The 57,035-nt window shown below is 57.5% G+C and carries 53 protein-coding genes, 1 tRNA gene and 2 pseudogenes (2 of these 56 running past the window's edge); 20 read left to right on the top strand and 36 right to left on the bottom strand.

The genetic code is table 11. The features are described from left to right. On the bottom strand, positions 1–997 hold the start of the coding sequence (locus tag K5R88_RS22270; RefSeq protein WP_226298369.1) for an RHS repeat domain-containing protein. It extends 1,793 nt beyond the left edge of the window; the window shows 997 of its 2,790 coding nt (coding positions 1–997); it begins with the start codon at positions 995–997; its stop codon lies off the left edge, out of view. Positions 998–1,505: 508 nt separating this feature from the next. Between K5R88_RS22270 and K5R88_RS22265 the strand changes: the two genes are divergently transcribed. Both K5R88_RS22265 and K5R88_RS22260 read left to right on the top strand, forming a co-directional pair. Continuing rightward, positions 1,506–1,871, top strand: a complete 366-nt coding sequence (locus K5R88_RS22265) for a DUF6124 family protein (RefSeq protein ID WP_223452771.1) — start codon at positions 1,506–1,508, stop codon at positions 1,869–1,871. A gap of 172 nt (positions 1,872–2,043) precedes the next feature. After that, positions 2,044–2,670, top strand: a complete 627-nt coding sequence (locus K5R88_RS22260) for a class I SAM-dependent methyltransferase (protein ID WP_226298368.1) — start codon at positions 2,044–2,046, stop codon at positions 2,668–2,670. A gap of 135 nt (positions 2,671–2,805) precedes the next feature. On the opposite strand, the gene K5R88_RS22255 is transcribed toward K5R88_RS22260, so the two are convergent. The 3 genes from K5R88_RS22255 to K5R88_RS22245 are packed head-to-tail and all read right to left on the bottom strand — an operon-like array spanning position 2,806 to position 8,023. Beyond that, complete coding sequence (locus K5R88_RS22255) at positions 2,806–5,859, bottom strand: efflux RND transporter permease subunit (RefSeq protein ID WP_226298367.1); 3,054 nt, start codon at positions 5,857–5,859, stop codon at positions 2,806–2,808. After that, a complete protein-coding gene (locus K5R88_RS22250) occupies positions 5,856–6,923 on the bottom strand; it encodes an efflux RND transporter periplasmic adaptor subunit (RefSeq protein WP_223452766.1) in 1,068 nt (355 codons plus the stop codon). Before K5R88_RS22250 ends, K5R88_RS22255 begins: the two co-directional genes overlap by 4 nt. Continuing rightward, positions 6,920–8,023: an efflux RND transporter periplasmic adaptor subunit gene (locus K5R88_RS22245; RefSeq protein ID WP_226298366.1), complete on the bottom strand. Its 1,104-nt coding sequence runs from the start codon at positions 8,021–8,023 to the stop codon at positions 6,920–6,922. The genes K5R88_RS22250 and K5R88_RS22245 overlap by 4 nt, the downstream gene beginning before the upstream one ends. 112 nt (positions 8,024–8,135) lie before the next feature. Between K5R88_RS22245 and K5R88_RS22240 the strand changes: the two genes are divergently transcribed. After that, entirely contained in the window at positions 8,136–9,332 is a 1,197-nt protein-coding gene (locus K5R88_RS22240) for an AAA family ATPase (RefSeq protein WP_008032511.1), read from the top strand. A 117-nt stretch (positions 9,333–9,449) separates the two neighbouring features. Here the strand turns inward: K5R88_RS22240 and K5R88_RS22235 are convergent, their stop codons facing one another. The 11 genes from K5R88_RS22235 to K5R88_RS30740 form a co-directional block, all read right to left on the bottom strand. Next, positions 9,450–10,331, bottom strand: coding sequence for a transporter substrate-binding domain-containing protein (locus K5R88_RS22235; RefSeq protein WP_226298365.1), 882 nt, complete (start codon positions 10,329–10,331; stop codon positions 9,450–9,452). Beyond that, the gene (locus tag K5R88_RS22230; protein ID WP_226298364.1) at positions 10,328–11,110 is read right to left on the bottom strand and encodes an amino acid ABC transporter ATP-binding protein; all 783 of its coding nucleotides are present in this window, start codon (positions 11,108–11,110) and stop codon (positions 10,328–10,330) included. The genes K5R88_RS22235 and K5R88_RS22230 overlap by 4 nt, the downstream gene beginning before the upstream one ends. After that, positions 11,107–11,766: an amino acid ABC transporter permease gene (locus K5R88_RS22225; RefSeq protein ID WP_223415282.1), complete on the bottom strand. Its 660-nt coding sequence runs from the start codon at positions 11,764–11,766 to the stop codon at positions 11,107–11,109. The genes K5R88_RS22230 and K5R88_RS22225 overlap by 4 nt, the downstream gene beginning before the upstream one ends. Then, positions 11,747–12,412, bottom strand: coding sequence for an amino acid ABC transporter permease (locus K5R88_RS22220; RefSeq protein WP_008032519.1), 666 nt, complete (start codon positions 12,410–12,412; stop codon positions 11,747–11,749). Before K5R88_RS22220 ends, K5R88_RS22225 begins: the two co-directional genes overlap by 20 nt. A 686-nt stretch (positions 12,413–13,098) precedes the next feature. After that, positions 13,099–13,881 (bottom strand): MetQ/NlpA family ABC transporter substrate-binding protein, encoded by a 783-nt coding sequence (locus tag K5R88_RS22215; protein WP_008040224.1) that lies wholly within the window; start codon positions 13,879–13,881, stop codon positions 13,099–13,101. A gap of 376 nt (positions 13,882–14,257) precedes the next feature. Next, positions 14,258–15,187, bottom strand: coding sequence for a sigma 54-interacting transcriptional regulator (locus K5R88_RS22210; protein WP_226298363.1), 930 nt, complete (start codon positions 15,185–15,187; stop codon positions 14,258–14,260). Between the two features lie 59 nt (positions 15,188–15,246). After that, positions 15,247–15,828, bottom strand: a complete 582-nt coding sequence (locus tag K5R88_RS22205; RefSeq protein WP_192226691.1) for an alpha/beta hydrolase — start codon at positions 15,826–15,828, stop codon at positions 15,247–15,249. Between the two features lie 287 nt (positions 15,829–16,115). Continuing rightward, positions 16,116–16,517 (bottom strand): ExbD/TolR family protein, encoded by a 402-nt coding sequence (locus K5R88_RS22200; RefSeq protein ID WP_003220570.1) that lies wholly within the window; start codon positions 16,515–16,517, stop codon positions 16,116–16,118. A 1-nt stretch (position 16,518) separates the two neighbouring features. Further along, a complete protein-coding gene (locus K5R88_RS22195) occupies positions 16,519–17,244 on the bottom strand; it encodes a MotA/TolQ/ExbB proton channel family protein (RefSeq protein WP_008045247.1) in 726 nt (241 codons plus the stop codon). 44 nt (positions 17,245–17,288) lie between these two features. Further along, a complete protein-coding gene (locus tag K5R88_RS22190) occupies positions 17,289–18,098 on the bottom strand; it encodes an energy transducer TonB (RefSeq protein ID WP_226298362.1) in 810 nt (269 codons plus the stop codon). 120 nt (positions 18,099–18,218) lie between these two features. Further along, complete coding sequence (locus K5R88_RS30740) at positions 18,219–18,344, bottom strand: hypothetical protein (RefSeq protein WP_268945117.1); 126 nt, start codon at positions 18,342–18,344, stop codon at positions 18,219–18,221. Between the two features lie 199 nt (positions 18,345–18,543). Here K5R88_RS30740 and K5R88_RS22185 point away from each other — a divergent pair, with 199 nt between their 5' ends. Continuing rightward, a complete protein-coding gene (locus K5R88_RS22185; RefSeq protein WP_008045249.1) occupies positions 18,544–19,464 on the top strand; it encodes a LysR family transcriptional regulator in 921 nt (306 codons plus the stop codon). Positions 19,465–19,530: 66 nt separating this feature from the next. Here the strand turns inward: K5R88_RS22185 and K5R88_RS22180 are convergent, their stop codons facing one another. Continuing rightward, complete coding sequence (locus K5R88_RS22180; protein WP_226298361.1) at positions 19,531–20,604, bottom strand: fatty acid desaturase; 1,074 nt, start codon at positions 20,602–20,604, stop codon at positions 19,531–19,533. A gap of 100 nt (positions 20,605–20,704) precedes the next feature. On the opposite strand from K5R88_RS22180, the gene K5R88_RS22175 reads away from it, so the two are divergent. Further along, positions 20,705–21,709, top strand: a complete 1,005-nt coding sequence (locus K5R88_RS22175; protein ID WP_008034389.1) for an AraC family transcriptional regulator — start codon at positions 20,705–20,707, stop codon at positions 21,707–21,709. Positions 21,710–21,832: 123 nt separating this feature from the next. Here K5R88_RS22175 and K5R88_RS22170 read toward each other — a convergent pair whose 3' ends face one another. From K5R88_RS22170 to K5R88_RS22160, 3 genes and pseudogenes are all read right to left on the bottom strand, one after another. After that, on the bottom strand, positions 21,833–22,192 hold the full coding sequence (locus tag K5R88_RS22170) for a response regulator (protein ID WP_192226685.1): 360 nt from the start codon (positions 22,190–22,192) through the stop codon (positions 21,833–21,835). A 990-nt stretch (positions 22,193–23,182) separates the two neighbouring features. Then, positions 23,183–24,306: pseudogene (locus K5R88_RS22165) on the bottom strand (IS481 family transposase). A gap of 170 nt (positions 24,307–24,476) precedes the next feature. Then, positions 24,477–25,163 (bottom strand): Crp/Fnr family transcriptional regulator, encoded by a 687-nt coding sequence (locus tag K5R88_RS22160; protein WP_008034098.1) that lies wholly within the window; start codon positions 25,161–25,163, stop codon positions 24,477–24,479. A gap of 84 nt (positions 25,164–25,247) precedes the next feature. Between K5R88_RS22160 and K5R88_RS22155 the strand changes: the two genes are divergently transcribed. Then, on the top strand, positions 25,248–25,766 hold the full coding sequence (locus K5R88_RS22155; protein ID WP_008039690.1) for an Mpo1 family 2-hydroxy fatty acid dioxygenase: 519 nt from the start codon (positions 25,248–25,250) through the stop codon (positions 25,764–25,766). A gap of 108 nt (positions 25,767–25,874) precedes the next feature. Here K5R88_RS22155 and K5R88_RS22150 read toward each other — a convergent pair whose 3' ends face one another. The 6 genes from K5R88_RS22150 to dibA form a co-directional block, all read right to left on the bottom strand. Then, a complete protein-coding gene (locus tag K5R88_RS22150; protein ID WP_008039689.1) occupies positions 25,875–26,864 on the bottom strand; it encodes a sulfate/molybdate ABC transporter ATP-binding protein in 990 nt (329 codons plus the stop codon). A gap of 3 nt (positions 26,865–26,867) precedes the next feature. Further along, a complete protein-coding gene (gene cysW, locus K5R88_RS22145; protein ID WP_008034093.1) occupies positions 26,868–27,737 on the bottom strand; it encodes a sulfate ABC transporter permease subunit CysW in 870 nt (289 codons plus the stop codon). A gap of 12 nt (positions 27,738–27,749) precedes the next feature. Continuing rightward, the gene (cysT, locus tag K5R88_RS22140; RefSeq protein ID WP_226298360.1) at positions 27,750–28,568 is read right to left on the bottom strand and encodes a sulfate ABC transporter permease subunit CysT; all 819 of its coding nucleotides are present in this window, start codon (positions 28,566–28,568) and stop codon (positions 27,750–27,752) included. Between the two features lie 172 nt (positions 28,569–28,740). Continuing rightward, positions 28,741–29,754 (bottom strand): sulfate ABC transporter substrate-binding protein, encoded by a 1,014-nt coding sequence (locus tag K5R88_RS22135; protein ID WP_226298359.1) that lies wholly within the window; start codon positions 29,752–29,754, stop codon positions 28,741–28,743. A 69-nt stretch (positions 29,755–29,823) separates the two neighbouring features. Continuing rightward, positions 29,824–30,006, bottom strand: coding sequence for a sulfur starvation response protein OscA (gene oscA / locus K5R88_RS22130; protein WP_008034086.1), 183 nt, complete (start codon positions 30,004–30,006; stop codon positions 29,824–29,826). A 318-nt stretch (positions 30,007–30,324) separates the two neighbouring features. Then, complete coding sequence (dibA, locus tag K5R88_RS22125) at positions 30,325–32,244, bottom strand: phosphodiesterase DibA (RefSeq protein ID WP_226298358.1); 1,920 nt, start codon at positions 32,242–32,244, stop codon at positions 30,325–30,327. 147 nt (positions 32,245–32,391) lie between these two features. On the opposite strand from dibA, the gene desA reads away from it, so the two are divergent. Beyond that, positions 32,392–33,579, top strand: coding sequence for a delta-9 fatty acid desaturase DesA (gene desA / locus K5R88_RS22120; protein ID WP_008034081.1), 1,188 nt, complete (start codon positions 32,392–32,394; stop codon positions 33,577–33,579). Between the two features lie 143 nt (positions 33,580–33,722). Further along, the gene (locus tag K5R88_RS22115; protein ID WP_226298357.1) at positions 33,723–34,712 is read left to right on the top strand and encodes a GGDEF domain-containing protein; all 990 of its coding nucleotides are present in this window, start codon (positions 33,723–33,725) and stop codon (positions 34,710–34,712) included. A 121-nt stretch (positions 34,713–34,833) separates the two neighbouring features. Here the strand turns inward: K5R88_RS22115 and K5R88_RS22110 are convergent, their stop codons facing one another. From K5R88_RS22110 to gabD, 3 genes are all read right to left on the bottom strand, one after another. Beyond that, complete coding sequence (locus tag K5R88_RS22110; RefSeq protein ID WP_226298356.1) at positions 34,834–36,048, bottom strand: response regulator; 1,215 nt, start codon at positions 36,046–36,048, stop codon at positions 34,834–34,836. A gap of 127 nt (positions 36,049–36,175) precedes the next feature. Continuing rightward, complete coding sequence (gabT, locus tag K5R88_RS22105) at positions 36,176–37,453, bottom strand: 4-aminobutyrate--2-oxoglutarate transaminase (RefSeq protein ID WP_008039680.1); 1,278 nt, start codon at positions 37,451–37,453, stop codon at positions 36,176–36,178. Positions 37,454–37,650: 197 nt separating this feature from the next. Then, positions 37,651–39,093, bottom strand: a complete 1,443-nt coding sequence (gabD, locus tag K5R88_RS22100; protein ID WP_008034642.1) for an NADP-dependent succinate-semialdehyde dehydrogenase — start codon at positions 39,091–39,093, stop codon at positions 37,651–37,653. Between the two features lie 348 nt (positions 39,094–39,441). Here gabD and K5R88_RS22095 point away from each other — a divergent pair. From K5R88_RS22095 to K5R88_RS22045, 11 genes and pseudogenes are all read left to right on the top strand, one after another. Continuing rightward, positions 39,442–39,518 (top strand) — tRNA-Arg (locus K5R88_RS22095). A 167-nt stretch (positions 39,519–39,685) separates the two neighbouring features. Then, positions 39,686–40,921 (top strand): tyrosine-type recombinase/integrase, encoded by a 1,236-nt coding sequence (locus K5R88_RS22090; protein WP_226298355.1) that lies wholly within the window; start codon positions 39,686–39,688, stop codon positions 40,919–40,921. A 242-nt stretch (positions 40,922–41,163) separates the two neighbouring features. Next, on the top strand, positions 41,164–42,084 hold the full coding sequence (locus tag K5R88_RS22085; protein ID WP_226298354.1) for a hypothetical protein: 921 nt from the start codon (positions 41,164–41,166) through the stop codon (positions 42,082–42,084). A 79-nt stretch (positions 42,085–42,163) separates the two neighbouring features. Further along, positions 42,164–42,481: a helix-turn-helix transcriptional regulator gene (locus K5R88_RS22080; RefSeq protein WP_414883333.1), complete on the top strand. Its 318-nt coding sequence runs from the start codon at positions 42,164–42,166 to the stop codon at positions 42,479–42,481. Beyond that, a pseudogene (locus K5R88_RS22075) lies at positions 42,478–43,085 on the top strand (hypothetical protein). The gene K5R88_RS22080 and the pseudogene K5R88_RS22075 overlap by 4 nt, the downstream one beginning before the upstream one ends. Next, positions 43,082–43,423, top strand: a complete 342-nt coding sequence (locus tag K5R88_RS22070; RefSeq protein ID WP_149631121.1) for a hypothetical protein — start codon at positions 43,082–43,084, stop codon at positions 43,421–43,423. Before K5R88_RS22075 ends, K5R88_RS22070 begins: the two are co-directional and overlap by 4 nt. Before the next feature lie 529 nt (positions 43,424–43,952). Next, positions 43,953–44,234, top strand: a complete 282-nt coding sequence (locus tag K5R88_RS22065; RefSeq protein WP_149631120.1) for a hypothetical protein — start codon at positions 43,953–43,955, stop codon at positions 44,232–44,234. Continuing rightward, positions 44,231–44,515, top strand: a complete 285-nt coding sequence (locus tag K5R88_RS22060) for a DUF3077 domain-containing protein (protein ID WP_149631119.1) — start codon at positions 44,231–44,233, stop codon at positions 44,513–44,515. The genes K5R88_RS22065 and K5R88_RS22060 overlap by 4 nt, the downstream gene beginning before the upstream one ends. Further along, positions 44,512–47,403, top strand: a complete 2,892-nt coding sequence (locus K5R88_RS22055) for a DUF927 domain-containing protein (protein WP_226298353.1) — start codon at positions 44,512–44,514, stop codon at positions 47,401–47,403. The genes K5R88_RS22060 and K5R88_RS22055 overlap by 4 nt, the downstream gene beginning before the upstream one ends. 87 nt (positions 47,404–47,490) lie before the next feature. Next, positions 47,491–48,333, top strand: coding sequence for a chromosome segregation protein SMC (locus tag K5R88_RS22050; RefSeq protein WP_226298352.1), 843 nt, complete (start codon positions 47,491–47,493; stop codon positions 48,331–48,333). A 63-nt stretch (positions 48,334–48,396) separates the two neighbouring features. After that, positions 48,397–48,582 carry a hypothetical protein gene (locus K5R88_RS22045; protein WP_149631116.1) on the top strand — a complete coding sequence of 62 codons (186 nt, stop codon included), beginning with the start codon at positions 48,397–48,399 and terminating at the stop codon, positions 48,580–48,582. A 174-nt stretch (positions 48,583–48,756) separates the two neighbouring features. Here K5R88_RS22045 and K5R88_RS22040 read toward each other — a convergent pair whose 3' ends face one another. The 6 genes from K5R88_RS22040 to K5R88_RS22015 form a co-directional block, all read right to left on the bottom strand. Continuing rightward, the gene (locus K5R88_RS22040; RefSeq protein WP_226298351.1) at positions 48,757–49,824 is read right to left on the bottom strand and encodes a DUF262 domain-containing protein; all 1,068 of its coding nucleotides are present in this window, start codon (positions 49,822–49,824) and stop codon (positions 48,757–48,759) included. Between the two features lies 1 nt (position 49,825). Next, positions 49,826–50,410 (bottom strand): hypothetical protein, encoded by a 585-nt coding sequence (locus K5R88_RS22035; RefSeq protein ID WP_226298350.1) that lies wholly within the window; start codon positions 50,408–50,410, stop codon positions 49,826–49,828. A gap of 176 nt (positions 50,411–50,586) precedes the next feature. Beyond that, a complete protein-coding gene (locus tag K5R88_RS22030; protein ID WP_226298349.1) occupies positions 50,587–51,261 on the bottom strand; it encodes a hypothetical protein in 675 nt (224 codons plus the stop codon). Positions 51,262–51,417: 156 nt separating this feature from the next. Then, complete coding sequence (locus K5R88_RS22025) at positions 51,418–52,623, bottom strand: hypothetical protein (RefSeq protein WP_226298348.1); 1,206 nt, start codon at positions 52,621–52,623, stop codon at positions 51,418–51,420. 573 nt (positions 52,624–53,196) lie between these two features. After that, positions 53,197–53,736 carry a hypothetical protein gene (locus tag K5R88_RS22020; RefSeq protein ID WP_226298347.1) on the bottom strand — a complete coding sequence of 180 codons (540 nt, stop codon included), beginning with the start codon at positions 53,734–53,736 and terminating at the stop codon, positions 53,197–53,199. A gap of 341 nt (positions 53,737–54,077) precedes the next feature. After that, on the bottom strand, positions 54,078–55,166 hold the full coding sequence (locus K5R88_RS22015) for a hypothetical protein (RefSeq protein WP_149631111.1): 1,089 nt from the start codon (positions 55,164–55,166) through the stop codon (positions 54,078–54,080). A gap of 944 nt (positions 55,167–56,110) precedes the next feature. Between K5R88_RS22015 and K5R88_RS22010 the strand changes: the two genes are divergently transcribed. Next, positions 56,111–56,311 (top strand): KTSC domain-containing protein, encoded by a 201-nt coding sequence (locus tag K5R88_RS22010; protein ID WP_226298346.1) that lies wholly within the window; start codon positions 56,111–56,113, stop codon positions 56,309–56,311. 227 nt (positions 56,312–56,538) lie between these two features. On the opposite strand, the gene K5R88_RS22005 is transcribed toward K5R88_RS22010, so the two are convergent. Together K5R88_RS22005 and K5R88_RS22000 are read right to left on the bottom strand one after the other, a co-directional pair. Further along, positions 56,539–56,805, bottom strand: a complete 267-nt coding sequence (locus K5R88_RS22005) for a hypothetical protein (protein ID WP_223434936.1) — start codon at positions 56,803–56,805, stop codon at positions 56,539–56,541. Between the two features lie 20 nt (positions 56,806–56,825). Next, positions 56,826–57,035 carry the 3' portion of a hypothetical protein gene (locus K5R88_RS22000; protein WP_226298345.1) on the bottom strand. Its footprint extends 387 nt past the window's final position, so the window shows 210 of its 597 coding nt (coding positions 388–597); its start codon lies off the right edge, out of view; its stop codon occupies positions 56,826–56,828.

The raw sequence follows: 57,035 nt of genomic DNA, 5'->3' as shown, positions 1-57,035 counted from the left end.
GGTTGTTGAACCAGGTAACGGCTTGGGCCTTGTCTTCCAGCTTGATGATGTTGCCCGCCGCATCGTAGACATAATGCAAATCCTGCAACAGCTTCTGACTTCCGACTGTCGCCACCAACCGAATCAGCCGACCGTTCTCGGCGTCGTACTCGGCTTGCGTTTTCACACCGTTGCCAGCGATTTCGCTTTCGATCTGGTCGTGGGCGTTGTAGCGGATGTCGCTGACCAGTTGTTGTGGTGGTCTGCCCTCTCCAGCCATCAGCAGCCAGGTTTCACTCAACCTGCCCGCCACATCGTAGGCAAAGGTCCGGTCATTACCCATGGCATCGGTCTGGCGCTGAATCTCGCCCGTGGGAGAAAAGACGTGCCGCGTGACAAACGACTGATCTTCCAGCAACGCGTCCCGAGCCTCGAACTCGCTTGGCCAGTCCGGTGGTTCAAGGTCGATCAGGAAGCATTGGTTTTCACTCAATTGCGAGCCGGCCAAACCGAAGTCGGGGACGAAGCGGGTACTGGCTGGATTATCGTGGCGGATCAGCTTTGCGCATTGGTTATGCACTGCGAATGCCGGAGCAGAGCCGCCGTAAGTCAATCGCTCGACCACGCGCGGTAGTGCTTCGGCGGGCTGTTCAGTGACGGCTATCGGACGTTGCTGATCGTCAAAGTCGATGTGACGCTGACTGCCTCTGGCGTCCCAGAACGAACGCAGCGAACCGGCCTGATTCAACAGGCTCAGTTGCCAACCGGCATCGACGCTGTCCGTCAGCAAGGGATGGCCGCTCAACCCATGGATCGTCGCCAGATTCGGCTTAGACGCAGACGCCCATAAACGGGGATCCCACGACTCGACCAAACGCCCCGCAGCATCGAAAACCTGCCGGGTGATGCGCGAAGCAATGACGTTCTCGTCCGGATGCCGGCAATAGCCCACCTCGCGAATCGCCAAGGCTCGCGGGTCCATGACCGACAGGGTCGGCGTGTGTGGGTGAGCGTTCACGGTATCGACGGTCCTTCGCTCGAGTGGAGATAAGACTGAGCCTTTTTGGGCCGGGCCGATACTGTAAGAAGTAACAGGTAGCCGCACCGAGAGTGTTGGAGGGGACGGGGGTTGAACAAACGCTGAATCAAGGTTAGCGGTAGGAAATTAACTACAAGTCGGGAAGTTTTCCCACAGAGAAATCAGCACTCCTACAAGGCCAATCCCTTTCATTTGCAGGACGTTTCCTAGATGATTCCGCACGCTTGCGCCTGGCAAATCCGCTGGCTAGTCTCGGTCCGTCACTGCTCATCAGTGATCGGGTTTAGTCGCTCGGACCTACCAGGCGCACAGCGCTACCTCGTGTCGGGTGTTTGTTAATGCCTGAACGTTATGGTGGCTGTGCGCAGGGCACCCTCGGGTGCGCCGGAGTTCCTGGTATCCGGTCGACTAACCTGCGTGCAGCCGCCACCCCTGTTCGTTTAGTCGCGATATCGGTTGGCTCCAATGAGTACCAGGAGTTTTACCAATGAAAAAACCAGTCCCCGATCCACCTCCCGAATCCTCAAGCAAAGACAACGACGATCCGCTCAAAGGACGTTCAGCGCTTTACCACGCAATCGATTTTTACCTCACCCGCGAACATACCGGCGCACCGGACGAACTGCGCTTCTACAACGTCAGCCAGGACGTGAACTTCGAGGACACGCAACTCTATGTCGCCGACCTTCTGCGCTGCGCCTCGGTCACCGCTTATCGGTGTGGCGATCAACTGAAAGGGGCCGACAGGGCCATGGTGTTCTCTATTTGGCATTTGCTGGAAATTGCCAAGGCGATGGTTGATCGGTCCATTGAATGTCTGGGGATGAAGCACACCGGAAACCGGCCTGAATAATCGGTTGACCGTTAAATCGCCTTCGCGGGCAAGCCTCGCTCCTACAGGGTTCGCGTGATCTTCTGGACGGTGTGAAACCTGTAGGAGCGAGGCTTGCCCGCGAATGGCTGCGAAGCAGCCCCGGACCTGATGGCGTATATTCGGCGAATCCCAATTGCCTGCGCAGCCCGCCATGAAACAAACCCCGGACGACCTTGAGAAAATCACCTCCACCACCCTCGGTCATTACAACTCGGTGGCCGAAGGTTTTCGCGAAGGGACGCGTGATCACGATGTCAGCCAGAACATCGACGCACTGCTGCGGCATATTCAGGGTGAGGCGCCGTTCGACATCCTCGACTTTGGCTGTGGGCCGGGTCGGGATTTGCAGACGTTCACGCGCATGGGCCACACCGCGGTCGGCCTCGACGGTTCGGAAAAGTTTGCGAAAATGGCGCGTGAAGACAGTGGTTGCGAGGTGTGGCAGCAGGATTTTCTGAAGCTTGATTTGCCGGCTGAACGCTTTGACGGGATTTTTGCCAATGCGGTGCTGTTTCATATTCCGCGTCAGGAATTGCCACGGGTGTTGAAGGAATTGCGCGGGGCGTTGAGGCCGGGTGGGGTGTTGTTCAGTTCCAATCCGCGTGGTGAGAATCAGGAGGGGTGGAATGGGCCGCGGTATGGGGCTTATCACGATCTTCAGGCGTGGCAGGGTTTGCTGACCGCGGCGGGGTTTGTGGAGTTGGAGCATTACTACCGGCCAGCGGGGTTGCCGCGGGAGCAGCAGCCTTGGTTGGCGAGTGTCTGGCGTAGGGTATAAGGCTCCCAGACCTGCGGTGGCTGAGCTAAAGCCATCGCGAGCAGGCTCGCTCCCACAGGGAACCGGGTTTGCCTGAGCGACTCGTTCCACTGTGGGAGCGAGCCTGCTCGCGAATAGAGCGCGAAGCGCTCTGCTTTACCGGGCCTCTTTTTTCGGCTCGCGAATCTTGTACCAGGCCACATACAGCGCCGGCAAAAACAGCAGCGTCAGCAACGTCGCGATGATGATGCCGCCGATCATCGCGTAGGCCATCGGCCCCCAGAACACTTCCCGGGCAATCGGGATCATCCCCAGGCTCGCCGCCGCAGCCGTCAGCAGAATCGGCCGGCGACGGTGTTCCGTGGCTTGCGCCACCGCATCCCACGGTGACAACCCCTCTTTCTCCAGGGCGTCGATCTGCGTCACCAGAATCACCGAGTTGCGGATGATGATCCCGATCAACGCCAGAATCCCCAGGATCGCCACGAAGCCCATCGGCGTGCCGGTGGGAATCAACGCCAGCACCACGCCGATCAGGCCGAGCGGCGCGACGCTCGCCACCAGGAAAAGCTTCTGCACGCTGTGCAATTGAATCATCAGGAAGGTCGCCATCAGGAACAGCATCAACGGCACCACCTTGGCAATCGGCCCTTGTGCCTTGCCGCTTTCCTCAACCGTACCGCCCGTGGCGACCTTGTAGCCCACCGGCAAAGCGGCGGCGAATTTTTCGATCTCCGGCTTCAGTTGCTTGACCAGATCGGTCGGCTGAATCTCGTCGCGCACCGCAGCCTTGATGGTGATGGTCGGCTTGCGGTCGCGACGCCACACCAGCGGCTGCTCAAGTTCATAGCGCACGGTGGCGAAAGCCAGCAGCGGGATCGAGGTGCCGCTGGGCGTGACGATCTGCAGGTTCTGCAACGTTTCCGGCGTACCGCGCTCCGCGTCCACCGCGCGGCCCACGACGTTGATCAGGTAGATATCGTCATCAACCTGCGTCACCGGCGCACCGACGACGATGCTGTTCATCAGATTGGCCACGTCTTCCGACGACAACCCCAGTTGCCGCACCTTGTCCTGGGCGATGTCGATGCGCAGGACTTTGCCCGGCTCGTTCCAGTCGTAAATGATCTCGCCGATGTGCGAGTTCTTGTCCAGCTCGGTGGCCAGGGCGATGGCATGTTTACGCACCTGGTCGATGTCCTTGCCGCTGACCCGGTACTGGATCGGCCGCCCGACAGGCGGGCCCATTTCCAGCGCCTGGACGTAACTGCCAATGCCGACGAAATCCTTGCGCAAGCGTTCGCGCAAACGCTGACTCAGGGCTTCTCGCGATTCCAGGCCTTTGCTGACGATGACCAATTGCGCGTAGTACGGGTTTTGCAATTGCTGGTCGAGCGGCAGGTAGAAACGGATCGCGCCTTCGCCGATGTAAGTGCTCCAGCGCACGATGTCCGGGTCGTCCTTGAGCGTCGCTTCGAGCTTGTCGACGGCTTTGCGGGTTTCGGCAATCGAAGCGTTTTGCGGCAGGTTCAGGTCGACGAGAATTTCCGGCCGGTCCGAGGACGGGAAGAACTGGTTCTGCACGAACTGCATGGAAAACACCGACGCCACGAACAAGGCAATGGTGATGCCGATGGCCCACCAGCGATTGCGCATGGACCAGAGCATGCCGTAATTGAAGGCACGGCCGATGCGTCCGGGTTCCGCGTCATGAGGTTTCACGTTGGCGCTGAGGATGTGCACGCCGATCACCGGCGCGAACAACACCGCGACAACCCACGACACCAGCATCGCCACGGCAATCACCGCAAACAGCGTGAAGGTGTACTCGCCCGCCGAACTGGCGTTCAGGCCGATCGGTACAAAACCGGCCACCGTCACCAGCGTACCGGTGAGCATCGGGAACGCGGTCGAGGTGTAGGCGAACGTGGCCGCCTGCTCCTTGGTTTCACCCATCTCCAGCCGGGTGACCATCATCTCGACCGTGATCATCGCGTCGTCCACCAGCAGGCCGAGGGCGATGATCAGCGCACCGAGGGAAATCCGCTGCATGGTGATGCCGCTGTATTCCATGAAGACGAAGACCATCGCCAGTACCAGCGGAATCGAGCACGCCACCACTAACCCGGCGCGCACGCCGAGGCTGACGAAGCTGACCACCAGCACGATCACCACCGCTTCGAACAGCGCGCTGGTGAAGCCGCCAACGGCTTTTTCCACCACGGCGGCCTGGTCGGAAACGTTGTACACACCGACGCCCACCGGCAAATCGGCGGTCAGGTCGATCATGCGCTGGTGCAGCGCCTTGCCGAAATCCTGAATGTTGCCGCCCTTCTTCATGGCAATGGCCAGGCCGATGGCCGGATGGCCGTTGTAGCGAAACTCCGGGGTCGCCGGGTCGACATAACCCCGACTGATGTCGGCAATGTCGGCCAGGCGATAGAAGCGATCGTTGAGCCGCAGGTTGACGTTTTCCAGGTCTTTCTCGGACGCGAACTGCCCGGTGGTGCGAATGGAAATCCGCTCGGGACCGGCTTCAATGACCCCGGCCGGCGTCACCGCGTTTTGCGATTGCAGGCTATCCACGACCTGACGCTGATCAATGCCCAGCGCCGCCAGTTTGCGGGTGGAGAAGTTCAGGTAGAGCACTTCATCCTGCTCGCCGACCATCTCGACCTTGCCCAGCCCCGGCACTTCACGAATCTCGGCGCGGACCTGCTCGACGTAATCGCGCAACTGGCGCATCGACAAGCCGTCAGCGGTAAAGGCGTACACCGAACCGAACACATCACCGAATTCGTCGTTGAACCCAGGCCCTTGCAGGCCCTTGGGGAACTGGCCGCGAATGTCGTTGATCTTCTTGCGCACCTGGTACCAGATTTCCGGGATGTCCTTGGCGCTGGTGGTGTCGCGCAGGTTCACGAAGACCGTGGACTCACCGGGTCGTGTATAGCTTTTCACATAGTCGAGGGAGTCGAGTTCTTCGAGCTTTTTCTCGATGCGGTCGGTGACCTGCTTGAGGGTTTCTTCCTGGGTCGCACCCGGCCAGCTGGACTGGATGACCATGGTCTTGATGGTGAACGAGGGGTCTTCCTCGCGGCCGAGGTTCATGTACGAGAACACGCCCATCAGCAGCGCGATGAACATCAAATACCAGACAAACGACTGATGCTTGAGGGCCCATTCGGATAAGTTGAAACTCCCTTTCATTGTGGGCTGTCCTCATCGATTTTCACTTTCTGCCCAGGCTTCAGGCTGTTCACACCGGCACTCACGACACGCTCGCCGGACTTCACGCCGCTGGCCAGGACCATGGTGGAATCGGTGCGGCTGATCAGGCTGATGTCACGCGGGGAAACGGTTTGGGTCTGTGGGTCGATGACCCAGATCCGCGATTTGCCATCGACCTCTTGCAGCGCGGTCAGAGGCAGTTCGATGCGCGGTTTGATCGCAGAGCTGAGGGTGACGCTGATTGCCGTGCCCAGGCGAAACCCCGGTGGTGTGTCAGTCAGGGTCAGGCGGGCGCGACGGGTGCGGGTGGCGCTCTGGGCCTGGGGTTCGATTTCGCGGACGATGGCGGTGGTGGTGATGTTCGGTTCCAGTTGCACGGCGACCTGAAACACCACGTCCGCTGGCAACTGATCGACCAGCGTGTCGGGCAGGTCGATCACCGCTTCCTTGATGTCCGGCTGCGCCAGGGTCACCACTTGCTGGCCGGCGGTCACCACTTGCCCGGCTTCGGCGTTCCACGCGGTGACGATGGCTTTGTGGTCGGTGCGCAACTCGACATAATCGAGTTGGTCCTTGGCCTGATCGACCGCCGCCTTCGCTTGATCGAGGGAGGCCTGAGTGGTTTTCAGATCGGTCTGGGCGATGTCCAGTTGCGCCTGCGCACCGACCCCGCGATCGAACAGCTCCTGCTGACGCCGGGCGTTGGCCTGGGCGTTGATCAGTTGTGCCTGGACCTTCGCCAGATCGCCCAGAGCCGAGCGCAGCTGGTTTTGCTGATCGGTGGGATCGAGGGTCGCGAGCAAGGCGCCCTTCTCGACCTCGGCGCCGACATCGACGTTGCGACTGGCGATGCGCCCCGGTACGCGGAAGCCGACATTGGTTTCGTATCGGGCCTGAATGCTGCCGGCGAAGCGGCCGAGACTCTCCTCGCCCAGCGCCTGGACCTTGATCGACAGCACCGGACGCACCGGCTCTGGCGGCGGTTCTTCTTTTGAGCAGGCCACAAGCAGCACTCCGGCGAACACCAGCAACACGCGCTTCATGGCTGGGCTCCCGCAGCTAAATCCTTGTAGGTGTTTTCGGCGATTTCCACTTTGACGCCGGGGTGCAGCAACTGACCGCCGGCAATGACGACTTTTTCGCCGCCCTGAAGGCCATCGCTGATGATGACTTTGCCGGTCAGGTAACGACCCACCGTCACCGTATGCAATTGCGCCTTGCCCTCGTCATCCACCAGCCACACGGCCGGTTCGCTGAGGTTTTTGGTCAGCGCCGACCATGGCAGCTCGATTGCGGATTTGCTCGGCGTCTTCGCCGTGCCGCTGATCACCGAGCCAAGCTGCATGCCTTCCGGCAGACCGTTAAGGGTGACCTTGACCTGCACCGTACCGGTCTGCGCGGAAACGGCCGGGGTGACTTCCCGAACCGTGCCCGTGGTCTTGATGGCCGGGTTATCGAGCAAGCTCACCACAATCGTTTTGCCCTCAGGGTCCTCTGTCAGCAGCGACTCGTAGACGTTGAACACCGCGTCGCGCTCACCGTCGCGCGCCAGGCTGAAAATCGGCATCGTGGCCTGCACCACCTGGCCGACTTCGGCCTGCCGGGCAGTGATCACTCCCGGCGCGTCGGCGATCAGCGCGGTGTAACTCAGTTGCTCGCGGGCGTTGGCCAGTTGGGCCTGGGCAGCCGTCAGCGCGCTCTGGCTGCTGCGCAATGCGGCCTGGGCAGAGTCGAACTCGCTTTGACTGGTGTAGCCCTTGGGCAGGAGTTTTTGCTGGCGGACGAAGGCGGCGGCGGCCTGTTTGACCCGAGCCTGCTCGGCGACGACCTGTGCCTGGGCCGAGTCGACATTGGTTTGCAGGTCTTTTGGGTCGAGCCTGGCGAGCACTTGCTTGGCCGACACCCGGTCACCGACATCGACCGAGCGCTGGATGATCTTGCCACCGACACGGAACGACAGCTCTGTCTGGACGCGCGCCTGAACATCACCGGTGAGGGTCACGGACGCGGCGTAATTCGCGGCGTTGACGACTTGCACGAACACCCGCGGACGATCCTTTTCGACCTGGGGTTTTTCCCCGCAGGCCCCCAGCAGGACAAGAAGACTCAGGCCAACCACTCTTTTCAATCCGGGACCAGCCATGCAGACTCCTTTGCGTCGTACGAACGTGCCAATGGCGATACGACTGTGAGCTTAGAACAGGGTTCAACAGGTGCACAGGTTTGCTGCACTCATAGCAGTAAGGAAGCTTCCCATGCTCAAAACCCTCGCGGTGGCCAATTACCGCTCGATCAATAAACTGGTGATTCCACTGGGTCGTCTGAACCTGATCACCGGGCCGAACGGCAGTGGCAAATCCAACCTTTACCGGGCGTTGCGCCTGCTGGCGGAAACCGCTCAGGGCGGCGTGGTCAATGCGTTGGCCCGCGAAGGCGGCCTGGATTCGACCTTCTGGGCGGGACCTGAAACCATCACCCGGCGCATGCGCAACGGCGAAGTGCCGATCGAGGCGACCGTTCGCCACGGCGTCAAACGCTTGCGCCTGGGGTTTGCCGGGGACGACTTCGGTTACTCGATCAGCCTGGGGCTGCCCGATTCCAACGGTCATTTCATGTTGCCCGGGCACAGCACCCCCATTGCGTCACGGTTCAGCCTCGATCCGCAAATCAAGCGTGAATGCCTGTGGGCCGGGGCGCATTATCGTCCGGCGAGCCTGCTGGTGGATCGCGACGGCCCGATGATCCGCACCCGAGCCAACCGCAGCTGGGACGTGCTGGCTCAGCACACGCCGACGTTCGACAGCCTGTTCGATCAGGTTGGCAGCTTGCGGACCTCGCCGGAGGTGCTGGAGATGCGTGAGTTCATCCGCCGCTGGCGCTTCTACGATCACTTTCGCAGCGACGCCGACGCGCCGGTGCGTCAGCCACAGCTGGGCACCCGCACCCCGGTGCTGCACCACGACGGCAGAGACCTGGCGGCAGCGTTGCAGACCATTATCGAGATTGGCGACCCCGAAGCTTTGCGCAACGCCATCAGCGATGCGTTTCCCGGTGCGCGTCTGCATATCGAGCCGCTGGCGGGCGGCCGCTTCGCCATTGAGTTTTATCAGGAAGGGTTATTGCGGCCGTTGTCGGCGGCGGAGTTGTCCGACGGGACGTTGCGCTACTTGCTGTTGGTGGCGGCGCTGCTGACGCCGCGCCCACCGACGCTGATGGTGCTGAACGAGCCGGAAACCAGCCTGCACCCGGACCTGTTGCCGGCGTTGGCGCGCTTGATTATCCGCGCGTCGGAGCAGTGTCAGGTGTGGGTGGTGTCCCATGCCCGGCGGTTGATTTCGGCGCTACAGGAAGATCCCGAGTGCAACTGCATCGTGCTGGAGAAAAATCTGGGCCAGACCGGGATTGTCGGGCAGCGGATGCTGGATGAGCCGGCGTGGTATTGGCCGGATTGAGCGGCGCCGCTGAAACCAATCGCCAGCAAGCCGGCTCCTACAGGATCGCGGTGATCCACTTGTAGGAGCCGGCTTGCTGGCGATAGCGGTCGAAAGGTCGCTGCAAAAACTACAGAATCACCCCTGCCACTTCCCACCCTCGACAATCACGCTCTCAGGCTTGGTGTCATCGCTCAATTCCTTGCGCACATACTGGTCGTACAGCTTGAGCAGATACTTCTCTTCACCCAGCTTCGCCAACTCGGCGTTCACCCAGTCACGCAACTCGATGTTGCCCTTCTTCACCGCCGGTGCAATCGGCGCTTCTGCACCGAGTTTCTGATCCAGCACGCGGTAGCCAGGGTTCTGCTTGGCCCAGCTGAACAGCACCAGATTGTCCTGCGCATAGGCATCGCCACGACCGTTGGCCAGGGCTTGCAGGGACTCGGAGTTTTTCTCGAACTTCAGCAGTTTCCAGTCCGGGTGATTCTTGGTCAGCCAGATATCTGCCGTGGTGCCGGTGGTGACGATGGTGGTGCGGGTCGCCAGATCATCGAGGTTCTTCACTTCGCTGGCCTGTGGCACCAATGCCTGTACTGCGACTTTCAGGTTTGGATTGGTGAATTCCACCGCTTCCTTGCGCTCCGGGGTCACGGTCATGTTGGCCAGGATCAGGTCGACCTTGTCACTTTGCAGGAACGGAATCCGGCTCGCCGGTTCCACCGCGACGAATTCGACCTTGTTTTCATCGCCGAGCAGATCCTTGGCAAATTGGCGGCCGATGTCAGTATCGAACCCAACGTAACGCCCCGCTTCATTGACGAAACCAAACGGCGGTTTGTCGGTGAAAACGCCGACGATCAACTTGTCCCGCGCCTTGATTTTGTCCAGGTAGCTGGCTGGCGCGGTGCTTTCGCTGGCGACTTTCGGCTTCGCGGGTTCTTCGGTTTTGTTGCAGCCGGCCAGCAACGCGAGGCCGAGCAGTGGCAATAGCAGTAGAGAAGACTTGGCAGTTTTCATGGCAGTTCCAGTTCCTTTGTTTGAGTCGTTTTTGGTAGTGCGGCGACGTAGGAGAACTTCTCCAGGAACTGCTGCGCTCGTGCGGTTTGCGGGTTCGTAAAGAAAATCTCGGGAGGGTTTTGCTCAAGGATTCGCCCGGCATCCATGAACACGATGCGGTCAGCCACGGCGCGGGCGAACGCCATTTCGTGGGTGACGATCAACAGCGTCATGCCTTCGCGGGCCAGGCCCTGAATGACTTCCAGCACTTCCTTGACCATTTCCGGGTCGAGGGCGGCGGTGACTTCATCGAACAACATGACTTTGGGGTTCATGCACAACGAACGGACGATGGCGATGCGTTGCTGCTGGCCGCCGGAGAGCTGGCGAGGAAAGGCGTCGCGTTTGTCCGAGAGGCCCACGCGCGCCAGCAAGGCTTCGGCCTGATCCCGGGCTTCGCGACGCTCGCGGTTTTGCACCTTGACCGGACCCAGCAGCAGGTTGTCGAGCACGCTCATGTGCGGGAACAGGTGATAGCTCTGGAACACCATGCCGATCTGCTGGCGCACTTCGCGCCAGTCGGTGCCTTTGTCCAGCAGCTCGCGGCCGGCAAATGTCAGGCTGCCGCTGTGCGCGACTTCGAGCCCGTTGAGGCAACGCAACAGGGTACTTTTACCGCAGCCGCTGGGGCCGAGGATGACGATCACTTCGCCGGATTTCACCTGCAGGTCGATGCCGTCGAGCACTTGTTGCTCGCCGAAAAACTTGTTGAAACCCTTGAACTCGATCAATGCGCTCATGCTTGCGTCCAGCGCCGCTCCAGCACGCGCGAGGCGGCCGAGAGCGGGTAGCAGATGAAAAAGAAAAACAGGAACAGCGCGCCGTAGATCAGCACCGATTCGTAGGTGCGTTCGATGATCTGCTGGCCGACCTTGATCACGTCTACCACGCCAATCAGCACCGCCAGGGAGCTGGTCTTGATGATCCGCGTGTAGACATTGATGGTCGGCGGGGTCATGCGTTTCAGCGCCTGGGGCAGCAGCACGTAGCCGTAGAGTTGCGGGCCGTTCAAGCCGATCGACAGGCCCGCTTCACGCTGGCCGCGTGGCAACGAATGCAAGGCGCCGCGCACCACTTCGCCGACTTCGCTGGCGCCCCACAGCGACAGCACCAGCACCGCGCACCAGAAGCTCGGAATGCTCAGGCCGAAGAAAATCGGCAGACCGAAGAACAGCAGATACAACCAGACCAGCACCGGGATCGCCCGGAACAGCTCCAGATACACGCGCAAAATCGCGTTCAGCCATTTCGAATTCAGCGTACGCAAAACGCCGTAAAGCACACCGCCGACGGTGCTGATGGCGATGCTCAGGAAAGAGATCGACAGGGTTTGCGCAGCGCCCTTGCCCAATTGCGGCAACGACACCCACAACAATTCAAGACCCGAACTGGCCATGCTGGAGCCTCCTTTCCAGACGGCTGAGCAGCAGCGACAGCGGCAAAAACAGCAGCACGCAAATCAGCGTCAGCACGGCGAGCATTTCGTAGGTTTTGTAGTAGAGCGCGATGTAACTTTTGGTGGTGTAGAGAATTTCCGGGACCGCCACGGCCGAGACCACGGTGGTCTCTTTGAGCAGGAAAATGAAATTGGCGAACAGCGACGGCAGGCTGAGGATGCCGGCCTGCGGCAGGATCACGTAGCGCAGCAGTTGCCCGTGGGACAAGCCGATGGAGCGACCGGACTCGAGCTGCGCCTGGGGCACCGCGTCCACCCCGGCGCGCAGGACTTCCGTGAGGTAAGCGCCGCCCAGGAACGTCATGGTGATAATCGCCGCCGTGAAGCCTGACACCTTGATGCCCAGCGCCGGCAAGGCGAAATACACGAAGAACAGTTGAATGAGCAGCGGCGTGTTGCGCGCCAGTTCTACGTACAACCCGACCAGGCGTTGCAGGTAAGGCGTGCGGAACACCAGGATCGTTGCGTTGATCAAGGCCACCAGCAGCGAGGTGCCAATGGCGATGAAGCCGACCTGCAGCGTCACGCCCACGGCCTTGAGAAACGCCGGCAGGGTGCTGAGGATAAAAGCGTAATCGAAGTTCATTGAACATCCTGGACGTCGCTCGGTAAGCGACGGTGGCGCAGTCCATGGGCGGTGGATAACCTCCCGGCAGGCACCGACTTTAAAGGTATAAGAATCGGAATTTAAATACCGTTAAAGCATATTGATATCACGCAAAAAACTATCCGGTGAATTTGCCGAGAAGGGGGAAGACGACTATTTTCCTTTTCGCTGTAGGAAGGATCTTTTTTTCGAAATAGCCCTCCAAGGACGCACAGCTTTTGGCCAGACTCCCGGCCGAACCATCACAAGGAAGAGAACATGGCTGACGTAAAAGTACCGCAACGGCTTGATCCGCAAGACATCGTGAAGCTGCTGGTGGCGTTGCGCAGGGCGTTGAAGGCCAGGGCGGCCTAAGCCTCCGGAGCACGCCTACCCCCTGTAGGAGCGAGCCTGCTCGCGAAGGCGTCCTTCCAGAAAATCCGTGTCGTCTGGTTCGCGAGCAAGCTTCGCTCCTACAAGAGTGCGGTGTGTCCGTGATCTGTAGGAGCGAGGCTTGCCCGCGAAGGCGTCCGTCCTGATACACCGCGTTGTCTGAATCGCCAGCAAGCCGGCTCCTACAAGAGGCTCGTTCCTACATTTGGAATGTGCACGCGCAATAAAAAACGCCGACGCTATTGCTAGCCGTCGGCGTTCGAAACCTTGAAGGGGTTTGATGCTGCGTCCAATCAGAACGCCGGCAGTACGGCGCCGCTGTATTTCTTGGCGATGAAGGCTTTCACTTCCGGACTGGTCAACGCCTTGGCCAGTTTCTGGATGGCTACGCTGTCCTTGTTGTCTGGACGAGCCACCAGGAAGTTCACGTAAGGCGAATCAGCACCTTCGATCACCAGCGCATCTTTAGCCGGGTTCAGACCCGCTTCCAGCGCGTAGTTGGTGTTGATCAGGTCCAGGTCAACCTGGTCCAGAACGCGCGGCAACATGGCCGATTCCAGTTCCTTGAACTTGAAGTTGTGCGGGTTCTTGGCGATGTCTTTCGGAGTAGCCAAAGCGTTTTTCGGGTCTTTCAACTCGATCAGGCCAGCCTTCTGCAACAGCAGCAGAGCACGACCGCTGTTGCTGCCTTCGTTCGGCAGAGCGATGGTCGCGCCGTTTGGCAGGTCAGCCAGTTTTTTGTACTTCTTCGAGTAGCCACCGAACGGTTCAACGTGAACGCCGATCACGGTCACCAGGTTGGTGCCTTTGCCTTCGTTGAAGTTTTTCAGGTACGGCAGGGTCTGGAAGTAGTTGGCGTCCAGACGCTTCTGGTCAACTTGTACGTTTGGCTGAACGTAGTCGGTGAAGACTTTGATTTCCAGGTCCACGCCTTCTTTGGCGAGGGTTGGCTTGATCAGTTCCAGAATCTCGGCGTGTGGGACCGGGGTCGCCGCAATTACCAGTTTCTCGCCAGCCTGGGCCAGGCCCGCGGTCAGGGCAGCCGCCAATGCGGTGAACAACAGAACCTTTTTCATGCAGTGTCCTTATCGAAAATCACGGTCGTCATCGACGACGGCTTGTTTAGTACGAGTGCCAGTGAAGTGCTATCGCTGGCGTGAAGCGGACAATACCGGGATTTTTTATTCCCGAACAATATCTTTTATTCACTTTCATATTCCATTTTGTTCATACAGCTCTAACTCACGTGTTGGCTGCATTTCGCCGCACTCACCTGTAGGAGCGAGGCTTGCCCGCGAAGGCGTCCTTCCAGAAAATCCGTGTCGTCTGGTTCGCGAGCAAGCTTCACTCCTACAAGAGCTCGGTGTGTTCGCGATCTGTAGGAACGAGGCTTGCCCGCGAAGGCGTCCGGCCTGATACACCGCGTTGTCTGGATCGCCAGCAAGCCGGCTCCTACAAGGGTGCGGTGTTTTTGAGGAGTTGTTTGAGGGCGGCTTGTTCGGTGGCAGTGCCTTTGGTGAGGATGTGCCGGAGCTGCTGCTCGATCTGCGTCAGCGGCGCTGGTGCTTCGGGCAGGTTCAAATGTTCGGGCAGGATCTCGTCGCCAGTGCTGACCAGCAATGCAAAGTGGATGACGTTTTCCAGCTCCCGGGTGTTGCCCGGCCAGCTGTGCTGTTCCAGCAACTGCTGCGCAGCTTCGCTGATCAGCGGCACCGGCAGGTCCAGGCGCTGGCTGTAGATGCCCAGGAAGTACTCGGACAACGACAGGATATCGCCCACCCGCTCACGCAACGCAGGCAGTTCCAGCTGACCTTCGCTGAGGTAGTGATAAAGCCGCTCATGGAATTTCCCGGCGGCCACGGCTTGCGCCAGATCAATGCTGGTCGCGGCCACGAGACGCACATCCACCGGGCTCGGTTGATGCGCGCCGACGCGGGTGACTTCGTGGTTTTCCAGTGCGGCGAGCAACTTGATCTGGATCGGCAGCGGCAAGTCGCCGATCTCGTCCAGGTACAGCGTGCCGCCATTGGCCGAACCGAACCAGCCAGCACGACTGCTCGCCGAAGCGGTGTAACTGCCTGCGGCATAACCGAACAATTCGGCGTCGGCGTAGGTCGGGCTGATAGCGCCGCAATTGACCGACACGAACAACCCACCACGATCACTGGCGCGATGGATGTGCCGCGCCAGCAGTTCTTTACCACTACCGGTTTCGCCACGGATCAACACGGAGATCGAACGCGGGGCCAGTTGCTCCAGCTCGGCGCGCAATTGACGCGAGCGCGGATCGACGAACACCAGCGCCTTGGCGCGGATGCTCAGCGGACTTTTTTCTGCATCGGGAAAGGTCAGCAGCGGCTGACCGAAGGCTTCAAAACTCATGGCAGACTCCCGCCCAAAACCGCCGGGAGACGGGGGGCGATGTTAAAAAAAGAAAAGGTTCAAGCGCGGCGCAGGGCGTGATGTTCCATGCGGTTTTGCAGGCGATACAGATAAGCAAAACCCTGCTCCCAGCGCTGATGACCGGACTTCACGTTGATGTGTCCGGCACCCGACAGTATTCCTGCCTCGGCGCCCCAGTTACGTGCCAGTTCCAACGCACGCGGTGCGCTGACAGCGGCGTCGTTGTCGGAGCTGACCACCTGGCTCGGGAACGGCAAAAGGCTCGTCGGAATCGGTGCGAAGTTGCGCAAGGCTGGCGCGCAGGCCGGACGCTCGACGTCTGCCGGTGCAACCAGCAAGGCGCCGCGCACCTGGCGCAAAAAATTCAGCGGGGCAGTGGCCGCCCAATGCGCGACCGTGATGCAACCCAGGCTATGGGCAATCAAAATCACCGGCGTGCTGTCAGCGGCAATCGCCTCGGCCAATGCCGCCACCCAGTCTTCACGACGGGGCGTCAGCCAATCGGCCTGCTCCACCCGCGCGCTGTTCGGCAAGCTGTTCTGCCAGTGGCTTTGCCAATGATCTTCTGGCGATCCTTGCCAGCCCGGCACAATCAGATAGCGAATTGATTCGTTGCGCATGGGGGAACTCTCCTGCTGCGTGTCTGTTCCTGATCGAGTATAGGGAGCAGAGTTATATTCGTTAAGGAATAAGAAGCTATTTATTAAGACCCATAAAGAATATAAGAAACACACACAACCTGTAGGAGCCGGCTTGCTGGCGATAGCGGTCGGTCAGTCAACATTTCCATTGGCTGGAAGGACGCGATCGCCAGCAAGCCGGCTCCTACAGGACCGTGGGTTTTCTTGAGGCATAAAAAAGGGACCGCACCCTGCCAAGGAGACGGCCCCGGAAAATCGAAAATTGGTCAGCGTGCGGTAATCACCGACAACTTGGTAATCCCTGCCCGCTCAATCGACGCCATGGCTCGCGCCACTTCGCCGTAATTCACCCCGTCGTCCGCCTGCAATTGCACACGTACTTCGGGATCCTTGGCCTTCGCCGACTTGAGGTTGAACTCCAGCAAGTCCGGCTGAATTTCGTCCTTGTTGATAAACAGTTTTCCGGCACCGTCGATGCTCACGACCAGCGGGTCCTTCTGCTCCACCGGCGCCACGGCCTCGGTCTTGGGCAGGTTGATCGGGATCGCGTTGGTCAGCAGCGGCGCGGTGACGATAAACACCACCAGCAGCACCAGCATCACATCCACCAGCGGTGTCACGTTGATCTCGCTCAGCACCTCATCGCTGTCTTGCGTGGAGAAAGCCATCTCAGGACGCCTCCTTCACTTTCTGCGCGCTGCCCGATGCGGCGGTTTTATGCGCCGTCGGATGAATCAGCACGCGGAACGAACTCTTCTGCGCCAGGCTGTAGAAGTCATGGGCGAAGTCATCCAGGTCCGCCGCCGTCAGTTTCAGACGACGCAAAAAGTAGTTGTAAACCAGCACCGCCGGCACCGCGACGGCGATCCCCACACCCGTTGCCACTAATGCCGCGCCAATCGGCCCGGCCACGGTTTCCAGGCTGGCGGAGCCCGCTGCGCTGATTCCTTTCAACGCCTCCATGATTCCCCACACCGTACCGAACAAACCAATGAACGGCGACGTACTGCCAATACTTGCGACCACCGCCAAACCTGTTTCCAGCGAGCGGCGCTCACGCACGATCTGCTGACGCAAGGCGCGCTCAAGACGATCCTGATGGTTGATCGCCTGGCTCAAATCCGCCGCTTGTGGCGCCTCCCCTACCTGTATTGCCGCATAGCCGGCCTGGGCCACTCGGGCCGCCGCGCCGGGCTGGGTCTCGGCCAGCTCCGCCGCCGAATCAAGGCTCGACGCCGCCCAGAACTGCTTGTGAAACTTCCGGTCCTGCACCTTGAGACGGCCGAACTGCACGCCTTTGAGCAACGCCAGGCCCCAAGTTGCAACGGAAAAAACCACCAGCAGCCAGATCACCGCGCTTTCGATGGATTCAAGTGGAGATGCCAGTAACGTCATGATGAGTTCCTCGTGTAAACGTTTCGCGCGAATTTGGTTGCGGTTTAATGAAGCTTGAAATCGATGGGCACGCTGACCCAGCCGTCCTGGGCGACTTCACCCTGCTTGGCCGGCACGAAACTCCAACGTTTCACGGCATTGATCGCCGCCTCATCGAGGGAATCGCGACCACTGCCTTTCTGGATCTGAATCTCGCCAGGCTTGCCGTTGGCCAACACATGCACCCGCAATAACACCGTGCCTTCCCAACCGCGACGCACGGCTTGCGACGGGTATTCCGGCGCCGGGTTTTTCAGGTACGCGGCATTGGCCGAGGCGGGTGTCACCGGTGCGGGCGCCGGTGGTGCAGGTGCCGCCGGGGCCGCGACAGGGGCTGCCGGTTGTGGCGGCGCGGGCGGTTGCGGGGCGACTTTTTGCACCGGTTTCGGCACAGGCTTGGCGACCGGCTTTGGTTTGGGAATCGGTTTCGGTGGCGGCGGCTTCACGGCCAGCTCGTCTTCCACCGGCGGCGGTGGCTCGACCACGGGTTGCACCGGCTGCGGTGGCGGCGGCTCGACCACGGGCGGCGCCGGACGCGAGAATTCAATCGTCATCGGCGGAATTTCCGGCGGCACGATCGGCAATGCCTTGGTCGGCTGCTGATTGACCCAATAGATGACTGCGCCATGCACCAGCAACGCCAGCACACCGAGCAGAATCGTTTCCCGGCGACTCAGAATGCCCTTGGGCGCACGCTGCAAACGCAGCTGCCCCAAGGGCACTCGGTGCACCCGGCCGAGGTCGACCAACTCGCCACCCGGCGCCTGGCGCCACAGCACCTCGTGTGCGCTGGCGGCGGTCTGGACATTGCCCATTGCTTAACTCCCTGCGGTCTCTTTGCGGATAACCGAAACGTCGTGCCAGACATCCCCCGACGACGTATCGATGGGTGAATCATTGAGGCAGACGCTTATCTCAGAAAGTAATCTTTAAAGTTATGCATAGACCAAAAACGAATATAAAAGACCATCCATCGGCTCCAGGCCTTGCCCGGCAAGGGCTGCGGGCAACAGGCGGAAATCACATGCTTTTAAGGCATCGAAAATATTCACCAAAGGCATGATTTCGGGACCATTTTCACGGCCACGAGGCCTTGGCACCGACAATCGGGCGGCAGGGACAACGCTCTATTTATATTCCTTTATCATCTAATAGTTATTTGATTTCTTCGTTGACGGAATAAGCGATTACCTTTAAAAAACCTCAACCACGCTCGTCGCACATGCCATCGAGGTCGTTTCAGGATGCCGGGAAAAACCTATGGATCTTCGTCAGCTGCGTTACTTCATTGCCCTCACCGAACACCGAAGTTTCGTACGGGCAGCCGACGCCATGGGCATCACTCAGCCGGCATTCAGTCGTAGCATTCAAGGGCTTGAACAGGAATTCGGCTGCGCACTGGTGGACCGTGGCAACAAGGACTTGCGCCCCACGCCGGAAGGTCAGGTGGTGCTGCAACATGCGCTGACGCTGGTACAGGGCGCGGCACTGCTCAACGCCGAAGTCACGCAAATGACCAAGCTCGACGCCGGTGAACTGCGGTTCGGCTGCGGACCGGCACCGGCGGTAAAACTGGTGCCGGATGCGGTGGCGCAATTCATCAGCGCCCACCCGAAAATACGCACCTGTTTTCAGGTGGATAACTGGGAAAAACTCAGCCGCGCCCTGAGCCGTGAAGAGATCGAATTTTTCATCGCCGACATCCGCCATTTCGAAGCGGATCCGAACTTTCAGACCCGAGCGTTGACACCCAAACGCGGTGTGTTTTTCTGCCGTCCGGGGCATCCGTTGCTGGCCAAGGAAAGCCTGTCGACCAACGACATGTTCGATTACCCGCTGGCGACCACGCAGATCCCGCCGGGTATTCGCAAACTGCTGGCGAACCTAAGTGGCCGGATCGATTTTTCACCCACTATCGAGACCGAGCATTTTCCGGCGCTGGCCAGGATCGTGCTGCAATCGAACGCCATCGGAGTGGGAACAGAGGAAGCGTTTGTCGAGGACATCGCCGACGGTTCGCTGGTGCTGCTGCACTGGCGAAACCTGCCGCCGCACATCGAGAGCATGAGCGTGCGGTGCGGGATTGTCAGCCGCACGGGGTTCCGGTTGTCACCGGCTGCGCGGGCGATGATCGAGACGTTGGTGGCGGTGGATAAGCAGGATGTCAGCGTCGCGGTTTGAACAGAACGACCGCTTTCGCCGGCAAGCAAGCCCCCTGTAGGAGCTGGCTTGCCAGCGAAGAGGCCCTCAGACACGAACCCCCTCTACAGCCTGCGCCTCAATTTCCTCTTTACGAACAAACCGGTTCGCCCGCCCGAACGTCCCGAAATCGTTAAACCGCACGCCCATCTCACGCATCACCTTGTGCGCCACCGGCACGGTCAACTGGCGGATGTAAAACGGTTCCTTCACCACAAAGTGATGGATCCCGTGGCTGCTGCCGAAGTTGAAGCAAAACGCCTGCAACGGCCACATCCACCACGGGTTCAGTACCTGGGTTTGCTGGATCACGTTCCCCGGCTCCACATCGCCGTAGTAATGCATGTTCGAGCTGACAAAGTGCAGGCAAAAAGTGCGCAACACGTTCGGGCCGATGATCACCACTGCCGCGATATCGATCACCTGCATCACCGAGAGCGTGGTCGCCGACCATTCAATCGGTGCTCCCAGCAGATGGGCGACGCCGTTAGCGGCGTGGAAGCCGAGAAACACGTACCACGCGCCCCAATGCACCAGCGCGAGCGGCGCATAGACCTTCAACGCACGCTTGATGATGCTGAACTTGTGGGTCCAGGTCTTGGCCCGCAGCATGCGGATGAACGCCGACATCACGTTGTCGCCGACCATCAACAGCCGCGCCAAACCCCAAGGCTCACCGTTGGTGATCGCCCGCTCCTCCATGTCGGCTTCAGTGCCGGACACTTTGTGGTGATTGAGGTGCAGATGCCGACGAATCCACGGGTTGATCGTGCTCGGCCGCGCCAGCCACACCAGGCCCATCATCAGGTTGTGCGGCGCGCGTTGTTTACGGAAGTACATGCTATGAATCAGGTCGTGCTCCAGCTCGTGGGTCAGCGACGCAAAGAACGCGTTGAGCAGCAGACATGCCCACCAGGCCATGTATCCGCTGATGTACAGCGCTGCCGAACCAATCATTCCCGCCAAAGCAAAGGCCAGAATGCCCGCGCCCAAGGCGTCCTGATGGTTGAGAATCGGGTAGCGTTTACGCAGTTCGACGCCTTTGGCCAACACCACTTCGCGAATATGCGCAGATCGCTGAGCTGCATTCAGTCGCTGGGGACTTGCAGAAGTACCGTCCATGCTTCCATCCTCTGGTTATTGATGTTCGCATCCTGCCGTGTGAACCTTCACAAGGCGGTAGCCCTGGACGCCAACCTGTTGACTGGAAGCGCCAATCAGCATGACTGAACCGACCTCCCTCGCCAGCTGGACCCGCGCCCTGCGCAAGCAACTCGATGCGCTGGGCCTCGACAGCACCGCGCTGTGCCACCAGGCGGGGCTCGATCCGCAATTGATGGACGACCCGAACGCCCGTTACCCGTTGTCGGGCACTACGCGGCTGTGGGAAATCGCGGTGCAAGTCAGCGGCGATCCGGCGATCGGCTTGCGGGTGTCGCGCTTCGTCAGCCCGACCACCTTTCACGCACTCGGCTATGCGCTGGTGGCCAGCGGCAGTTTGCGCGAAGTGTTCGAGCGCATCGTGCGTTATCACCAGGTGGTCAGCGATGCCCTGGATCTTGAACTGAGCCGCACCGAGGATCGCTATCGCTTCCGCCTGAAAATCCCGCCAGGCAACCCGGCGCCAGCGTTCGAAGCCATCGACGCTTTCACCGCAATTTACGTGCGCACCTGCCGCAACCGACTGGGCCGCGACTACGCGCCGCTCGCGGTGTACCTGCGTCGCCCGGAACCGGCCGACGCGCATCAATGGCACAAAGTCTTCCGCTCACCAGTGCACTTTTCGGCCGACGAAGACCGGCTGGAGTTTGCGCTGGTGGACTTCGACAGTCACTTGGACGACGCCAACCCGGAACTGGCCGAACACAACGAAACCGTACTCAAACGCACGCTGGCGCAGCTCAAACCGCTGACCTGGGAGCGCAAGGTCCGCGACGCCATTGAAGAGCAACTGCCCGAGGGCGAGCCCAGCGCAGAACACATCGCCAAGGCCTTGCACTTGAGCTTGCGCAGCCTGCAACGGCATTTGGCAGACGAGGGTTGCAGGTTCGACACGCTGCTCAATGAAAGCCGCGAAAACCTTGCGCTGCTGCACCTGCGCGACCCGCAATGTTCGTTGAGCGAGATCAGTTATTTGTTGGGGTTTGCGGATACGAGCAGTTTCAGCCGCGCGTTCAAGCGCTGGACGGGGATGACGCCGGGGCAGTTTCGGGATGGGTTGCGGTGATGTGAATTTGTGCTGCCTGTTTCGGCCTCTTCGCGGGCAAGCCTCGCTCCTACAAGTTAGGGCTTGGGCCGGGTAGGAGCGAGGCTTGCCCGCGAAGGCGTCCGTCAATTCACCACATCCCCATCAACGATTACGCCGCACCAACTTGCGCACCCGCGCCACCAACTCGCTCACGGCAAACGGTTTGAGCAGATAATCGTCCTCATGCAGCTCCAACCCGCGCAGGCGATCTTCAATGCCATCCTTGGTGGTGAGAAACAGCACTGGTGTCTCGCCGAGCTTGCGGATCTGTTGCTGCAATTGCCAGCCGTTCAACCCCGGTAGCATGACGTCAAGAATGATCAGCTCGTATTCACCGGTCTCGATGAAGCGACGGCCGTCCATGCCGTTGAGCGCCACATCCACCGAGTAACTCGCTTCGCTCAGGCCGTTGGCCAGGAGTTTGGCGGTCTCCGGCTCGTCTTCCACTAACAGCACACGCATGGCACACCTCGATTGTCGTCGTCACAGGCTAGGCGCCTTCGCGGACAAAGCCCACCTTTACTGTGACCGGCGGGTTGGGTTTGTGGTTTGGGGTACATATCCGTTTCTGCGGTGATGGCGGCTATTGGTTTCGCCCTTACGGCGAGTCACTTTCGAAAAGCGCGAAAGTAACCAAAGCGCTCTTGCCCCTTTCGTTCGGTGCCTCGCCTAGGCTCGGCATACCCTCGCTCCGGTCCTGCTCCGTGGGCCCGCCGCCATCGGCCATCCATGGCCGGGGGCGGCTAACCCGGCATCCATGCCGGGTTGCCCACTGCGCAGAACCTCCACTCGGCCTCTCGAGGGGGCGCTCAGATCAAAAGCGGAAGGCGAGCTAACGCTCGGCCTAATGAGTGATGAGAAGCAAAAGAAAACGCGATTCCCTGTAGGAGCGAGGCTTGCCCGCGAAAAACGACCGGACAACGCGTTCATTCAGGCAGCACGCGTTATCGTTGACGCCCATCGCCGGCAAGCCAGCTCCTACAATTTTGAATCGTGTGAACCCAATCCATTGTAGGAGCCGGCTTGCTGGCGATAGCGGTGGGTCAGTCGACACATCTATCGCCTGAAAGGACGCCATCGCCAGCAAGCCGGCTCCTACAGGGGAATGTGCAAAAAACCAAAATTAGTGCGGCCACCACAGTGCAGGAGTGTGCACACGACCGAAGAGCCAGGTCGGCTTTCAGGCCGCCTCGGCGGCTGTGGCGGTGGTCGCCCCCTCGAGAGGCCGAGCGCAGGTTCTGCGCAGTGGGCAACCCGGCATGGATGCCGGGTTAGCCGCGCACGGCCAAGGATGGCCGATCGCGGCGGGCCCACGGAGCAGGACCGGAGCGAGGGCATGCCGAGCATTAGCGAGGCACCGAACGAAAGGGGCAAGAGCGCTTTGGTTACTTTGGGGCTTTTTGTACGGACCGGACACATGGTGGACACATGTGCGGGGACATGGTTGACACATTATGACCCATAGTCAGGTTTGCTCACGTCGAACGTTCTTAGGAAGTGATGGCAGAAGTAGACGTCAAAGAGTCCATTTCTTTCAGGGTTGGGCCGTATTGCGATGTGCTGCCCAACCAAGCCCTTGGCGATGCTGAAATAGCGTTTCTGAAAGCGAAATCGGCTGTGATAAACCTTGGCCAACACATCGTCCGGCCCGTATTCAAACTCCGATAGTTGCTGCGGATAAGCCCAGGGGCTAGAGCGATACCGGTCCATCGGCACTTGATAGTTCAACGCTTGATGAGGCCGTTGCAGGTTATAAACCTCCCGCCATCGATCAAACGCGGATTGAGCCTCCTTGACCGTGGAAAATTGACGCCCCTCAAGCACTTCGGCTTTGAGTGAACGGTGGAAGCGCTCGATCTTCCCATTGGTTTGGGGATGGTAAGGGCGGCTGAAGCTGATCCGGATTCCTAAACGAATCAGCCAGATACTCAGCTCTGTGATTTCACCTGGGTTGCGCGGTGAGCCCCATGGCGGGCCGTTATCAACATTGATGCGTGCTGGTAATCCGAAGCGCTGGAATACCTCAATCATCTTTTCCTTCACCGTGGCTCCGCGCTCGTTATCGCAGGCCTGAATAGCCAAATTGAATCGTGAGTGGTCGTCCAACAAAGTCAGGGGGGGCATCGGCCTTCTTGCGTTGAGAAGTGCCCCTTGAAATCCATCTGCCACAGATCGTTAGGCGCATCGTGTTCAAATCTCAGCTTGGCCTCTTGCTCATTCTGAGCAGGCTGAATCAGCCCGTGCCTGCGCAGGACATTGGTGACGGTGCTGGGAGCGATCTGCTTTTTCAAGATGATGCTGATTGTGCGTCCGCCCCATGCGGGATGTTCTTGCCTGAGGGCTAAGACTTCGGCCTCCAAAGCAGCAGGGGTCAGCTTGGGGCTGGTTGCAGGTCTGCGGGACTTCTCTTGCAGTCCCGACTGACCGTGTGTCTCGTAGCGGTTGAGCCACTTGTAGGCCGTTTGCGGACTGATGCCGAACCGTCGACACAGTTCTCGTTTATTGCTGCCGGGTTGCCGTGCTAAGGCAACAAACTCTTCTTTCAGGCTCATGGTATCTCTCGTGTCCCAGGGCATGATGGATTCCCGGCGAAGTTGGCTCGCCGAAAAGTGTCCACCATGTCCCCGCACACCCGTCAACCATGTGTCCGGTCCGTACAGGCTTTTCCAAAGTGACTCGCCGTAAGGGCGAAACCACCAGCCGCCATAACAAAACTAACGGATATCCCCCCAATCGCCGGCCAGCTTTAAAAGATCGCCAACGCCCGCAACCGCTCAGCATCCAGAATCTCAATCTCACCGTACTTCAAATTCAAAATCCCCTGCCCCTGCAATTCCTTGAGCAGCTGATTGGTGGTCTGGCGTGACAGCGACAGCATTGAGGCCAGCTGTTCCTGCGGCAGTTGCAGCACACGCCGCGGCGGGGCGATTTCGCCGTAACCGTCAGCGATCATCAGCAAGCGATGCGCCAACCGTGCAGGCGCCGGCATCAGGCTCAGCTGTTCGAGGTTGATGAAAGTCAGGCGCAGTTTCTGGCTCATCAGCAACGCCAGTTGCCGCCAGTACACCGGCTGCTCATCAAGCAAGGCCAGCAGCGCGGCTTGCGGGATGTGCAACAGGATGCACTGACCGACGCCGAACGCATCGTGGGTACGCGGCTGGCCGTCGAACAGGCAGATTTCGCCAAACCAGTGCGGTGACTCCACGAGGCTCAACAACGCTTCCTTGCCCTGCTCGCTGACAGCGCCGATTCGAACGGAACCTTCGAGCACCGCGTACAAGCCGCACGGCGGATCGCCGCGTTTGAACAGCCGCTGCCCCGACGCCAGGCGCCGCACCTTGGCGCTGGCCAACAGACTATTCTGTAGAGGAACAGGTAGATGACTGAACCACTGCCCCGTTTCCAGGCGCGAACGCCAAACCTGCATGTCCATGAAAACTCCTGGAGATTGTCGCCTGGCTGACAGAGCGAGCGGTGAACCCGGGGCATGATCAATCACCCTACAGGAGGAATAACAATGAAAAGCCTCGTTGACCATCTCAGTCAATACGCCGCCTACCACCGTGATCCGCGCAATATTGCCAGCCACTTTATCGGCATTCCGCTGATTGTGGTCGCTGTCGCGGTGTTGCTGTCGCGGCCGCAATGGGCCGCAGGCTGGCTTTCACCGGCGGTGCTGGTCTCGCTGGCATCGGCATGGTTCTACCTGCGCCTGGAACTGCGTTTAGGCGTGCTGATGACGGTGCTGCTCGGACTGTGCGTTTGGGCGGGTCATGTGCTGGCACAGCAAAGCACGCTGGTGTGGCTGGCGAGCGGCGTCGGGATGTTTGTGATCGGCTGGGCGATTCAGTTTGTCGGGCATCATTACGAAGGACGCAAACCGGCGTTTGTCGATGATGTGACGGGGTTGATTGTCGGACCGTTGTTTGTGGTGGTTGAACTGGCGTTTTTGCTGGGGATGCGACGGGATTTGAAAGAGCAGATCGAGGCGCGGGTTGGGGGTGTTCGGGTCAATCCGAAGCGCGCTGCTGCGTAAGACGCCTTCGCGGGCAAGCCTCGCTCCTACAGGGTTCTGGGTCGATCACATAATTTGTGTACAACCCCAACCACTGTAGGAGCGAGGCTTGCCCGCGAAGTTTTTGCTTTAGATGTTGGCGACTTTCTGCCAGACCTTTGGCTTGAAGAACAAGGTTTCGCCCTTCGCCAGACCGATCAGGCTGTCGTGATCCTTCACCACTTCCGCTTCGATCAAATCACTCTGCCCTTCGACCTTCAACGTCACCCGGGTTGTCGCGCCCAATGGACGGATATCGCGCACTTCGGCCGCGTGGTGATCCTCCAGTTCATGCCGCGACAGCGACACTTCATGCGGACGGAACAGCACGTGTTTGTCTTCGCCCAGATGCAGACGGTTGGAATCGCCGAGGAAGTGATAAACAAAATCGCTGGCCGGGTTTTCGTAGACGTCGCCCGGTGAGCCGATCTGCTCGATCACCCCTTTGTTCATCACCACGATACGGTCGGCCACTTCCATCGCCTCTTCCTGGTCGTGGGTCACGAACACGGAAGTCAGGTTGATGTCTTCGTGCAGCCGTGCCAGCCAGCGACGCAGCTCCTTGCGGACCTTGGCGTCGAGAGCACCGAACGGTTCGTCGAGCAGCAGCACTTTCGGCTCCACCGCCAAGGCACGAGCCAGCGCGATACGTTGACGCTGGCCGCCGGAGAGTTGTTCCGGGTAGCGATCCGACAACCAGTCCAGTTGCACCATGTTCAGCAATTCGTGGACCTTCGCCGCGATCTGGCTTTCAGTCGGGCGCTGGTTTTTCGGTTTCATGCGCAAGCCGAACGCGACGTTGTCGAACACCGTCATGTGGCGGAACAACGCGTAATGCTGGAACACGAAGCCGACGTTGCGATCACGCACGTCGTGGCCGGAAACGTCTTCACCGTGGAACACGATGTTGCCCTGATCCGGGGTTTCCAGACCGGCGATGATCCGCAGCAGCGTGGTCTTGCCGCAACCCGACGGGCCAAGCAGCGCCACGAGTTCGCCGCTTTGAATGTCCAGGCTGATGTCATTGAGGGCCTTGAACGCATTGAAATTCTTGCTGACGTTACGCACTTCGATCGACATGAATTATTCCTCCGCGGCGCTGGCGCGCAGGCGGTTAATACGGTTTTCGCTCCACTGCTTGAGCAGCAGGATGAAGAGCGCCAGGATCAGCAACAGGCTCGCCACAGCGAACGCGGCCACGTGGTTGTATTCGTTGTAGAGGATCTCGACGTGCAGCGGCAAGGTGTTGGTCACCCCGCGAATGTGCCCGGAAACCACCGACACCGCCCCGAACTCACCCATCGCCCGCGCGGTACACAGCACCACGCCGTAGATCAGGCCCCATTTGATATTGGGCACGGTGACGTGCCAGAACATCTGCCAGCCATTGGCGCCCAGCAGGCGCGCGGCTTCTTCTTCCTGCGTGCCTTGTTCCTGCATCAGCGGGATCAGTTCACGCGCCACGAACGGCACGGTGACGAAAATCGTCGCCAGCACGATGCCCGGCAAGGCGAAGACGATCTGGATATCGTGATCCTGCAACCACGGGCCGAACAGCCCCTGCGCGCCGAACATCAGCACGTAGACCAGACCGGCGATCACCGGCGATACCGAGAACGGCAGGTCGATCAGGGTCACCAGAATGCTTTTACCGCGGAACGAGTATTTGCTCACGCACCACGCGGCGCTGACGCCGAACACGAGGTTCAGCGGGACCGAAATCAACACGGCGATGACCGTGAGTTTCAGCGCCGACAGCGCGTCGGGTTCAAGGATCGCGGTGAAGAACGAACCCAGACCATTCTTCAAACCCTGGGACACCACGATCACGAGCGGCAGCAACAGGAAAAGGGCAAACACCAGCCAGCCGAGGCCGATCAGGATTCGCCGTGACGTGGCACTGCCACGGCGGGCAGCGTTCGAGGAAGCAGCAGCAATAGATGATTGGGACATTTCTGCGCCTCCTTATGGGGTTTCAATACGGCGTTGCAGCAAGTTGATCAGCAGCAACAGGACGAAGGAAACCACCAGCATCAGTACACCAATGGAGGTGGCGCCGGTGTAATCGTACTGGTCGAGTTTGACCATGATCAGCAGCGGCAGGATCTCGGTTTTCATCGGCATGTTGCCGGCGATGAAAATCACCGAACCGTACTCGCCGACCCCGCGGGCAAAGGCCAACGCGAAACCGGTCAACCAGGCAGGCAGCAGTGCGGGCACCAGGATATGGCGGAAAACCTGCAGTGGTTTGGCACCCAGGCACGCAGCTGCTTCTTCCACTTCACGCGGGATATCGGCCAATACTGGCTGTACCGTACGTACTACGAATGGAAGCGTTACAAAAGTCAGCGCCAGCGTGATGCCGAGGGGGGTATACGCGATCTTGAAACCCAGGTCCGCAGCAAACTGACCCACCCAACCATTCGGCGCGTACAGCGCAGTCAGCGCGATACCGGCCACGGCCGTGGGCAATGCGAAGGGCAAATCGATCATCGCATCGATGACCTTGCGACCCGGGAAGGTATAGCGCACCAACACCCAGGCCAGCAGCGTGCCGATGATGCCGTTGATGATCGCGGCGTACAGCGCGGTGCCGAAACTCAGCTTCAACGCCGCCAGCACGCGGGGCGCCGAGATGGTCGCCCAGAACTGATCCCAGGTGAGTTGAGCGGCATGCACGAACATCGCCGCCAGTGGTATGAGCACAATCAGGCTGAGGTACACCAAGGTGTAGCCCAGCGTCAGCCCGAAGCCGGGTATGACGGGGGAGATACGACGCGACATAAAAGTCCTTGGTTGAAAGCAATCTGCTAAACGCACCTGTGGGAGCGGGCTTGCTCGCGAAGAGGGCATATCAGTCAACAGTTACGTCGCCTGACACACCGCCTTCGCGAGCAAGCCCGCTCCCACTTGGTACGCGCCTAAGCATCAGGCTCGTTGTGTGGCTTGAGTCAGGTTACTGCGCCGAGTAAATCTGGTCGAACACGCCACCGTCATTAAAGAATTTCGGTTGCGCGGTTTTCCAGCCGCCGAAGTCTTTGTCGATGGTCACCAGTTCCAGTTTCGGGAACTGCTGGGCGTATTTGGCGGAGACGTCCTTGTCACGTGGACGATAGAAGTTTTTCGCGGCAATTTCCTGACCGGCCGGGCTGTACAGGTGCTTGAGGTACGCTTCGGCGATCTGCTCGTTGCCTTTTTTCTCGGCGTTTTTGTCGACGACCGCCACTGGAGGCTCGGCCAGGATCGACAGCGAAGGCACGACGATCTCGAACTTGTCGGCGCCGCCGTCTTCTTTCAGCGCCAGGAAGGCTTCGTTTTCCCAGGCCAGCAACACGTCGCCCTGACCGTTGTTGACGAAAGTGATGGTCGAACCGCGAGCACCGGTGTCCAGCACAGGTACGTGCTTGAACAGGGTTTGTACGTATTCCTTGGCCTTGGCTTCGTTGCCACCGTTGGCTTTCAGGCCATAGGCCCAGGCCGCGAGGAAATTCCAGCGTGCGCCGCCGGAGGTTTTCGGGTTTGGAGTGATGACCGACACGTCGTTCTTGATCAGGTCGCCCCAGTCCTTGATGCCTTTAGGGTTGCCTTTACGCACCAGGAACACGATGGTCGAAGTGTACGGCGTGCTCGCTTCCGGCAGACGCTTCTGCCAGTCCGCCGGCAGGGTCTTGCCGAGTTTGGCGATTTCGTCGATGTCACCGGCCAGGGCCAGGGTCACTACGTCGGCACGCAGACCGTCGATCACCGCACGACCCTGCTTGCCCGAGCCACCGTGGGACTGCTGGATTTTCACGGTGTCGCCAGCATGGTCTTTCTGCCAGTACTTGACGAACTCGGCGTTGTAATCCTGATACAGCTCACGAGTCGGGTCGTACGACACGTTGAGCAGCTCATAATCCTTGGCAACCGCAGAACCAGCAAAAAGGGCACTGGCCAGTGCGGCCAAAGCGAAATGACGAATCGACGACATGGTGAAAGCTCCTGGAATTCTTGGTGTGTTGGCTTTTTTTATGAAGTGCTGGAATCGGTTGCCGGTTGCTTAGCTCGACTTGGTGCTCGGGTTCTGCAAACGGAATTTCTCTTTACGCTCGATCTGGACCACTTGAGCGTTGTGTACGGTGATTTCCACGGCGCCAAATCGCAGATCGCGCAGGGCGCTCTGGATCTCACGCAAGATGGTGGCTTCGTCTTGACCGTCAACGCTACGTAGGGATGCGCTCATGGTGCTGCTCCTTCAACTGAGAGGTTGCCTGGCAGTGGGCGGCACTGCTTGCGGCGTGAGGCCAATAGTAGATAGGTGCGGATATTCTTAAAAAGACTATTTAAGAATGTTTATATAACCAAAAGAAATTATTTGCCGGGACGAGGGTTTACGTCTGCGCGACGGATCAAGGATCCAAAAATCAGCCCCTACACGATCCTTGTAGGAGCATGGCTTGCCAGCGAAGAGGCCCTTGAAACTCACCTAAATATCGAGACCGCCTTCGCTGGCAAGCCATGCTCCTACAGAGGTCTGCGTGTGGCGGTAATTTTTGTGTGGTCAGTGGATCTCGGGGGCGTGCATCCAGTCCAGTTGCCCCGCCGGCACCGGTCGGCCGAACCAGTAGCCCTGACCAAGATCGCAACCCTGCTCCAGCAGGAAACCCGCCTGCTCGACCTGCTCGATCCCTTCGGCATGCACCTGCATGCCCATGCTTTGCGCCAGGGCGATGATCACGCGCACGATGGCCGCGTCGTCGTCATCCCAGGGCAATCCGGCGACGAAGCCCTGGTCGATCTTGAGTTTCTGCACCGGCAAACGCTTGAGTCGCAACAGTGACGAATACCCCGTGCCGAAATCATCGATGGCCAGCCGTACGCCGAGCTCGCGCAAACGATGCATCTGCTCCAGGGCCACTTCCGGGTCATCCATCACCGCACTCTCGGTGACTTCCAGCTCCAGATACGCGGGATCCAGCCCGGTGTCGCGCAGCACCTGCGCCACCTGCTGATACAGCTCACGGCGCGCGAACAAGCGCGATGAAACATTCACCGCGACAAACGACAACGCCACCCCGGCCTGCTGCCAGTGGCACATCTGCCGGCAAGCCTGCTGCATGACCCAGGCATCGATCTCGGCGATCAATCCGGTGCGCTCGGCGATGGGGATGAACTCCGCTGGCGACACCAACCCCCGCTGCGGGTGCTCCCAGCGCACCAGCGCCTCGACACCGACCAGGCGACGGGTCTTGAGGTCGTGAACCGGCTGGTAATACACGCGCAATTCCTGCTGCTCCAGCGCGCGGCGCAATTCGGATGCCGTCTCGACCCGCTGTTGCGCATGGGCGGTCAATTCTTCGGTGTAGAGCGCGTAACCGTCGCGACCAGCGCTTTTGGCCTTGAACAAGGCCGAGTCGGCGTTGCGCAGCAGCTGTTCAGCGCTCAAGGCATCGCCGGGGAACAGGCTGATGCCGATGCTGGCGTTGATAAACAGCCGATGACCGTCAATGTGAAACGGCTCCTTGAGACCGTCGACGATCCGCTGGGCCAGTGCTGCGGCATGCACCAGCTGCGGGCAACTTTCAGCCAGTACGGCGAACTCATCGCCGCCCAGCCGCGCCAGCGTGATGCCCGGGCCGAACATGGCCTTCAAGCGTTCGGCCACGGCCTTGAGCAATTGGTCACCGACCGTGTGCCCAAGGCTGTCATTGATCATCTTGAAATGATCCAGATCGATCATCAGCAACGCACAGCCGCGCTTTTGGATTTGCGCCGACGCCAATGCCTGCTCGGCACGGTCGGTGAACAGCAGGCGGTTGGGCAGATCGGTCAGTGGATCGTGATGCGCCAGGTACTTGAGTTCGTGCTCGGAATCCTTGATCGCGCTGATGTCGGAAAACACCGCGACGTAGTGGCTGAGCTGGCCCTGGTCGTCGTGAATCAGGCGGATCGTCTGCCATTGCGGGTAGATCCCGCCGTTTTTGCGACGGTTCCAGATCTCGCCGCTCCACTCGCCACAACGGTTGAGCGTGGCGAACATCGTCTGGTAGAAACTCGCCGGGTGGTGGCCGGACTTGAACAGGCTGGGTTGCTGGCCCAGCACTTCTTCGCACTGGTAGCCGGTAATTTCCATGAAGGCGCGGTTCACATGGACGATCACCCCATTACGGTCGGTGACCAGCACGCCTTCGCGGGTGCAATCGAACACGGCGGCGGCCTGACGCAAACGCTCCCGGTCTTCATTGCGCTCACGCAATTTGGCGCCGATCCCCAGGCAACGGAACAACCGAGCCCGGGCGAGGAAGATCAGCCCGGCGCTGAGCACCACCCAAACGTAACCGTTGATCAGTTGCCATCGCAGTAACTCATCGGAGCTATCGAAGAAACTGTTCAATAAATAACCACTGAGCTCCAGCCAGACGACGGAAAGCAGCAGGTAAAGCAGCGATGCACGCATGGCATCGCGATAGGTGGCAGACATTCGGCCGTCCATGTCCCTACAAAAGGGTTGGAATTATAGGTTAATGAAACATCAAGCCACTCTTATCTGAAAGGGCGACTGGTTTTATCTGTGGGCTTAGTGATAATGCAACGGCTGTTTTTTTCTTTATCGAGGGCGCTATAGCCTATGTGGTACGAAGGTTTTCTCGGCTTGTCGCCCTGGTCACTGGTGGCAGTCACCCTGCTGATGACCCACGTCACGATTATCGGCGTGACGGTCTATCTGCATCGTTATTCAGCCCATCGCTCGCTTGAGCTCAATGCCGGCCTGAAACATTTCTTCCGCTTCTGGCTGTGGCTGACCACGGCGCAGAACACCCGCGAGTGGACCGCCATCCACCGCAAGCATCACGCCAAATGCGAAACCGTCGATGACCCGCACAGCCCGGTCATCAAGGGCTTGTCCACCGTTCTGCGCAAAGGTGCCGAGCTGTACCGAGCCGAAGCGGAAAACCCCGAGACCCTGCGCATCTACGGCAAGAATTGCCCCGAAGACTGGATCGAACGCAACCTCTACAGCCGTTACCCGCTGTTGGGCGTGGCGATCATGGCCGTCATCGACCTGCTGCTGTTCGGCACCATCGGCATCACCATCTGGGCTATCCAGATGATGTGGATCCCGGTCTGGGCCGCCGGTGTGGTCAATGGCCTGGGCCACGCCGTCGGCTACCGCAACTTCGAATGCCGCGATGCGGCGACCAATCTGGTGCCCTGGGGCATCCTGATCGGCGGTGAAGAACTGCATAACAACCATCACACCTATCCTAATTCGGCAAAACTGTCGGTGAAGAAGTGGGAATTCGACCTCGGCTGGGCCTGGATCCAGGTCTTCAGTTTCCTGCGCCTGGCCAAGGTTCAACGAGTTGCGCCGATTGCCCACCGGGTCGAAGGCAAAGGCAACCTGGACATGGACACCGCCATGGCCATCCTCAACAACCGCTTCCAGATCATGGCCCAGTACCGCAAATTGGTGATCGCGCCGCTGGTCAAACAAGAGCTGGAAAAGGTCGATCACTCGGTCCGTCACCAATTCCACAGGGCCAAACGCCTGCTCTCGCGGGAAACCAGCCTGCTCGATGACAAACACCACCTGCGCATCCAGACCATGCTCGAGCACAGTCAGGCGCTGAAGGTAATTTACGAGAAACGACTGGCCTTGCAGCAGATCTGGGTCAAGACCAGCTCAAATGGTCACGACATGCTGGCGGCCATCAAGGATTGGGTACACGAAGCCGAAGCCAGCGGAATTCAGTCCCTGCGCGACTTCGCCGACCAATTGAAGACCTATTCCCTGCGCCCTGCCGCTACTGCCTGACACCGTTGATCGGTGCGCCCCGTCCGAGGGCGCACCCTTCGGAACTTAGCTCCAAATCCCCTATCTCAAAGACACTTCGCCACTACGGCGGGCTTTGTTGTGGCCGCTGTCGAACACGCGGCACGTCCTTGAGATTTGTGTCGATGGTCAATAAGAACCTGCAAGACTCATCCCTACCCCAGTGGCCGGAAGCCGCGCAAACCCTGATGGTGCTGATGCATGCCCAAGGCGAAGTCGCGCGCCTGAGCGAACGCGAACAGCTGTTCAGCTCGCTGCTGGTGAGCGTTAACGCGGTGCTTTGGGCGTTCAATTGGGAAACCCGCCAGGTGCTCTACGTGAGCCCTGCCTACGAACGGATTTTCGGTCGGCCCGCCGGCCTGTTGCTGGCCGACGCCAATCAGTGGCGCGATAGCATTTACCCCGACGATCTGGAGTACGCCGAGCGCAGCCTCGCCGAGGTGCTGGTCAAAGGCGCCGTTGAAGATCGTGAGTACCGCATCATTACCGCCGACGGCCAGGTGCGCTGGCTCAGCGACAAGTGCTTCATCAACCGGCAAGCCGAACCGGGTCAACCGCTGATCATCGTCGGCATTGCCGAAGACATCACCGACAAGAAGCAGATGGAAAGCGAGTTGCATCGCCTGGCTACCACCGATGTCCTGACCCAGAGCAGCAACCGCCGCCACTTCTTCGACTGCGCCCACCTTGAATTCGAACAGGCAAGAAAAAAAGGCACGCCGTTGGCGTTTCTGTTGCTGGACATCGATGACTTCAAATTGATCAACGACACCTACGGCCATCCGGAAGGCGACAACGTGCTGCAACGGATCGCCGAGTGCGGGCAAGCGGCTTTACGGCGCGGTGACGTGTTCGGACGCATTGGTGGTGAGGAGTTTGCGGCGGTGTTCCCCGGTTGCGCACCGGACATGGCCATGCAAGTGGCCGAGCGCCTGCAACGGGAGATTCAGCGGTTGAGCTTCAGCCATGACGACCAGACGTTCGGCATCACCGTCAGCCAGGGATTGACCAGCCTGACGGCCGAAGATTTAAACCTGGATAGCCTGTTCGCCCGCGCGGACGCGGCGATGTACGAAGCGAAGCGCCAAGGCAAGAACCGGATCATCTCCGGCTGAAACCCCAACACAGATCCCTGTAGGAGCCGGCTTGCTGGCGATGGCATCACCGCGGTTAATCAGCCACACCGCGTTGTCCGGATCGCCAGCAAGCCGGCTCCTACAGGGTTTGGAGACAGGTTTATTTTTTGCGCAAACGCATCAATTCCGGCAAGCCAATCTTGAGCAACCGCGCCGTCCGGCTCTTGGCCAGTTCCTCGATGCCTTCATGCTCATTCAATCGCGCCAACTGCGCCGCCATGTTCATCACCAGCGCTTCGCGCGAGTAAACCCCGCCACCGAGCTGGTAGACCGCCGCAATCAGCTCTCGCAGCTCCAGAGGCAGGCGCCAGCGCGTACGCAGCGCCGAACCATAGGCTGCACCGAACTCGGCCAGTGCATCACCGACTTCCTCCCATTCATCCAGCTCTCCACCGGACTGCTTCCATTCCTGCAAACACCGCAGCAACGCAAGGTCACCCAAGCGATGCAGCATGCCTGCGCAGTAACAGCGCTCCTGGTCCAGATCCAGCAAGCGTGCCAATGTCCGGGCGTATTCAGCGGTGTGCAGCGAGAGGTTCCAGTAGCGCTCGGCATAATCGCCCAACAGCGGATCGCTGAGCCGCGCACTGCGCTTGAGCGCCAGCCCCAAAATCAGATTCATGCTCTGTCCGGTGCCCAGCCGATGCAGCGCCTGGGACAGGGTTTGTACCGCCGCGCCGTGATGCTGGGCTGCACTGTTGGCGGCGGCGATCAGGACGGCAGTGATCTGTGGATCAACGCGGATTTCATCTTCGAGCAACTTCAGGTCAAGGCCATTGGGATTAAGGCTGCGCTTGACCGCCAGTTCCACGTCGGTCATCAGCGGCGCACCGTCGGTAAACTCACGACGACATTCCAGGTACGCCGACAAGCTCATGCCCGGCGCCAACGTCGGCACCTCACACGAGACCTGTTCCCCGGCGTTCAGCAGCAGATCCTGCAGACGGTGGGTCAGGCTTTCCATGTTCAGGGGTTTGGTCAGGTACGCCGAGGGCGCCAGGGGCAAGGCTTCGCGCACGCTGGCGCTGTCGTTGCGGGTGCTCATCAGAATAAAAGGCAACGGCGGATTGCGTTTGCGCTGGCGGACGTTGCGCAAGACATTCAAACCATCGACACCGGGCAATTCCCAGTCGACGATCACCAGGTCATACGGATTTTCCGCCAGCAGCTCCAACGCCTGTTGACCGTCGGCACATAGATCCAGCCGCGCGTCACAGCGCACTTTCAACAGCACCTGCTTGAGCAAGTCGCGGGACCAGGGGTCAGCTTCGGCAATCAGCACACGCGGTACGGCGGGCAAAACTACAGCGGTCATCTGCATACTCCATTTGCACTGCTTGCACCTTAGTCAATGCGGGCCATTTGAAAAAGTGCGGCAGGTTCTGCAGTCACGAAAAAACCCGCCGAAGCGGGTTTTTTGTCGATCAGGTCACACTCGGTGATCAGAGCTCGGCGAAGCACTCTTCGATGATCGCCAGGCCTTTGTCCAGTTGCTCGTCCGGCGAGGTCAGCGGTACCAGGACGCGCAGAACGTTGCCGTAGGTGCCGCAGGACAGCAGGATCAGGCCTTTTTCACGAGCCTTGGCCACGACGGCAGCGACCGCTGGAGCGTTCGGCTTGTGGCTGTCGCCATCGACGAACAGCTCTACCGCGATCATCGCGCCCAGGGCACGGACTTCGCCGATCACCGGGTACTTGGCCTGGATGGCCTTGAGGCCAGTGACCAGACGCTCGCCGACTGCCTTGCAGCGGTCCAGCAGGTGCTCTTCTTCGAACACTTCCATCACGGCCAGGGCCGCGGCGCAAGCGATCGGGCTACCGGCGTAGGTGCCGCCCAGGCCGCCTGGAGCGATGGCGTCCATGTATTCGGCCTTGCCGCACACACCGGCCAGCGGGAAGCCGCCTGCGATGGATTTGGCGAAGGTGGTCAGGTCGGCGGCAACGCCCATCTGTTCCATGGCGAAGAAGGTGCCGGTACGGCCAGCGCCAGTCTGCACTTCGTCAGCGATCAGCAGGATGCCGTGCTGGTCGCACAGGGCGCGCAGGCGCTTCATGAACTCTTTAGGCGCGACGTAGAAACCGCCTTCGCCCTGAACCGGCTCGATGATGATGGCAGCGATGTCACGCGGCTCGGCGTCGTTCTTGAAGATGCGTTCGATGCTGGCGATCGAATCGTCGATGCTCACACCGTGCAGTTCGTTCGGGTACAGCGCGCGGAAGATGCCGCCTGGCATCAGGCCCATGCCGGCCGAGTAAGGCACGACTTTACCGGTCAGGCCCAGGGTCATCATGGTGCGACCGTGGTAAGCGCCGGTGAACGCGATCACGCCGGCACGGCCAGTGGCGGCACGGGCGATCTTGATGGAGTTTTCAACGGCTTCGGAACCAGTGGTCACCAGCAGGGTTTTCTTGGCGAAATCACCTGGCACCTTGGCGTTGATTTTTTCGCACACTTCTACGTACGGCTCGTAGGCCAGTACCTGGAAGCAGGTGTGGGTCAGCTTGTTCAGCTGCTCGGTCACGGCGGCGATGATTTTCGGGTGCACGTGGCCGGTGTTCAGCACGGCGATACCGCCGGCGAAGTCGATGAACTCGCGACCTTCAACGTCGGTCACGGTGGCGTTCTTCGCGGACTCGGCGAAGATCGGGTGAATCTGGCCAACACCGCGTGGTACAGCGGCTTCGCGGCGTTTCATCAGGGAAGCGTTAGTCTTGCTCATAAAGTCCTCATTCACCGCTCATCGGGCGGCGTGGTTCAAGGAAAATGCAGCGGGGAGGCAACTGAGGCAGCATGCGATGATCGACTGCCACAGCGTTCCCGGCCACAGAGAAAATTCCGGTTGAAGCACGCAAAGGGTCAGCGCTCTCGTGCCCTTTGCGTTTGAAGCAATGCCTTGCCGGGCTTATGCCCTCGAGCTTAGATGCCCAGGCAGAGGTATTTGATTTCCAGGTAATCTTCGATGCCGTACTTGGAGCCTTCACGGCCCAGGCCCGACGCCTTGATGCCGCCGAACGGCGCGACTTCGTTGGAGATCAACCCGGTATTGACGCCAACCATGCCGTATTCCAGGGCTTCCGCCACACGGAACACACGACCCAGGTCGCGAGCATAGAAGTACGAGGCCAGACCGAATTCGGTGTCGTTGGACATCGCGATCACGTCGGCTTCGTCTTTGAAGCGGAACAGCGGCGCCAATGGACCGAAGGTTTCTTCCTTGGCCACGGCTGCGTTGTTCGGCACGTTGGTCAGGATGGTCGGCTCGAAGAAGTTGCCTTCCATCGACTTGCCGCCAGCCAGAACAGTTGCGCCTTTGGAAATGGCGTCAGCGATGTGCTCTTGCACCTTGGCCACGGCTTTTTCGTCGATCAGCGGGCCAGTGGTGGTGCCCACTTCCAGACCGTTGCCGATCTTGAGTTTGGCCACAGCCACTTTCAGTTTTTCAGCGAACGCATCGTAGACCGAATCCTGAATGTACAGGCGGTTGGCGCAGACGCAGGTCTGGCCGTTGTTGCGGTACTTGGAGATGATCGCGCCTTCGACGGCCTTATCCAGGTCCGCGTCGTCGAACACGATGAACGGCGCGTTGCCGCCCAGTTCCAGGGACACTTTCTTGATGTCCTTGGCGCATTCAGCCATCAACTGACGACCGATTTCGGTCGAGCCAGTGAAGGACAGTTTGCGAACGATCGGGTTGCTGGTCAGCTCGCTGCCGATGTCGCCGGCGCTGCCGGAAACAACACTGAACACGCCTGCAGGAATGCCGGCACGCTGAGCCAGTTCAGCCAGAGCGAAAGCGGAAAACGGAGTTTGCGAAGCAGGCTTGAGCACCATGGTGCAACCGGCGGCCAGGGCCGGGCCAGCTTTACGGGTGATCATCGCAGCCGGGAAGTTCCACGGGGTGATTGCAGCGGTCACGCCGATAGGCTGCTTGATCACGATCAGGCGCTTGTCTGGCTGGTGGCCCGGAATCACGTCACCGTAGACACGCTTGGCTTCTTCGGCGAACCACTCGATAAAGGAAGCGGCGTAAACGATTTCGCCCTTGGCTTCGGCCAATGGCTTGCCCTGCTCCAGGGTCATCAGGCGAGCCAGGTCGTCCTGGTTCTCGATGATCAGCTCGAACCAGCGACGCAGCTTGTTGGCGCGGTCCTTGGCGGTCAGTGCACGCCAGGCCGGCAGCGCTTTGTCAGCAGCTTCGATCGCACGGCGGGTTTCAGCAGCGCCCATTTTCGGCACGGTGCCCAGAATTTCGCCCGTTGCCGGGTTGTTGACCTTGATCGTCTGACCATTGTCCGCATCAACCCAAGCGCCATCGATGAAGGCTTGCTGGCGGAACAACTGGGTGTCTTTAAGCTGCATGTCGGCTTTCCTTAACAGCACCGCGGCACGCGCGGAGCAAATTATGATTGTAGAAAGGCGCCTCAAAGGCTGCCGTCAGGGAAATCATTCACCGGGCTGAAGCACATAAATAGCGCACGGAATGTACTCGTGCGGTTCAGCACCCAGACAAGAGCGTTTGAAATCTCAAACGAATCCTAGGATCAAAGGGGGTAAAGGACAATAGGCTGTTCGAAAAAAAGAACGAAAACGCCGCATTTGCTCAATTTTTCTGATCAACGTAGCAAACGCAGGTTACGCTTTGAAAAAGCGCAGTCGATTCAGCAGCATGGACGCCCGCAGTGCATATGAGTATCATGGCGCCCGCTTGCACCAGTAGCTCAGCTGGATAGAGTACTGCCCTCCGAAGGCAGGGGTCGTGGGTTCGAATCCCGCCTGGTGCACCATATAGCAGTCTAGACCTGTCTCAGACAGTCTACGAAACACCCCAAGAAGCCCGCCCCGTGCGGGCTTTCTTGTTTCTGGCTATCCATCCCTGTCTACCCCTATAACTTCACGCCGTGTATGCCCACGTGTATGCTTTGAGATTCATTGAACTGGAGGCATACACGCAGTGAAGCGTACTGAAATCAAACGCCGCCCACTGGCCGACACTACTCTTGCAGGCTTGGAGGCAGAGAGTGCGACGTACCGCGAGCAAGACGGCAACGGCTTGTATTTTCGGGTCAAGGCAAATGGGCAGAAGTCGTGGGAGTTGCGCTACAAAAAACCAGACGGGAAATGGTCCTGGCTGGGCCTAGGCGGTTACCCCGAAATCAGTGGCTCGCTAGCCAGGCAGAAGGCGGCACAACTGCGGGATGACGCATCGACTGGTAAAAATCCTTTAGTCAGTAAGCAGGCTCGCAAGATTGCTGACCGGGTGGCTGCCAACAACACTTTCGAAGCGTTAGGGCGCGAATGGTTTGAGGCAAGGCGCTCAAGCTGGGAAGCCGGCACGTCCCGTCGAGTCCTTGGAGCCCTGGAGCTTCACGTATTCCCCGTTTTCGGCAAACGCATTTACACAGAAATACTGCCCCTTGAATGGATGGAGTTTCTGCGCGGCATGGAGCAGAAAGGGATCATTGAGCAAATGGGCAGAGTTCGGGCCTTCTGCAAAGAGATCTACGACTTGGCACGAGTGACAGGCCGAGCGATCCACAACCCCCTTGAAGGCCTTAATAAATTTCTTCAGACACGTAGTGCTGAAAATTATGCACACGTATCAATAGAAGAGCTGCCCGCATTGCTTCGAGCTATCAACTCTTACCCTCACGCAAAAGATGTCCGTCTTGGGCTTCGTTTGCTTGCTCTGTTAGCGGCACGCCCGAGCGAGATTCGAGAAGCACGCTGGTCAGAAATCGATCTCAACAAAAAGCTCTGGACGATCCCAGCCGAAAGAATGAAGCGTCGGCGCGAGCATGTAGTGCCTCTATCTCGGCAGGCCATTGAATCGATAACGGAGCTGCGCACGCTGACAGGCGCATACCCTCTTCTCTTCCCTGGAAGAAAAGATCGAACCATTCCCCGAAGCAATACTGTCTTTCTGATGGCGCTGCGCAGGCTGGGATATGCGGGCCGGCAAACTGGCCATGGCTTCCGTCACATTGCTAGCACGATCCTTAATGAACAGGGATTCGACGAAAACCACATTGAGGCCCAGCTTTCTCATGTCAAAGAGGGAATTGCAGGGGTGTACAACAAGGCGGTGTACCTACCTCAGCGCAAAGTCATGATGCAGTGGTACGCAGATCATCTTGATGAGCTAGTAGTTGGCAATGTCGTGCAAGGCCAATTTGGAAAGGTGATATGAAACTCCTTATCCACTCCCCCCAAAAAACGGTGTTACGCGTGTTACAGGTGTTACGCCAATCTGTAACTTATTGAATATAAAGGGCTTAGCTCACGTTACACGAAGAAATGCTCAACGCTACACGACGTGTTACGCGGTCGAATCGTGTAACAACACTGGCCCAGCCACCTCACTGTTGGTCGAGGAGGACCGTGTCGTGAAACGCTGCATCCATGACGCCAAGCGGGGCCAAGGGGCGGTGAATGGACGATGAGAATATGCCGATTGGCCGCCTGGAAATTGCTGGCTTCGATGTCAGTAATTTGTTGTGGGAACTAGACGACATCGAACAGGCCGTGCGTGAGTTAGCGTTGTATTCGCCGTTTCGAAAGTATTTCAACGAGGCGCTGGAGCTGGCCAATTACGCCACCTCATTCTGGCTTGAGGATGGCCGTTATCCTGATCGAGCAGGATCGGTGGTCGCCACGATGTTTCGACTCCGCGACGAGATCGAGGAACATGCCAGCTACGCCGATGCAGCCTCATTGCCGAGTGTCATACGACGGTTTGATAGCGTTGATCGCAACGCTGCGGACTCGCAACTCGTGGCGACTTACACCCTGGTGCAAAGCATTCAAGCTGTTCAAGTTCTCGCCAACTGGCTCTTTGAAACGGAACTCTACGTCTTCGACCTGGACGCAGACCTCATAGCCCAAATGCAAGTAACAGATCCTAAGAAATATTGCGCACTGGCCGAAAAGGAGCGACTAAAGGATCCAGGCGGAGAAATTGACGCTCGTGAATCCTTCCGCACATTCATGGGCGATGCCGACAAGGCGATCATGCTAGCGAGCCTCTACAGACAAGTTGAGGACATCGACGTATCGAAGGGTAACTTCAATGTGGCCAATTTTCTAAGCGAGGCGCTGAGTAAAGCGTTTTCCGCCAAGGCATCGCAAAGAGGCGCGGCTGCGGGCAAGGCCAACAGGAAGCCGGAGTCAGTAAAGCAGCAGAATGCAGCGGATCTCCGCGAGCGCGTTTGCAAGGCAGCTGATCGTCACATTTTGGCCAATCCTACTATTTCAGAGCGGGAGCTGAAAAAAGCATTGGTAGAACAGGAGGGCATAGCGTCTGAGCCTACCGTCAAAAAATACCTGATCTTGGGTGGATACCTACCTCGATAAATTTCAATCAAAAGCAAACCGTGTTTGCTTTTTTTCCCCTCTCTAGTCTGTGCCTGTCTCTTTCCGTATAGGCACAGCTATGAACTCCCCTCTCCAAGAAGTAAACAGCAATACCACGATGGCAGAGCTTTCTCATAAGGCTCCTGCAAGTCCTTACACGTTACTTGAGCTATTTGATGCCGCCTCCACGCTGATTCGCGTGAAACAGGTCATGGCAATCACTGGTATTGGTCGCGCTACCGTTTACAAACTGATGAACCAGCCTGAGAGCGGTTTTCCACAAGCCGTAAAACTCACCAATAGCACGGCACGCGGCGCGCCTGTAGCGTGGGTTCTGTCCGAAGTCCAAGCATGGGCACGCAGCCGCATTGAGGCACGTGATCAGGTGGCCGCATGAAGCGCAACTACAGTCCATTCAAAGGGCCTTTTCTTGATTCCTACAGCATCGGATTCCGTCTCTATCGACCGGATGCCATCAACTGGCGGCACCGCACCATCGCCGGTGTGAGCTGGAACGGGGAGGAACAAGAAGCCTTCTTTTTCAACCCTGATAGCTTGGTCCTTCCGCTCAAACTCAATCCATGGGAATTACCTGAACTGATCCGCAAAAACGCGGTACGCAGGGAGTTTTCCAGCATCCACGGTTCGGGTCATTTCGCGATGAAACAAGGTCGTCGCGCCGCGCTGAAATCGCTGGATTTGACCGACTGGGTCACTTACTGGCTGGTCGATCAGTCGGCCGGCTACGCGAACGATCCGGCGGTGTGGCAACGCATCACTGAGCAGGATCTTGCCGAGGAAAAACTGCAAGCGAACGACTTCACCGTGAAATGAAGTTGACCTCGGATCTGACCAGCTATGTGGACGAATGTCTGGCACAGCAGCGCGAACTGCTCGCGGTAGAACACCGCCGACGGTGCGTCGAGGACAGCAAAATCCTGGCTTGGCTCAAAGGCGAAACACCGCCCCCCCTGTTCACCAACATGCAGGAGGCGGCATGACTCCGACCTTTCTTCCCCACCAAGCATTGGATCTTGTCGGTGTACTTGAAGCGTCTCTGCCTTCTACCGCAGAGATCAAAGGTCGCCAGCGCTTGCTGACCCTCCGCGATCAAGCGATCTCGGCCGGCGCTCAGGTGCTAATCGTGCTGTGGCATGACCTGGAGTGGACGTTGTTAGCGATTCAGCCCCCAGCAGACGTGGTGATTCACGACGCTCGCCAGTTGATTCCCAACCTGCTGCGCAATTCCGAAGCGCTACAGCAGATGCGGCAACGCGCCGGCCAAGGCAACCACTTGCAATGGCTCACCCTCGCCCGCCCCGTCACTACCCAGCACTAACGAAAACGCCCCCGGGAGCGATCCGGAGGCGTTGAGGTAAATCTACATGCCCGCACAATTTATGCCGCATCAAAGAAATGCGCAAGATCTCCGCACGGTTGCACTTTGCAAAACAGGACGTTACTCTTTGGCCGTCGCTGCAAATTCAGCGACCGGGTTTAGCGGCCCGATCAACAATAGGCGCACAGGCGCCCCCATTACGATTGCAGGCGCTTTTTTTGTGCCTGCCAGTCTGTTTTATGGTGGCTGTGCGTGGGAGACCTTCGGGTCTGCCGGGTTCCTATTGTCCCGGTCCGCTAACCCGCGCACAGCTGCCACCTTATTTCGTTTAGCGGCGATTCGTGGCAGCTCCTCAACAATAGGAGTTTCGCCAGATGTACGCCCTCAATCCGTCCAAAATTCGCGCCACCGCCCATCGTGCAATGGCTCTCGCCGCTTTACACGCCAACTCCAGCCTCGCTACACGTCTCACCCGATACAACGCCCATATGGCCAAAGCCCGCGCGCTCGAAGCCGCAGGCGGTGCCCAATGAACCAAGCCCTGAGCTTCTCCCTACCCGAGGATCTGCTTTGCGTCCACAAAGGCGCCGAAGCCGGTGTGCCGATTGACGCCATCACCTGTGCCGTGGATCGAGCCAACTCCGTGCTCTTGCTTCTTGAGGATCAATTCGAGTGCGACGGCCCACGTCTGGCCAACCATGTCATCGCGGCGGCGCTGTGGGATGTTCGAGGGACGTTGGGACTGATCCGCACCCTCGCCGTGCACGCCGACAACTCCACTCGGCCACCCATCAGTGGAGGCGCCCAATGAGCCCTTCTATGTTGATCAATACGGTGGGCGGCGCCACCTTTGCCAGGTGCAACGCTCAAAACCAACCACTGTTCCGTATCAATGCCGGCATTTCCTGCGAAGAAGCGCTCGAACAAGCCTCTCTACTCATGGACTGTGTAAACAAGCTGACCTTCCTGAGCGGCATGGAGAATGACAACGACGCGATGGTCTGGGCTTCGCACTATTTGAGCGAGATGGCCAAAGCCATCATTGATGACGTTACCAGCGGGTTGCAATTGGCCCAAGGCGGTGGCGTATGAAGGCCTCTACCTCCAATGCCCGTCGCCCCACGTTCGCCCAAGTCAAAGCCGTTGCGCTGCAGAACATTGATCGCGTGCTTGCTCACTGGCTGCCCAACGGTAAACGCGTCGACAGTGGCAAGGAATACACCGCTCCTAATCCGACTCGCACCGACAAACGTGCCGGCTCCCTCAAGGTCAGTTTGGCCAAAGGCACCTGGGCGGATTTTGCCACCGGCGACAAAGGTGGCGACCTGATCGACCTGGTGCGCTATCTCGACGGCGGCACCGACGTCGAAGCCTGCAACAAGCTGGCGGATCTGCTGCGCGTTACCGCTGGGGCGGCTGAATCGAAACCAAGCCCTAGCAAAAGCAAAACACCGGAATGGCTGGCCATTCAGCCGATCCCGGCCGAGGCCATGAGCAAGTGCCCGGCCAAACACCGGCAACACGGTACGCCGTCCAAGGTTTGGATTTATCGCGACGCTCAAGGCCAGCCAGTCATGGCCCTCTATCGCTTCGACTTGGGCCCGGATGAAGACGGCAAACCGCGCAAGGTGTTTGCCCCGTTGACCTGGTGCCAACGGGCCGACGGTCAAACGCAGCAATGGCGCTGGCAGGGTCTGCCGGAGCCGCGCCCTCTGCTGCGCCTGGATGAACTGGCGCAACGCGAGGAGGCTCCGGTCATTCTGTGCGAAGGCGAAAAGGCCGCCGATGCCGCGGCGAAGCTGCTGCCCGGCTACGTGGCCACGTGCTGGCCGAACGGCTCGAACTCCTGGCACAAAGCTGACCTGACACCACTCAAAGGTCGGTCCGTGGTGTTGTGGCCCGACAACGACGCCAGTGGCAAAAGCTGCATGGATACCGTCGCCGAACAACTGCATCAGATCGGCGCCGCGTCGGTGCGCGTGATCGCTCTGGATGTCTTCAAACGCAAGCCCACGTTCAAGAATGACCAACCGACGTTCGCCAAGGGTGGCCAATGGGAAGACGGCGACGACGCGGCCGATGCCCAAGCCAAAGGCTGGACGGCGGCGCACTTCGCCGAGCTGGAACACAGCGGCGAATTGTTCGGTGTTGAGCCTGTGAAAGCATCGGCCGAACCACCCGAAGCCAAGGCCAAGCCAACAACTAAACGGCCAGCGAAACCCAAAAACGATCTGCTGCCCGGTGGCTTTCGCCTCACGCCGGAAGGCGTGTTTTATTCCGGTGACGATGGCGAAGCGCGCCCCGTGTGTTCGCCACTGGAGATCCTGGCTCGTACCCGAGATGCGCAGGGTCATAACTGGGGTTTGCTGGTTGAGTTCGACGATCCCGACGGGGCAAAAAAGCGCTGGAACATCCCGGCGCGGACCATGACCGGCGACTTCGGCAAGGACGTGCTCGGCCCATTGGTGGACATGGGCCTGCGACTGGCCGGCAGTCGTTCCGGGCGCAATGCGCGCAACGACCTGCAAAGTTATCTCGGCGGTTTTGACAGCGCCCAGCGGGCACGACTGGTTACCCGTTTAGGTTGGCACGACAGCGCCTTCCTGCTGCCCGAACAACAGGTCGGTTCGCACACCGAACACCTGCATTTCTATGAGGCCGGTGCGCAGCTTCCACCCATCAGCGAAGCCGGCACTCTGGAGCAGTGGCAAGAGCAGATCGGCGCCTTGTGCATCGGCAATCACCGCTTGGCATTTGTGGCCAGCGTGGCGTTTGCCGGTCCGCTGCTGCACATGCTCGGCCATGAGTCGGGCGGCTTTCACCTCTACGGTGACAGCTCGGGCGGCAAAACCACCCACCTGCAAGTGGCTGCCTCGATCTACGGCGGACCGCGTCTGGTGCGTTCCTGGCGCTCGACGGATAACGCACTGGAGTCCATCGCCGCCGCGCATTCAGACGGGCTCCTGGTGCTGGATGAAATCGGCATGTGCGACCCGCGCATCATTGGTGAAACGGTGTACATGCTCGGCAACGGCACCGGGAAGGCTCGTGCCAATGATCGAGGACAAGCGGGCCGACAGGTGCAGGAGTGGCGCTTGCTGTTTCTCTCGACCGGCGAGAAGACGTTGGCGCAGCACATGGCTGAAGCCAACAAGGAGCTGAAAGCCGGCATGGAAGTGCGGATGCTCGCCGTGCCAGCGGATGCCAGCAAAGGCCTGGGCATGTTCGATGTGCTGAACGGCTTTGATGACGCCGCCGCCCTCTCCGATGCACTCAAGGCACGGGTGGCCAAGTACTACGGCACACCGCTCACCGCCTTCCTGTCGGCCCTCTGTGAGCCCGGCAAGCGACATGCTTGGTCGGCGATCCTGCGTCACACCTTGGAGGGGTTCATCGCCAAGGCGCTGCCTGCCTCGGCCAGCGGTCAGGCGCATCGTGCTGCGGCTCGTTTCGGTCTGGCCGCAGCAGCCGGCGAACTGGCCACCGCGATGGGGATTACCGGTTGGCCCGATGGCGCCGCCACCACTGCAGCTCGGGTCTGTCTGAGTGCTTGGATGAATGAGCGCGGCGGTGCTGGCAACTTGGAAGGGGACGCGATCTTGGCGCGGTTGCGTCAGGTCATCGAGCGCTTCGGTGAAAGCCGTTTCACCCGCTGGGAGTCGGCCGCCGCGAAGATCGATGAGCACGGTCCACGCACCATTGACCGGTTGGGTTTTCGCAAGACGCTGGAACACGGCCTGGGTGATGCGTTGCACACCACCAACACCTATTACGTGTTGCCTGAGTCTTGGCGCTCGGAAGTGTTCAAGGGCATGAACATCAATGCCGTGAACAAGGAGCTGATACGCCGTGGTGTCCTTGAGCCGGGGCCGGATGGCAAAGCCTCCTGCGCCGTCCGCTTGCCCGGCCTGGGCACTCAGCGTTGCTACGTGGTGAAGACCGTGCCGGGAACGGATGAAAGCGAGACTCAGGCCGCCTGACGCTGAGCCTACTGACTGAGGTAAAGCCGGCTCAAGCGGGCCTCGCCAGCCACTCCGAACCCAACCCAATGACACAGGACAAAACCCATGAACCGAATTGAACAACTGAAAGACGCACGCGCCACTAAAGTCATCGAAATGGAGGCGCTCAAAAAGGAAATACCACCTTTTGAGTCAGCGCTTCACAGCGAGGAGGTCATTAACAACGGCCGAGAGAGCGACGTCAGGCATGAAATCAGCAGTCGCCAAATCAAGATCGACTCGATCGATCATCAGATCTTCCGACTCGACCAAACGCTGGACCGCCTGGAGAAGCTGGCCAACCGAGAAAGCTTGATGGAAGGCTACATTACCGACATGGCTAACTGGATGGCGGATGAGCTGGAGCTTAACGATAAACGGCAAAGCCTGAGCACTCGCCTGGAGGAAATTCGCCAGCAAGCACAGGAAGAGATTACCAGCGCACGGCAGGCCGAGACTGAGGCGGCTACTGCTTACGCACAGGCCGTGGCGTGGGGCGACGTCGACGGCGAAAAAGCAGCTAGCACCGACGCTCAGAAAGCCGCGAAAAACCTCACTACCGCGAGTGAACAACATCGCCGCCAGCTCCTGATCATCACCGCCTTGGAGCAAGAGCTGGCCATCGTAGACCGACACATCAGCGAGGCTCAGGTAGAACACCAAAAAATTGAAGAAACAGCCTTGCGGCTGGCCCACAACGCACTGGAGGAAGCATGGAATGAAGCCGCCCAAACGCTGCTGGATGTAGGAGGCAAGCTGTACGCCGCTGCTCGGCTGATAGGCCGCGACCCGGTGTCCTTAATGAAGCTCGACATCCCAGAGCAGGGTGAAAACTTCGGCAGTTGGAGGTGGGGCGAATTGGCAGACCGTGGCCGCCAGCATCGCACACGCGATCTGCTCTCGATGTAACTGCCGACTCCCTGAAACAGCCTGCTTTCGCGGGCTGTTTAATTAACCCCAAGGATCGAAGCCATGAACGCAACGACACAAAACAGCTCATCCACATTCGAAATGCTTCAAGCGAGAAAAGCCCACCTGACCGCCCTACTCAAGATCGTGGATACTAGATTCGGAAAAAGCACAGCGATACAGAAGCTCACCATCACAGCGATCAAGGCAGAAATGGGACTGATCGAGCATAAGCTGAAAAAACGGTGATGAAGATAAGCGGAAGCTTGCGAAGGCTTCCGTTGTATTCAAATTCGGCGGGCCGCTTCCGGCCAAAAGCAGCCAGTCAGATGAGCTTCGAATAGCTAGCATTTCAGAAGAGAGCTGGTAATAAAACTACCATCTCTCTACGCTCGCAAATTCAAGAAATGAATTCTTTTCGGGTCAAACTATTGAGTCGGATATTACTACATCAAGATAATTTGCTCTTAGAATTCTGGCTCTAGTACTGTTAACCGCTTCCGTCGCAGCAAGCTTGTAATCTTCGGGAAGCTCTTCCTCAAAAGATCTTAAATTGCCTAGTAGTTTTGTAGAGGATATTTTCATTCCGGTGTCGATTGCATTGCAGAGGCTGACCATTAGTGTAAAAATATTTGCCTTATTAAGCCAGTAAGATTTCCCACCCCACTTGATGCTCAGGATTACCTCCGCAGCTTTATTCATCGACTTTACAATCGAATCTTTTTCATCAAATTCTAACGAGTAATCATCGAGCATGTCATTGGTTTTTTCATTCCGATTGAAATATCCAATAAGCACCGTAGACATTATATTAAGGACATGCATCAAGTGAACTTTTCTAGAAAGCTCCCTAGGAGTAAAAATTCCCTTATCTAACATTAGTTTCTGAATTTTTAAAACTTTCTGTGTTTTTGCCCACTCTATGAATTCGTCCGGCACGTTCGGATCAATATGCAGTTCTGACTCTGCTGATTCTGGGAAATAAAGTTCATCAGTCATCAGTTTCGCCACGCACATGTACTCTGAAGAGGCATACTGGGTCGCTGCCTTCTCAATGGTGGTCAGTGAGTTTGACGTTCTATTTATTCGTTGAAATATCTCGATAATCTTCGGATTGTCATTTTCGAGATCAAGCTCAATAACAGCAATATCATACTTTAAAAATTCAGACTTCTCTTCATTTGCGAGATCTTGATAACATACTCCTTCTACATCGAAGACACCGTCGATGTATTCTATTATTGCATTGGTACGTTGTTGACCGTCAACAATACATGCTATAGCTTGCATGTTATCAACATCGACCTTCCCTTTGGAAATAAAAATCTGCGGGAAAGGTAACCCGAGTAAAATTGTTTTTATGAAGTCTTTTTTATGCACTTCTCGCCACACGAGATTGCGTTGGAAATACGCATCAGGTATTAATCGCTTTGCTTTCACTTCATTAACTAGCGTCAGCAAGGAAATCGACCGTATTCTGTATTCGATCATTTTAAATTCCTTTTGATATCTTATAATTTTCAATTAGCTGGGAGTGTTTCGCTTCGAAGATGTACTCAGAAGCATAGATTCCTGCATTTATAGACTTGAAAATATTATTGTGATCCACGCTAATGCGAGCAAAAAATTGCTTCCAACTGGTTGCTTCATTACATCGAGGCATTAGGTCAGGCCGAAAAATTCCTTTCGTTATATATTTAAAGAAATCATTATATACGGCCCTCCCACCTATTCTTCTGAACTTGGTCAGGTCAGAATATCCATTGGTTGCTTTGTAAGATATCTCAACGTATTTAAGAAATAGTGAGGGGTCGATGATCGCCACATCGAGATCAGAGACTTGTGGTGTAAAGGTATTCTCTTTATGTAAACTTTTCTGGGTCTTAGACGAGCCGACAATTTTTATGGACGAGAACGGTATGTCGAAAAATATTTTAACCTTGTTAAGAATTTCGAACTCTAAATCCTCACCATTTAGAAACACTGCAGTCGGGTAGCTTAGAAAAATTTTTCTCGCAATGAGATTGGAAGGAACACTTTCTCGGAGCGAGCGTTCGATTGCTTCGATATGCTTCAACCTTCACTCCTTCTTACACAAAACTGATCCTAGGCCTTCCTTTATCAGGACAGTAAAGGTTAAATTAATATCATGATAAAGATCAGGATCTTTTACACCGCAACATGCTTCAGAAGCAAGGGAAAAATCAAGTTTCTGGCAGAAAATGGCACGCGAGTAAAGCCGATGATATTCAATCAGATGTGCGCTCCAATCAGCCACTTAACCCAACCATAATATTCATGGTTCTGCGGCGAAATTTTGATCGAGTGTTTTTTTTGCCATTCATCAACATCCATGGTTCGAAGTTCTTCCCTTATCACTTTGTTGGTTTGGTGAGAGTACAAGTATATTTTTCCTTCGCCGGGAGGAAATATAACTGTGCCCACCACTGGCGCATCATCCAAACAGCATTCATATTGAACATCTGCCATAGACGGAAAGCTTCTTACTAGTCTTTCCGACGCAGCGACAAATAGCTCAACTACATCAATGAAGTCCTGTACAACAACCGCATCAGGCACTATGTAATCATGCTCAACGGTATTTCTAATGCTATTAAGCTTATTTAGTATCGCCCCACCTACCACACCGCAATCTCTAAGAAAACCAATTCTTTTAGGAAAGGAAATCTGCCCCCGCGGCATGATTAACTTAATTCCGAGAGCATCCGACAATAGTTCGGATTGTAGATGCAAAGATCTTTTAGCGTTAGACACAGCATTTGCCAAGCTACGTAAACCATCGTCTTCTCTGAAGTCACGCTTGGCAAACTTTAAATATAACTCAGGAGAAATAACGCCATCAAACTCTAGAACCTCCGAAGATGACGAAACCCATCTCATCCCGTGATACTTATCGATAGAAACCATCCTGCGCCCTCAAAAATAACATAATTATCTTTAGTAAAATTGCATATAACTATAATAGGCAACAATAGACTTTGACCCACCCTTGGTTTGAGCGTCCGTGTGGCCCAGAGCGAACATGTAGAATGCTCCCAATCCAGCAGAATGTGCCCCCCTACATCAGGTATAGAAAGCAAGCTGATCGAGAGTAAGTATTACCTGAAGGGCTCGGGTCATTGTATAGGTATCTTGAGGTGCCGCACCGTGTCCTACGGCATGTCTTGAGCTTGCCGTCCCGGTGTTGGACTCCGGGTCAAAGTTGGCGAAAGTTTGCTGGGCAAGATAGTCAGCGAAGGCTTTAGAAAACATCAGTGTTTGTGTGCCGCCGGTTTTCCCTTCGGCTGAATCCATTGCAAACTTCAGCAACCCTTTGAGTTTCGCACCCTTACCTCCGTTCGCTGCACGGTGAGCATCGTTAAGAGCACCTTCAATCTCGGTCAGCAATATCTTGATGACGGCAACTGGCTCTTTTCTGTTAAATGCACCAACGGCGGCCTGAAGCAAAGCCATCCTGGTTGCAAGGTGCGGTTTTGCAGCCCATCGATTGAGCAGCGTCTGCATTCGAGGTTCGTCGAAGCTGTTTAGAATTTTTTGCTCCAGTTCCGCAATATCAAAGTCTGCTTCCAAGTGCTCCAAGAGGTCTTTGACTTCTTGAATGATCTCCACGAATGGGAACCACCCTATAGATATCAGTCGAGCGAAAAGCACTGCGTTTCCGAGAGCATCGTACAAGTGCCGGTAACGCAGATCCCGTACAAGGGTGCCCAGTATCCGTTCGAATGCTTTGACGTCTAAATTTTCCCCATGATTAAAGTCAAATGCCATTCCGAACCTCCAACCCTCCCTGAAGATACAAAGCACCTTGTCTTTCGAACCAATGTCCACACGTGGAAAGCTCATGCCAATGATGTCCGCTATGTCATGCTCAAAAACAACAGTGCCAGCTTTGAGGTCGCGCTTGACCATTATCAACATTGATACGGCTGCGGTATCCAACCAAAGCTCTGCGGTGTTATCTGGGTGCATCACTAGCAGCGTTACGCTCGCTTTCTGAAGGTTGACGGCCGTACCTGCCTGGTTGGCCATGTGGTTGATTGTTCTCTGAAGGTTATCCCCAATCTTGTGGAATATCGGCTCATCTGAGGTCAGAGCGAGTGCAGTGTAGATTTTAACTGGCTCGCCTTCCTGAACTGATTCTAAAGCTACTCCCGAAAAGCCTTCGACGTTCATGAAGCGGTAGGGCTCGCCAATATTCTCGACCATACCTGCGTAGGGTGGTAAGGGGAGCGAAAGTCCTTCTGGTTTTTCTGCAGTGTCGTCAGCCACGCTGTCACCTCTGATCATTCGGCTAAAAATTGATGAAAAAGTGGACTGATAGAAACTGGCGCCAATGATTAGCCATTTTACAAAGGCCCGCAAACTGATTCGTGTCTGGTTATAGCTGCTGCGAACCGACGGCGCGAGACAGTCGCTACTGCTTAATTAAAAAGGCCCCGCAAGGCCTTTTTAAATCGGAGCAATCATATTAATCACTCCTGATCCTAGGCTCATCTGAAGGTCTGCCTTTGGCCGATTTCTGCCTGTCGTGAAGGGCTACAGTCGACCCTAAGCGGCCGGTCATAGTATCTAGAAAGCCGATTGCGATTGATCTTTCGAATAGCGCGAGAGCGAATCACGCAGAGCACCAGTCGCCGATTTATCCGCGACCATGAGTGCCTTAAAATCAGCTGTACACTGATGATTAATCGACGATTAATGGTGAATCCGACCTGAACTTTTTCTCTATGAGTCAATTGTCACTATGACCAACGTCGACCCAGAGTGGCGCGTCCAGGAAACCAAAGGCGATTCTTCCAGATTCGCGCTCAAATTGTCAGTAAGACATACCGTTTGGCTTGATTACTGCACCAAATCACCGACAGCAAGAACATGGGGCGCATATTTGAGGTACCACGCACGTTGGCTGGTGATAAGGTCGCGGGCGCTTTTAAGCTCTGGTTCGGACATGGAGGCATAACTCGCCTCCCTTTGGTTAACGCGTTGTACTTGGCTGTTAATAACTTTGTAGAGCGCCCAGCCTTTGCTTTCCATGCATAGACGATTGCCGTCATTGATGATTTTCGCTTCGGAGTAGCCCAGTGAGCGTAGGACTTGCACACCTTGACCATTCTGCTGGTAACCGGCGACCTGAAATTGAACACAGGCGTTCAGACTTTCGCTGAACTGATCGGCTGAAGACTTGTTGTCCAGTGCTTTGAAATAGACGTTGCCATCTTTGAAGTCCATATCCGCTCGGTCGGACACCACGCTTTGCCCGGTGCTCAGATAACTATTATGTGGTGTCGAGGGCGAGGCACAGCCATTGAGCAGGCTGGCGACGAGGGCAAACGTAAACAGGGAAGGGGCAATACGCATCGAGACGTCCTTGAACAGTTTCATGGGTGAATCCATATCGCAAATAGAGCCGGGCACTTGGCAGGTTCAAAAGGCCAGCGGCACAAAGATCTATGTTGACACAACGCCGCTAAATAGCGAAAAGCAGTGCCATTTTTTGATCCTGCTTGCCGTATCAAGCAGATTTGGCACCGCGCTATATGAAGCGGCGTTGAACTCCACGGCCTTGCTACCGGCAGACAGAATGAGTCCTCCCTAACATTGCAGACACACACAAGAGGCCGCTTTTGGCCGGTAGCGGCCATTGGCGGAGCTTGCACAAGAGCGGGCTTTTCCTGTGACGAGGCTTCTTACACCCGTATCACGGCCTTGAGGGCAGAGCCAAATTACGAAGGTTCGCTGACCGCTTCGGGTATCGGCTTGGGATAAATGATCGTCTCGGTCGAATACAACTTGATAGAATCGTCGTAATGCAACGTCTCAAGCCCCAGCTTGTACAGTTCCTGCTTGAGCCGCTCCATCTGTAGTCGACACTCCAGACCTCTCCAGCTACGATTTTCAGAAACCATTGCATAGTAACTGATCGTGATGCAGTAGTTCAGAATAGCGATCAGCTCATGGTAGTTACCTGCCAATCGGACATGCTGCTCTCGTTTCCCTCCCGGAAGTATTGCCTTGAACGTCGTTCGTTTGTTCTGCGGATCTATTACATAGTCGGTAACGCTCAGTTTTGCGCATAGGTCGTTTACCGATTTCACCAGGTCAAGATAGGTTCCGCTTGCATTTGACCTGGGCTTCCTGGAGGTACGGTCTTTCAAAGGCTCGAAGGTTGGTATGAGCCGCGCCAAGTCATCCAGTATCGACTCTACCTGCCACATAACCTGCCTCATCACCCGCTCATCTGCTTCCAGCGCACCTGTTTCGTGGGTTGAGTTACAAAAAACCACAGAATGGAATGCTTGGTTTATCTGGATCTTCAGCGACACTTGATGCGCCAGTTCGATCGTCCCAAGCGATGCAATGTACTCAACTATTCCTTTACGCTGTGCATGAAAGGCATCCAGTCGGTTCTTCATGTCGGTCGCCTCTATCTGCGCCGCCGTCTGCTGGGTACTGTGCAACCTGCTGATGAAAACGCCGACGGGAATCGTCAACGAAAGCAATGCGAGAGGAAACTTGCTGATATCGATGAATGTATCGAATCCTTCCGGTGTAAACGACAACGTGTACGGCACCCAACACAAATAACCCGCAGCCAGGAAATACACGAGGATCGTGATCAGCCAAAAGCGCAACGGCCATTGAGAGGCGAGCCCTCGGCGCGGATCTAGGTGATAGGCAAAGTTATAGAAGGTGGCGTGTTTATCCGTTGAAATCCCGCTGGCGCAGGCAAAAATTAGCAAGATACAGGCAATAGGTGAAATCGCCAGAATCAAATTGATGAGGTGTAGGGCTTCCTTTGCGTCTTGAGTCATCTGTAGTTCCTTTTTTGGTCGGGCAATTTTGCCATAGTCGCGTCAGTACAGCGGCCTCAGAAAATGATCACGTGACGAGCCCGTTCGCACTGGCCCTGCAATACAACTCTCACTGAGCTGTTCACCGAATTGAGAGGCCCTTTTGACCGAAAGTAGGCGTTGGCGTATGTCCGTTGCTGGCCCGGTTGCGGCCTACGATTTACCCAAATTTGTAAACGCTGCTGTAACACCTATTTGGCTTGTAACACCCAATGCACGTGAAAGATGAACGGTGTGTAACACCAACAAAATACAATAAATTCAATTAGTTAGTATCAACTGTCACACCCGCAACACCTGTAACACGTTTTTTCGAGGCCCCACACCCCATAGGTGATAGCACCGCCAGCGAAAGCAATACTGGCTTGGTATCGACTAATGCAGAATTCGAACGCTGGGTCGCAGAACTCCAGGACCCTAGGGAGGTGCCGTCTGCCAACAACGAACAGATGAGATGCATCGACCGGGGCACCGACATCGCCTGGGACCCTGGGGGTCTACGGTGGGTACGGGGTCGGAAACCCGCCGGATCTTGTTAGCGCGAGAACTCCCAGCTTAGTGAACAGGTGAACCCGGTGAACTGCTGTTCACCTGTGCATTTGCCCTAGAAAACAGCCGGTCTCAGGCTACCTTTACCGATACAGTAACGATGCCCTTTTTTCTTCAAGATCCTTTTCAATTTCAACGCTGAAATTTCAGTAAGCTGGTGCGCCTGCTGCTAACCAGATCCCGCGGGTTTCCGACCCCGTACCGTGAGAAAAGCCTCAGGGTCCCCGGCAGTTTTCCGGGTTCGGTGACAGGACTTTACGCTTTCGCCAACAGCACGGCGCCGAGCTGCCGGTCATCGGCTAGTATCAAAAGCCAAGCTACCAGGTCGGTTGCCAGTCAGTGTTAGGGAAAGCGCTATGGATATGGTTCGTGTGATCTCGTCGGCAATCACGGCTGTGGGCTACGACGCCACCACAGGCCGGATGAAAATCACGTTCAAACAAGGGCGCACATACGACTTCTGCCGCGTGCCATCAGACGTACATCAGGGTTTGATGGCGGCAGGCTCCAAAGGGTCGTATTTCGACAGAGTCATTAAAGATCGCTACCAGTGCTAGCGCATTGCATGGGGTAAGTTTTCAAGCCAATACCCTACCAGCAGCATGGACCGTGTATGCCCACGTGTATGCCTAACCGAATCACCACCTACCAAATGCTTATAGAATGGGGCCCGCAGAGTTCAGTTCAAACGACGCCTGGGCACCATATATAGAAACGAGAAAGCCTCAGGCCGTAGGGTCTGGGGCTTTTTTGTGGGCCATAAAAAACCGCCGAAACGGTTTTTTCATTCAGTCGTCCAGTCGAACTCGTCGTAATCATCGTCTTCGTCGTCCTCAAACTCTTCTTCATCAAGGACGTCCTCCTCCAGAACCTCTTCTGCCTGTTTCGCCAGAAGAAACTCCTTACGACTCTCGGTCACTGCTCGCCGCAGTTCCTCGCCCTTGACCGGGCAGTTGAGCATTTGGGCGATGCGGTCGATTTTTTTTGCCACGGCATCCTCCAACGCATCGGCTATAGGCCGATAGTGCGCGCTTTCGGGGGTGGATGCCAAATCGCAGAGCTTCTGATTCCTCAGTTTTTCTTCAATTCCTTAAGCCGGGCCGCGAGATTTTCCTTGGGAAAGCGTTTGTGTAATGTCGCCAACAATTCATCCGCCTCACGTGCCTGACCGGCGTTCTGCAGGCGAACCACTTCAAGCAACTGCTCATCCAGGGTTTTCACCGGCGCGGCGGCGCGTTTGCTGACTTTTGCTTCCTCGGCCATTTCGACACTGATCGATTC

The sequence above is a fragment of the Pseudomonas sp. MM213 genome (assembly GCF_020423045.1).
Lineage (GTDB): Bacteria > Pseudomonadota > Gammaproteobacteria > Pseudomonadales > Pseudomonadaceae > Aquipseudomonas > Aquipseudomonas migulae.
This window is presented reverse-complemented; position numbering and strand designations above follow the sequence as displayed.

Bases quoted from the DNA above. Each gene is read 5' to 3' on its own strand.
- K5R88_RS22265 (WP_223452771.1), top strand. From the start codon at position 1,506: ATGAAAAAACCAGTCCCCGATCCACCTCCCGAATCCTCAAGCAAAGAC.
- K5R88_RS22260 (WP_226298368.1), top strand. From the start codon at position 2,044: ATGAAACAAACCCCGGACGACCTTGAGAAAATCACCTCCACCACCCTC.
- K5R88_RS22255 (WP_226298367.1), bottom strand. From the start codon at position 5,859: ATGAAAGGGAGTTTCAACTTATCCGAATGGGCCCTCAAGCATCAGTCG.
- K5R88_RS22250 (WP_223452766.1), bottom strand. From the start codon at position 6,923: ATGAAGCGCGTGTTGCTGGTGTTCGCCGGAGTGCTGCTTGTGGCCTGC.
- K5R88_RS22245 (WP_226298366.1), bottom strand. From the start codon at position 8,023: ATGGCTGGTCCCGGATTGAAAAGAGTGGTTGGCCTGAGTCTTCTTGTC.
- K5R88_RS22240 (WP_008032511.1), top strand. From the start codon at position 8,136: ATGCTCAAAACCCTCGCGGTGGCCAATTACCGCTCGATCAATAAACTG.
- K5R88_RS22235 (WP_226298365.1), bottom strand. From the start codon at position 10,331: ATGAAAACTGCCAAGTCTTCTCTACTGCTATTGCCACTGCTCGGCCTC.
- K5R88_RS22230 (WP_226298364.1), bottom strand. From the start codon at position 11,110: ATGAGCGCATTGATCGAGTTCAAGGGTTTCAACAAGTTTTTCGGCGAG.
- K5R88_RS22225 (WP_223415282.1), bottom strand. From the start codon at position 11,766: ATGGCCAGTTCGGGTCTTGAATTGTTGTGGGTGTCGTTGCCGCAATTG.
- K5R88_RS22220 (WP_008032519.1), bottom strand. From the start codon at position 12,412: ATGAACTTCGATTACGCTTTTATCCTCAGCACCCTGCCGGCGTTTCTC.
- K5R88_RS22215 (WP_008040224.1), bottom strand. From the start codon at position 13,881: ATGAAAAAGGTTCTGTTGTTCACCGCATTGGCGGCTGCCCTGACCGCG.
- K5R88_RS22210 (WP_226298363.1), bottom strand. From the start codon at position 15,187: ATGAGTTTTGAAGCCTTCGGTCAGCCGCTGCTGACCTTTCCCGATGCA.
- K5R88_RS22205 (WP_192226691.1), bottom strand. From the start codon at position 15,828: ATGCGCAACGAATCAATTCGCTATCTGATTGTGCCGGGCTGGCAAGGA.
- K5R88_RS22200 (WP_003220570.1), bottom strand. From the start codon at position 16,517: ATGGCTTTCTCCACGCAAGACAGCGATGAGGTGCTGAGCGAGATCAAC.
- K5R88_RS22195 (WP_008045247.1), bottom strand. From the start codon at position 17,244: ATGACGTTACTGGCATCTCCACTTGAATCCATCGAAAGCGCGGTGATC.
- K5R88_RS22190 (WP_226298362.1), bottom strand. From the start codon at position 18,098: ATGGGCAATGTCCAGACCGCCGCCAGCGCACACGAGGTGCTGTGGCGC.
- K5R88_RS30740 (WP_268945117.1), bottom strand. From the start codon at position 18,344: ATGCCTTTGGTGAATATTTTCGATGCCTTAAAAGCATGTGATTTCCGC.
- K5R88_RS22185 (WP_008045249.1), top strand. From the start codon at position 18,544: ATGGATCTTCGTCAGCTGCGTTACTTCATTGCCCTCACCGAACACCGA.
- K5R88_RS22180 (WP_226298361.1), bottom strand. From the start codon at position 20,604: ATGGACGGTACTTCTGCAAGTCCCCAGCGACTGAATGCAGCTCAGCGA.
- K5R88_RS22175 (WP_008034389.1), top strand. From the start codon at position 20,705: ATGACTGAACCGACCTCCCTCGCCAGCTGGACCCGCGCCCTGCGCAAG.
- K5R88_RS22170 (WP_192226685.1), bottom strand. From the start codon at position 22,192: ATGCGTGTGCTGTTAGTGGAAGACGAGCCGGAGACCGCCAAACTCCTG.
- K5R88_RS22160 (WP_008034098.1), bottom strand. From the start codon at position 25,163: ATGGACATGCAGGTTTGGCGTTCGCGCCTGGAAACGGGGCAGTGGTTC.
- K5R88_RS22155 (WP_008039690.1), top strand. From the start codon at position 25,248: ATGAAAAGCCTCGTTGACCATCTCAGTCAATACGCCGCCTACCACCGT.
- K5R88_RS22150 (WP_008039689.1), bottom strand. From the start codon at position 26,864: ATGTCGATCGAAGTGCGTAACGTCAGCAAGAATTTCAATGCGTTCAAG.
- cysW (WP_008034093.1), bottom strand. From the start codon at position 27,737: ATGTCCCAATCATCTATTGCTGCTGCTTCCTCGAACGCTGCCCGCCGT.
- cysT (WP_226298360.1), bottom strand. From the start codon at position 28,568: ATGTCGCGTCGTATCTCCCCCGTCATACCCGGCTTCGGGCTGACGCTG.
- K5R88_RS22135 (WP_226298359.1), bottom strand. From the start codon at position 29,754: ATGTCGTCGATTCGTCATTTCGCTTTGGCCGCACTGGCCAGTGCCCTT.
- oscA (WP_008034086.1), bottom strand. From the start codon at position 30,006: ATGAGCGCATCCCTACGTAGCGTTGACGGTCAAGACGAAGCCACCATC.
- dibA (WP_226298358.1), bottom strand. From the start codon at position 32,244: ATGTCTGCCACCTATCGCGATGCCATGCGTGCATCGCTGCTTTACCTG.
- desA (WP_008034081.1), top strand. From the start codon at position 32,392: ATGTGGTACGAAGGTTTTCTCGGCTTGTCGCCCTGGTCACTGGTGGCA.
- K5R88_RS22115 (WP_226298357.1), top strand. From the start codon at position 33,723: ATGGTCAATAAGAACCTGCAAGACTCATCCCTACCCCAGTGGCCGGAA.
- K5R88_RS22110 (WP_226298356.1), bottom strand. From the start codon at position 36,048: ATGACCGCTGTAGTTTTGCCCGCCGTACCGCGTGTGCTGATTGCCGAA.
- gabT (WP_008039680.1), bottom strand. From the start codon at position 37,453: ATGAGCAAGACTAACGCTTCCCTGATGAAACGCCGCGAAGCCGCTGTA.
- gabD (WP_008034642.1), bottom strand. From the start codon at position 39,093: ATGCAGCTTAAAGACACCCAGTTGTTCCGCCAGCAAGCCTTCATCGAT.
- K5R88_RS22085 (WP_226298354.1), top strand. From the start codon at position 41,164: ATGGACGATGAGAATATGCCGATTGGCCGCCTGGAAATTGCTGGCTTC.
- K5R88_RS22080 (WP_414883333.1), top strand. From the start codon at position 42,164: ATGAACTCCCCTCTCCAAGAAGTAAACAGCAATACCACGATGGCAGAG.
- K5R88_RS22070 (WP_149631121.1), top strand. From the start codon at position 43,082: ATGACTCCGACCTTTCTTCCCCACCAAGCATTGGATCTTGTCGGTGTA.
- K5R88_RS22065 (WP_149631120.1), top strand. From the start codon at position 43,953: ATGAACCAAGCCCTGAGCTTCTCCCTACCCGAGGATCTGCTTTGCGTC.
- K5R88_RS22060 (WP_149631119.1), top strand. From the start codon at position 44,231: ATGAGCCCTTCTATGTTGATCAATACGGTGGGCGGCGCCACCTTTGCC.
- K5R88_RS22055 (WP_226298353.1), top strand. From the start codon at position 44,512: ATGAAGGCCTCTACCTCCAATGCCCGTCGCCCCACGTTCGCCCAAGTC.
- K5R88_RS22050 (WP_226298352.1), top strand. From the start codon at position 47,491: ATGAACCGAATTGAACAACTGAAAGACGCACGCGCCACTAAAGTCATC.
- K5R88_RS22045 (WP_149631116.1), top strand. From the start codon at position 48,397: ATGAACGCAACGACACAAAACAGCTCATCCACATTCGAAATGCTTCAA.
- K5R88_RS22040 (WP_226298351.1), bottom strand. From the start codon at position 49,824: ATGATCGAATACAGAATACGGTCGATTTCCTTGCTGACGCTAGTTAAT.
- K5R88_RS22030 (WP_226298349.1), bottom strand. From the start codon at position 51,261: ATGGTTTCTATCGATAAGTATCACGGGATGAGATGGGTTTCGTCATCT.
- K5R88_RS22020 (WP_226298347.1), bottom strand. From the start codon at position 53,736: ATGAAACTGTTCAAGGACGTCTCGATGCGTATTGCCCCTTCCCTGTTT.
- K5R88_RS22015 (WP_149631111.1), bottom strand. From the start codon at position 55,166: ATGACTCAAGACGCAAAGGAAGCCCTACACCTCATCAATTTGATTCTG.
- K5R88_RS22010 (WP_226298346.1), top strand. From the start codon at position 56,111: ATGGATATGGTTCGTGTGATCTCGTCGGCAATCACGGCTGTGGGCTAC.